Origin of the sequence: Streptomyces sp. NPDC003038 (assembly GCF_040611115.1) — a bacterium.
In the GTDB taxonomy this organism is placed as follows: domain Bacteria; phylum Actinomycetota; class Actinomycetes; order Streptomycetales; family Streptomycetaceae; genus Streptomyces.
Genome location: NZ_JBEXNN010000003.1, coordinates 285,985 through 342,396 on the forward strand (window position 1 = coordinate 285,985; position 56,412 = coordinate 342,396).

The following is a 56,412-nucleotide window of genomic DNA, read 5'->3' on the forward strand; positions in this document are numbered from 1 at the left end:
CCCCTTCGCCAAGGGCATCCGCGACCCGATCGTCGGCGAACTCCTCGACGGCAGGAAGCCCCTCACGGACGTCGCCGTCACCCAGGGCACCGCCAACCGCCGGGTCTACTTCGAGAAGGCCGACCTGCCCGACGGCTTCTTCGCCGTCGGTGACTCGGTCGCCACCTTCAACCCGCTGTACGGACAGGGCATGAGCGTCGCCGCCCGGGGGCTGCTGGCCGTACGCTCCCTGCTCCGCGCCAAGGGGCTCGCCCAGCCCGGCTTCGGCCGCGAGGCGCAGCGCGCGCTCGCCCCGCAGGTGGGCACCGCCTGGGAGCTCGCCACCTCGCAGGACATCCTCTATCCCGGCGCCACCGGCATGAAGCCGCGGGCGGGGGCCGGGCTGCTCAACGCCTACGTCAGCCGGCTGATGACGGGGGCCACCACCCGGGAGGCGCTCACCGCCGCCTTCCTCCAGGTCATCACCATGAGCAGCGCTCCCACGTACTGGCTGCGGCCGTCGGTGATCTGGCACGTCCTGCGCGCGTCGGACCGGGCTGCCCTGAAGGCACCGCCGCTCACCGCCGCCGAGCGGATGGTCGCCGGACTCGACCGGGAGGCCGGTCCCGTCGACCCCGTCGACCCGGTTGACCCCGTCGACCCCGTTGGACCCGTCCAGGCCCGATGACGGACGGTCTCGTCCTCTGCGCGCCGGGACCCCGCCCGAGCGAAACGCCCCGGGCCGAAGGGCCCGGGGCGTTCCCCTGCGTCGACCGGCACCGGCACCGGCACCGGCTCAGAGCTCCGCGAGCTCCAGCCCGGCCTGCGCGGCGGCCGCCTGGACGGTCTGCTCCAGCAGTACGGCGATGGTCATCGGGCCGACACCGCCGGGCACGGGGGTGATCAGCGAGGCGCGCGCGGCGGCCGACTCGAAGTGGACGTCGCCGACGTTGCCCTCGTTGTACCCGGCGTCCAGGACCACCGCACCGGGCTTGATGTCCTCGCCGCGAATGAACTCGGCCTTGCCGACCGCGGCGACCAGCACGTCCGCCTGGCGCACGAGCGAGGACAGGTCGCGGGTACGCGAGTGGCAGTAGGTGACGGTGGCGTTCCGCTCCAGCAGCAGCATCCCGGCCGGCTTGCCGAGGATCGCGCTGCGGCCGACGACGACGGCGTGCTTGCCGGTCAGGTCCACGTCGTAGGCGGCGAGCAGGCGCATGATGCCGCCGGGGGTGCAGGAGACGAAGCCGGGCAGTCCGAAGCCCATGGCGGCGAAGGAGTGCATGGTGACTCCGTCGACGTCCTTGCCGGGGGCGATGGCCTCGAAGGCGGCGCGCTCGTCGATGTGGTGCGGGACCGGGTGCTGCAGCAGGATGCCGCTGACGCCGGGGTCCTCGGAGAGCGCGGTGAGGGTGGCCACCAGCTCCTCGGTGGTGGTCTCGGCCGGCAGTTCCACGTGGCGGGAGGTGATTCCGGCCTTGGCGCAGCGGTTCCGCTTCATGCGGACGTAGGTGACCGAGGCGGGGTCCTCGCCCACCAGCACGGTCGCGAGACAGGGCGCGGTACCGGTGCGCTCGGTGATCTTCGCCGCGTATGCGGCGGTCTGCTCCGAGATGCGGCGGGCGAGGGCGGTACCGTCCATCAGCTGAGCGCCGGCGGCAGGGGCAGCGGCAGTGTCGGGCTGGGCAGTCGTCACGGGGTCTCCTGAACGTCGCTGCGGATCGCGGATCGCCCAGGCGCGCGGCAGTCGACGTACGCGGGTACGCCGGGCCGCTCCCCGGTGGTGATCCACCCGAACGCCAGTCACGGCCCGCTGCCCACTGTAGTCGACGTATCCGGTGGTTGACCGGTGCCCGACCTGGGACGATCGAGGTATGACGCGCACTTTCGACCATCTTGTCGCCGAGGCCGAATCCGTCTCCGTGGACGGCTGGGACTTCTCCTGGCTCGACGGCCGCGCCACCGAGCAGCGACCCAGCTGGGGCTACCAGCGGCTCCTGCGCGAGCGCCTCGCCACGGTGGGGTCCGCCCTGGACATCCAGACCGGCGGCGGCGAGGTCCTCGCGGGGGCCGGGCCCCTGCCCCCGCTGACGGCGGCCACCGAGTCCTGGCCGCCCAACATCGACCGGGCGACGCGGCTGCTGCACCCGCTCGGCGCGGTCGTGGTCGCGGACTCCGACGAACCGCCGCTGCCGTTCGGCGACGAGGCCTTCGAGCTGATCAGCAGCCGGCACCCGGTGACCATCTGGTGGGACGAGATCGCGCGGGTGCTGAGGCCGGGCGGCACCTACCTCTCCCAGCAGGTCGGTCCGGCCAGCGTTTTCGAGCTCGTCGAGTACTTCCTCGGCCCGCAGCCCGAGGAAGTACGGCGCGGCCGGCACCCTGACGACGCGGTCGCCGACGCCACGAAGGCCGGGCTGGAGATCGTCGGTCTGCGCTCCGAACGACTGCGTACGGAGTTTCACGACATCGGAGCCGTGATCTACTTTCTCCGGAAGGTGATCTGGATGGTGCCCGGCTTCACGGTCGGGCAGTACCGGGACCGGTTGCGCGAGCTGCACGAACAGATCGAACGCGAAGGTCCGTTCGTCGCACACACCGCCCGCTTCCTCATCGAAGCCCGCAAAACGGGCTGACGGAGAGGGCGGACGGATCCTCGCGGAATCCGTTGCGCGGCCACAGCGTGGCGCAGGTCACTCAATTCAACGCGTAACGAATGTACTCGGGCGTGCGATGAACCGACAGGTGTCCTCGCGCGGCACGGAATACAGACCCCCCTCGGTTCTGTTTCCTTAAGTTCGCGCGATGATGTCCCGCCGACCCCTTATCTGTTCGCAACGAGAGGCTCCTTGTGTCGCTCAGCCCGTCCCGTACGTTCCCTCCGGAGATCGCCGAATCCGAGGCCCTTGTCGCGCTCGTCGAGCGCGGCCGCGAGCAGGGTCACATCAACGGTGACGACGTGCGCCAGGCTTTCGAGGCCGGCCGCATCCCGGTGGACCAGTGGAAGCGGGTCCTGCGCAGCCTGAACCAGGTCCTGGACGAGGAGGGTGTCGCCCTCCATGTCAGCGCGGCCCCTGCCACCAAGGTCGCCGCCAAGAAGCCCCGCAAGGCCGCTGCCGCACCGGCCCGCACCGTCGCCAAGAAGGCGGTCGCCGCGCCGCGCCCCATCGGCGCGCGCAAGACCGCGGCCGTCCCCGCCCCCGCCCCCGTCGCGGCGGCGATATCGGCAGACGCCGGCGTCGCCGCGCAGGACGTGGCGGAGGACGCCGCGCCCAAGAAGCGGGCGGTCAAGAAGACCGCTGTGAAGAAGACCGCCGTGAAGAAGACGGCCGCGGCGAAGAAGACCAAGGACGCCGACGAGGAAGAGGCCCCCAAGGTCGGCGAGGACTGGGCCGCCGAGGACCTCGCGGACGACGCCGAGGAAGAGGCTCCCAAGGTCGGCGGGAGCCAGGGCTTCGTCCTGTCCGACGACGACGAGGACGACGCCCCGGCGCAGACGGTGATGGTGGCCGGTGCCACCGCCGACCCCGTCAAGGACTACCTCAAGCTGATCGGCAAGGTGCCCCTCCTCAACGCCGAGCAGGAGGTCGAGCTCGCCAAGCGCATCGAGGCGGGCCTGTTCTCGGAGTACAAGCTCGAAGAGGAGGAGGACCACAAGCCCGCCTTCAAGCGCGAGCTGGAGATCCTGGTCGAGGACGGCCGCCGCGCGAAGAACCACCTGCTGGAGGCCAACCTCCGCCTCGTGGTCTCCCTCGCCAAGCGCTACACCGGCCGCGGCATGCTCTTCCTGGACCTGATCCAGGAGGGCAACGTCGGCCTGATCCGCGCCGTGGAGAAGTTCGACTACACCAAGGGCTTCAAGTTCTCCACGTACGCGACCTGGTGGATCCGGCAGGCGATCACCCGCGCCATGGCCGACCAGTCGCGCACCATCCGCATCCCCGTCCACATGGTCGAGATCATCAACAAGCTCGCCCGGGTGCAGCGCCAGATGCTCCAGGACCTCGGCCGGGAGCCCACTCCGGAGGAGCTGGGCAAGGAGCTCGACATGACCCCGGAGAAGGTCATCGAGGTCCAGAAGTACGGCCGCGAGCCGATCTCCCTGCACACCCCGCTGGGTGAGGAGGGCGACAGTGAGTTCGGTGACCTCATCGAGGACTCCGAGGCGGTCGTGCCCGCGGACGCGGTCTCCTTCACCTTCCTGCAGGAGCAGCTCCAGTCGATCCTGGGCACGCTCTCCGAGCGTGAGGCGGGCGTGGTCTCCATGCGTTACGGCCTCAACGACGGCCAGCCGAAGACCCTCGACGAGATCGGCCGCGTCTACGGGGTCACCCGTGAGCGCATCCGCCAGATCGAGTCCAAGACCATGTCGAAGCTGCGTCACCCTTCGCGTTCGCAGGTGCTGCGCGACTACCTCGACTGAGCCGGCCGGGCCGGCCGGGCCCTCAGGCCAGTCGGAAGACCGGCCCCCGGGGTGTGAACGGCAGGGAGGCGCCCTGCGGAACCAGATAGGCGTGCTCGCGCCGGATCCGCAGGGTGTCGCACCACCCGTCCGTGATCACCAGCACCGGGGCCCCGGGCGGGAAGTCCTCCGCCCGCTGCAGCAGGTCGATGCCCGGCTGCAGCACGGTCCCGCCCCGCCCGCGCACCCGGACCCGGCCCGCGATCTCGGTGGGCGGAAGATAGCCCGCGTCGTGAGGCGCCGCGTCGCAGAACACGACGCGTGCCGCCGGTACGTCGCGGGCCCCCGCGTACGAGGCGATCGCGCCCAGCGCCTTGCCGAGCAGGGCGGCGTTCATCGACCCCGAAGTGTCGAGCACCACCCCGAAGGTGCAGCGGGCGCTCTCCTCGGGCGGGAAGTAGCGGCCCGCGCGCGGGATGTGCGGGGTGGAGGCCTGGCGGCGTGCCGGGCGCGCGTAGGACCGTACGGCCACCGGCCGCGGCACGTACTCGTCGAACCAGCGGGCCAGCCGGGCGTCCCAGGGCACCGGCGGGTGGGCCAGTGCCCGGATCTCCTGGATGAGCCCGGCGGGCAGCAGGCCGCGCTCGCCGTACGTGTGCAGGTCAAAGCCCTGGACCAGGCCGCGACGGTAGAAGTCGTCCAGGTCCGTGTACGGGCAGCTGCCCGCGTGCGGCAGTGCCTCGCCCAGGATGTCTCCTGTCCCTTTGCCGCGCAGGGTGGCGAGCCGGCGCATGCGGCGCAGGTCGGTGGTGACGCGGTCGTAGACCTCCTCGACGGAGAGGCCCTTCAGGGCCGGGTCGTGGAGCAGCCCCTCGGGCATCTCGCCGACGCCCATCTCCAGCAGCCAGCCGTTGACCACGTAGTCGGCGGCCACATTGTGCAGGTACGGATCGCGGGCACCGCGGCGCTCGCCGTGGCGCAGGGCGGCGTGCAGCATCTCGTGGGCGAGGATGAACCGCCATTCCCCGTCGTTGAAGGTGCGCAGCGGGTTGATGTAGATCTCACCGGCGCTCGCGCTGACGGCGGCGATGGCGATGCCCTGAGCGCGGGCCAGCTCGGCGTCGGCGACGATGCGCAGGCCGCTCGCGAGGCCGCCGAGCAGGGGGTACGAGGAGATGAACCAGTTCAGCGCGCGGTCCCACGGGTGCTGGCGCAGGCGCTCTCCCGTGACCCGGTCGCGGCGGCCGCCGGCCACGTCCATGGCGGCGGAGACGCTGCGGGTCAGCGCGTGCGCGAAGGCGGTCTCCCAGTCGGGGGCGGTGGTGTTCCAGCGCCTCCAGGTGACGAGGACCTGGTCGGGGTGGTCGCCGGCCGTCCCGCAGCGTTCGTATGCCGCGGGGATGCCGTCGCGCCGCCAGCGGGCGGCCAGCAGCTCCTCGTCGCCGCCGGGGTACTCGGCGGGGAGGTGGTCCGGGGCCCGCCCGGCCGGGAAGGTCAGCAGGAAGCGGTTGACCACGGCGCAGCGGGCGGCGAGGTCGAAGCGGTCGGGCTGCGGGCGGTCCTCCTCCTTGGTGGCCGGGACGTGGCCGAAGCCGAGGTGGAGCAGGGCGTGGGCGATCGACCAGGCCCACTCCTCGGGCTCGGCGCGCTTGGTGGGGTGGACGTGGACGGTGCCGTTGGAGTTCACGGCGACCAGTCCCCCGGCGGGGGTCGCCGGGCACCTGGCCTGGCGGCAGATGTCGGCCTCGACCGCGGCGAAGGCGGGGTTCCGCTTGACCAGGGCGAGCCCCTCGGCGAAGGCCTGGGCGGCCGGGTCGGGGCGGGTGTCCTTGCCGCGGGAGCGCCCCGCGCTCACCGGCGGGCCTCGACCAGGCGCGGCATGTCGCGGGCGGCCTCGATCAGGAACCAGCCGGGCAGGACCGGCAGGCCGTCGGCGTCGTCGGAGATGACGGTCTGGGCGACCTCGACGGAGATCTCGGCGAGCTGGACGAGCAGGGACTTGGCGCGGTAGGCGGTCTCGCGCAGGCTCGGGGAGGCATGGGCCTTGTCGGTGGGCAGTTCCTTGATCAGGCGCCCCCGGAAGGCCTCGGCGAGGTAGTAGAGCAGGTCCCGGTCCTCCGGTCGGCGCGGCCAGCTCGCGTCGCCCTTCATGATCGCCTCGATGCCGAAGGTGTGGCGGACGATCTTGGCGTAGCCGCAGAAGGAGACGGCGTGCGCGGGCGTGAGGGTGCCGTGCGCGACCACCTTCAGGGTCTGCTCGTCCAGCCCGGCCCCGAAGGAGTGCAGGGCGTCGGAGAGCATGTGCCAGGAGCGGGGGGTGGAGAACGGCTCCTCCGTCTTGGGCGGCTGCGACCAGAGGTGGTCGGGGCGGTCGGTGAGGTAGTCGGTGATCCAGGGGTGGATGCCGTTCTCACCGGCCCACACCAGCCAGTCCTGTGCGGACGCCTGGAGATGCACATGGGTCAGGCGGTTGACGAGCGCCGAGGAGATGGGACGGGCCAGCGCGTTGTCGGTGGCGCGGTTGCCCGCGCCGATGACGATGGAGCCGGCGGGGAGCTCGTAGGAGCCGATCCGGCGGTCGAGGATCAGCGAGTAGAAGGCCTTCTGGACGTCCGGAGTGGCGGCGTTGAGCTCGTCGAGGAAGAGGCAGTACGGCTCGTCGCGCGCGATGGCCTCGGGCGGGCAGAAGACGGACCGGCCGTCCCGGATCTGCGGTACGCCGATCAGGTCCTCGGGAGCCAGCTGCGTCCCGAGCAGGCTGACGCACTCCAGGCCCAGCGAGTCGGCGAACTTCCGCACGAGCGAGGACTTGCCGATGCCGGGAGCCCCCCAGAGGAACACGGGCCGCACGGTGGCGAGGCCGAGGAGCAGTTCGGGGATCTGGGCGGGGGTGACGGTGGCGGCGGCCTGCACGAGCGGAGGATGTCCTTAGGTCGGGATGCGTGGTGCGCCCAGTCTGGACACACCGCGCATCCCGGGGCACCCGGTTTTCCGGGCCGCCGCGCTCAGGCTTCGAGCAGTTGCTTGAGCTTCTCCTCGTTCTGCGGCATCTCCTTGCGTGCGGACGGCTTCACCACGAACGGCACGAGCACCTTGCCGATGCCGTGGCTCTCGAAGTCCAGGGCCAGGGTCAGCCTCGACCGGGTGCCGCCTTCGAGCGGTTCGATGGTTCCCCGGACGTCGCCCCGGACCGGTCCGTCGATCCCGTGCATGTGCCAGCTTCTGGGCGGGTCCAGTTCGGTGACCTCCATGGTCATGGGGAACTGCCGCTTGCCGATCCGGCGGGTCACGGCGATCCTCGATCCCACGGCGAGGGGTCCGTCGTCCAACGGGACGGCCGCTACGGCGCTTTCCTGCCACTGCGGCAGGTGCAGGGGGTCCGTCACGTACGCGTAGACCTCTGCGGGACTGCGGGAAATGTCGATGCTTTCCTTGATCGCAGACATTTCGCCCCTTTACTGCCCCCTAGCGGTGTTACACACATATCGTCCCACGGGTCAGGCGGCGGCGTGCTTCCTCCGTGCCGACATGACCGCGTACACGAGCACGCCCGCGAAGAGGAACAGCACGCCCTGGTAGACGGCGGCGTACCCCGAGCCGGCCACCAGCCACATCGAGAAGGCGAAGGCCAGGGAGGCGAGGGCGGCGTCGCGGGCCAGGCGGCCACGGTGGACGCGCTCGGCCCGGCCCGAGAGCAGGAAGTACATCTGCGCGGCGGCGGAGAGCAGGTAGGGGACGGTCGCCGTGAAGGTGGTGACCAGGACCAGGATCTCGAAGACGCCCTCCGGGCCGGCCGTGTAGTTGTAGACGGTCAGCGCCGAGGCCAGGACGACGGTGACGACCACGCCGGCCACGGGGACGCCGCGCTTCTTCGTCTCGAACACCTTCGGGAAGAGCCCGTCCTTGGCGGCGGCGTATGGCGTCTGCGCGCTGAGCAGGGTCCAGCCGTTGAGGGCGCCGACCATCGAGATCACGGCGGCGCAGGCGACGACCGTGCCGCCCCAGGTGCCGCCGAACATGGCGTTGACGGCGTCCGTGAAGGGGGCCTGGGAGGAGACGAGCCGGTCGTGGGCGACCAGGCCGAAGACGGCGACGGTGCCGAGCAGGTAGACGGTGGCCGCGCCGAGCGTGCCCAGGATCGTGGCCCGGCCGACGTTGCGGGCCGGGTGGCGGACCTCGCCGGCGCTGACGGCCGCGGACTCGACGCCCAGGTAGCTGAAGAGGAGGATCGCGGCGGAGGCGGAGACGGCGCCGACCGCGCTCTGGCCGGTGGCCTGGAAGGGGCCGAGGTTGTCCGGGTCGAAGAAGAAGAGCCCGCCCACCGCCACCAGGAGCAGCGGGGCGAACTTCAGTACCGTGGCGACCAGTTGGACGGCGCCGACGTACCGGGTGCCGGCCAGGTTGGCGAGCGCCGGGAGCCACTGCACGGTGAGGGCGCCCAGGCACATGGACCACTTGTGCTCGCCGACGGCGGGGAAGAGCACGGAGAGGTAGCCGACCGCCGCCACCGCGAGGGCCGCGTTCGAGACCCAGGTGGTGATCCAGTAGCTCCAGGCCGCGAGGAAGCCGGCGAAGTCGCCGAAGGCCGCGCGGGCGTAGACGTAGGGGCCGCCGGTCCGCGGGTGCCGTTCGGCGAGGCGCCCGAAGACGAGGGCGAGGGCGATCGCACCGAGGGTGAGCACGGCGAAGGCGACCAGGCTGATGGTGCCGAAGGGTGCCACCGAGGCGGGGAGGAGGAAGATTCCGCCGCCGATGATGTTGCCCATGACCAGGCAGGTGGCGATCGGGAGGCCGAAGCGGCGTGCGTGCGGACCGCCCGGCTCGGCGACCGCTGGAGTTCCGGGGGCCGCGCCCACCTCGGGCTGTGGGGCTGTGGCCGGGATTGCGGTGCTGGTCATCGGTGGTGCGCCTCTGGATGTCTCACATGGTGGGCAGGTCGACATATGGTCGGCCACCACCAAGGACGCACCTAATCAGCGAATTTCATCCCGTACGGAGCCCCCTACGGAAGGAAAGATTCCGTCTTCGGCCTCCTCCAACGGAGAATTCGCCGCCGCCCTCGGAGGCCCCGGATCCGGGCGGGGTCCCGAGCCGGAGGCCGGACCCGGGCCGGGATGCGGGGCACGGGAGCGCAGAGCCGGCCGCAGGCCCACCGGCACCTGGGGTCCGTCCACCTCCCGCAGCCACCCCCGCAGCACGCGGTGCACCGCCTCCGCGCCCACCAGCTCGGCGGCCCCGGGGTCCGACAGCTCCGTCGGCCACATCAGGAACGCGACCCCCTGCTCTCCGCCAAGGCCGCCGTGCGAGCCGATCTGCTCCTCGAAGGCGTGCACCGCCCCCGTCTCGGGGTCGTACGCCGAGTTCACCATGATGTCGGCCACGTGCGGGAAGGAGTCCGTGCGGCGGACGGCCTCGGCCGCGCCCGGGCCGAAGGCGGCGAGCAGCTCCTCCGCCTCGCCCGGGACGTCCAGGCGCGCCGCCGCCCCGTCCGGGCCCAGTACCACCCCGTCCACCAGCACGAAGCCGACCCCCGGGTGGTTCGCCAGCGTCGGCAGCAAGGCAGGGTGCGCGCGCTCGATCCGCTCCCGCGAAGCCCGGCCGCGGACGTCCGGGAAGGAGATCAGCCCGAGGTTGCCCGAAGCCAGTACCACCGGGTCGGAGCCGCGCCGCGGGTGTGCCTCCTCGCCCTCCTCCACCGGTCGGTGCAGGGCCGCGAGGACGGCCGCCCGGGCCTCGGCACCGCTCGGCGTGCCCCGGGCCCGCCGCGAGACCGGCAGTCCGCAGCCCGCGCGGACCAGGTCCTTCAGGGTGAGCCCGTACCGGCTCAGGAAGGTCTCCCCCGGGCTCTGGCCGTGGTCCGAGAGCAGCACGATCCGGTACTCCCGCGGCGCGTGCTCGGCGACCCGGGCGATCAGGGCGAGGCTCCGGTCGAGGCGGGCCAGTACCTGGTCGGTGTCCCGGCCGTGCGGGCCCGAGTGGTGCGCGACCTCGTCGTAGGCGACCAGGTCGGCATAGACCGCGGCGCGGCCCGCCAGCATGTCGCCGATCACGGCCGCCACGACCACGTCGCGTTCGACCACGGTCGCGAAGGCCCGGATCAGCGGGTACAGCCCGCCGCGCGCCACCCGGGGCCGCTCCCCGCGCGTCCGCGCCCGCAGCGACTGGCCGATCTCCCGGCCCACCTCGGCGACGAACGACACGGCGGTACGGACGGCGTTGGCCGGATCGGAGAAGTACGCGAAGTACCCGGCGCGGGATCGGTTCGCCCGGCCCCGGCGGGCCGAAACCGAGAGCACCAGCGCCAGTTGGCCGGCGCCGCCGCTGAACAGGTTGCCCCGGCTGGCGCCGTCCAGGCTGAGCAGCCCGCCGTCCCCGGTGCGCTCGACGGCGCGCCGCTGGAGTTCGGCGGCGCTGGTGGGCCGGTTGCAGACCACCACCTCGCCGGAGTCCTTCTCGTACCAGCGGAAGGCGGGGACGTCGAAGTTGGTGCCGTGCAGGATCCCGAGCTGGCTGGCGCCGGTCTGGCTGGACCAGTCCGTACGCCAGGACGCGATGCGGTGGCCGGCGTCCAGCCAGTCGGCCACGGTCGGCATGAGGCCGCTTCCCGCCGCATGCCTCAGCACCTCGTACCCGACCCCGTCGAGCTGGAGGAAGACCAGCCCGGGCGCGGCCCCGCCGGCGCGGGGCGCGCCCGCAGGGCGCCCGCGGCGTCGGCGCCGGTCGGCGAGCCGGTAGAGCCGCCGCCGGTACGCCTCGTCGTCGCGCACGGCGAGCGCGGTGGAGGTCGCCGACGCCACGGCGGACATGACGGCTGCCACCACCACGGCGGTCTCGGGGGCCGCCTCACCCCGGCCGGCGGGGATCAGGCTGAGCGCTATCAGCAGCAGCGAGCCGTTGAGGAAGAAGACGAGCAGCCCGAGCACCAGGGCGGGCACCAGCAGCAGTGCCCGTACCAGCACCGGCCAGACCAGCGCGCTCAGCAGTCCGAAGGCTCCGGCACCCCAGGCGGCGGTCAGCCCGATCTGCGTGAGGCTGTCGCCACCGCCGTCGCCACCGCCGTGACCGCCGTTGCCACTGCCGTCGCCGGCCTGGAGCCGGAAGTCCGGCAGGACGCCGGCCAGGGCGAGCATCGTGAGCGTGGACACCGCCCATACGAGGACCACCCGTACCAGGGCGCTGCCCGCGGTCCGCCACCGTCCTCCCAACACGCCGCACCGCCTCATGTCCCGGCCCGCGACCGCCCGCGTGCCCCCGTCCCGCTTCCCAGGCTCGCACAGCGGCCGCACCCCCGGCCGGGCGACACGGGTGGCGCACGGGCGCACGGGACGCGCCGGTGTCAGGTGCCGTCGTAGCCGGCCGTCGGCATCGAGAGCCTGCGGTGCACCTCGGCCTTCATCGCGGAGGTGTACCGCGGCTCGTCGAGTCCGGCCGTCTCCAGCCGTACGCCGCGCCGCTCGCACTCCGCGGTGAACTCCTCGACGGAGCACAGTGCACGGGCCAGCACCCGGTCGTTGGCGGCGACGAACAGGTCGACCTGCCCGGCCTCGATGTCCGACCAGAGGCCGCGGTGGTCGGCGCGCAGCCCGTAGAAGAGCAGTTGCCTCGTCACCACGTAGCCCCGGTCGGCCGCCCAGCGCGCGCACATGGTCTGCTGGCTCCGGGTGTCCACGGCGAAGGGGTCGGCGTCCAGGTCTTCGAGCGGGGCCAGGCTGGCGATCGCGGCCACGCGCAGCTCATCCATGCCGCCCGACCCTACTCCGATCCGCCGCCGGGGAGGAGAGGGCTGCCTGATCCGGCCTGACCGGCAAGGCACCCCCTAAGCTCGTGAAAGAGGCGTGCCGTGCGAGGGAGGGAGGCCGGGTGCCGGTGGACATCACCTGGTGGGGCCATGCCACGTGCACGATCGAGGACTCCGGGGTGCGGCTGCTGACGGACCCGCTGTTCGCGCGGCGGCTCGCGCATCTGCGGCGGCGGCGCGGGGCGGTGCCCCCGCCCGAGGCGGCGGTGGCGGACGTGGTCCTGGTGTCCCATCTGCACGCCGACCACCTGCATCTGCCGTCGCTGGCCCGGCTCGGGCCCGGTACCCGGCTGCTGGTGCCGCGCGGAGCGCTCCGGGCGGTGCCCGGGCTGGCCAGAGTGGCCGGGACGCGAGGGCTGCCGGTGACGGAGGTCGCGCCGGGTGACGAGGTGGCCGTACGGGCCGGCGTACGGGTACGGGCGGTCAGCGCGCGGCACGACGGGCGCCGGCTTCCCCTCGGGCCGCACCTCGCGCCGGCGCTCGGATACGTCGTCCAGGGCGCCGCCCGGACCTACTTCGCCGGGGACACCGGGCTGTTCGACGCGATGGCCGAGGAGGTCGGACCGGTGGACGTGGCGGTGTTGCCGGTGGGCGGCTGGGGGCCTTGTCTCGGCCCGGGGCATCTGGACGCGGGGCGGGCGGCGCGCGCGCTGGCCGAGCTGGCACCCGCGGCGGCGGTCCCGGTGCACTACGGGACCTACTGGCCGATCGGGATGGACGCGGTGCGGCCGCACGAATTCCACGCGCCGGGCGATGAGTTCGTGCGCTGCGCGCGACGGCTCGCTCCGAAGGTGACGGTACGGGTGCCGGGGCACGGCGAGCGGGTGCGGCTGCCGTGACGTGGCGCGACGTCGCGGCGGCGGCCGGTCAGGTGCCGCCGGAGACCGCCCAGCAGGTGGTGGGCTACCCGGCGTTGTTCGTGCTGGTGGCGCTGGGCGCGCTGGTGCCGGTGATCCCGACGGGGGCGCTGGTGAGTTCGGCGGCGGTGGTGGCGTTCCACCACCAGTCGCTTCCCTTCGGGGTGTTGCTGGTGTTCGGGGTGTCCGCGCTGGCGGCGTTCACCGGGGACATCGCGCTGTACTGGCTCGGCCGGCGCGGGGTGCGTTCGCGCAACGGCTCCCGCTGGCTGGAGCGGCTGCGCGGCCGGGCGACTCCGGAACGGCTGGAGCAGGCGCGGACCAGGCTGGACCAGCACGGGGTGGTGGTGCTGGTGGTCTCCCGGCTGATCCCGGCGGGGCGGATCCCGGTGATGCTGGCCTGCCTGCTGGCGCAGCTCCCCTTGCGCCGCTTCGCCCGCGGCGCCGTCCCGGCCTGCCTCGCCTGGGCGGCGGCGTACGGCCTGATCGGCATCCTGGGCGGCTCGCTCTTCCGGGAGCCCTGGAAGGGCGTGGCCCTCGCGGTCGGCCTGACGCTCCTGATCAGCGGCGCCCCGGCGGTGTGGCGCCGCGTGCGCCCGGCGGCACGAAGGGACTGGCGAAGGGACTAGACCTCAAGTGCGGTTCGGATTCTAGGCTCTTGCCCGTCGGAGATCGTGAGCAGCGAACGGAGCGGAACCGCCATGGAGTACTCGCACAGCGACGCCGAATTGATCCACCAGCCCATCGGCTACTGGAGCTGGGCCGCCTACGACTCGGTCGTCAACCGCACGCGCGGCGAGCTCGCCCGGATGGGCACCACGCAGCCGCAGTGGTGGGTCCTCGCCCAGGTCGCCCTGGCGGTGGAGGCCAAGACCCGCGGCGAGGTGTCGGAAACCCTGCGGGGCTATCTCGCCGTGGGCGGGGAGACGCTGGACGAGGAGATCGACACGACCATCGCCCGGGGATGGATCACGCAGGACACCGGCGGGCGCCTTGAGCTGACGGCGGAGGGCAGGGAGTTCTACGAGGAGGCCGCCGCCCTGCAGAAGGAGTTGTGGGCCGAGCGCCATGCGGGCATCTCGGACGAGGAGTACCTGACCACCCTCAAGGTCCTCCAGCGGTTCATCCACAACACGGGCGGCCGGGCCTGGCACCACTAGGGAGGGTCCGCCGGGGAGGGGTCCGCTGGTGAGGGGTCGAGGACGCGCGAGGCGCCGATGGGGAGGTCCCAGAGGGCCTCGCGGGGCAGTCCGGCGCGGGACCAGGCCGCCCGTACGCGGTGGAGGGGCTCCATGACCGGTTCCGCGGACAGGACGAAGGTGGCCCAGTGCATGGGGGCCATCCGGTGCGCGCCGAGGTCGAGGCAGGCCTGGACGGCCTCTTCCGGGTCCGCGTGGACGTCGCTGAGCCACCAGCGCGGGGCGTAGGCCCCGATCGGCAGGAGGGCGAGGTCGATGCCCGGGTGGCGGCGGCCGATCTCGCCGAACCAGTGGCCGTAGCCGGTGTCGCCCGCGAAGTAGATCTTCTTCGGGTCCGGGCTCCCGGTGTCGGTGAGGACCCAGCCGCCCCACAGGGTGCGGCAGGTGTCGATCAGGGACCGCTTCGACCAGTGGTGGGCGGGGACGAAATCGAAGCGTACGCCGCCCAGTTCGGCGGACTCCCACCAGTCGAGCTCGGTGACCCGGGTGAAGCCGCGGCGGCGGCACCAGCGGGCGAGGCCGGCCGGGACGAAGAGCGCCGTCTGCCGGGGCAGCCGCCGGAGCGTGGGTGCGTCGAGGTGGTCGTAGTGGTTGTGGCTGATGACCACCGCGTCCACCGGCGGCAGATCCTGCCAGCGCACCCCGACGGGCGTCATACGGGCCGGGGTGCCGAGGATCCGCCGGGACCAGACGGGGTCGGTCAGTACGGTGAGTCCGCCGATCCGGAGCACCCAGCTGGCGTGCCCGGCCCAGGTGGCGCAGACGGTACCGGGAGCGGCGGCGGGCAGCGGGGCCGGCTCGAACGGCAGGTCGGGGATACCGCGCAGCCCCTCGGACCCGGGCCGGAAGGCACCCTCGCGGGCGAGCCGGGCGAAGGCGCGGACGCCGGGCAGCGGGGTGGTCAGCCGGTCCGCGAAGGACCGGGGCCAGCGGCGGACTTCACCCAGCGGGCGGGGGGCGGCCGGGGACGGGGGTGGTGCCGTCGGGACCGGGTGTCCCTGGGCGGCTGGGGGCCGTACGGGCGCCGGGGAGGCGGGGGCGCTAGCGGGCGCGGCGGAGGCGGGGGACGCGGCGGCGGGGGCGGAGGCCCGGACGGGGGTGGCGGCGGGGGCGGGGGCGTCCGTCTGATCCCTCATGGAGGAGTCTCCGTTCACCTGCGTCGATTCAGGGAGTCGGGGGCCGGGGGCCAGGGGCGGTGAGGAGAGGCGGTGAGGAGAGGCGGTTCAGCGGTTCAGGCCAGCTCGGCGAGTACCGATCCGAGGAGGTCCAGGGCGCTCCGTACGTGCGGGAGCCGGAGGGGGTCGCGGGCGGTGAGGGCGGCCAGCCCTTCCTCCGGGGTGGCCCCGAGCAGCGGCCACGTCGACAGCCTCACCCGCAGTGCGCCCAGTTCGTCCGCGAACCGCTGTCCGCCGGGCGTGGGCGCGCCCAGCCGCCCGCCCAGCCAGTCCTCCAGCTCCATGGCGTCACCGACCCCGTGCCGGGCGAGCCCGGCACGCAGCGGGCCGAGGTCGGCGTACAGGTGCCGGCCGGCCTGCGGGGGGCGGGCCAGCGCCCCGGCGGAGAGCAGTTCCCGGTGTGCGGCGGCGGCCACCGCACCGTGCAGTGCGGCGGCCGCCCGAGCGCGGCCGGCGACGGCTTCGGGTTCGTCGAGGGCGTGTGCGGCGGCCCCGGCGACGGGACCGGCGACCAGGGCGCCGGTGGCGGTGAGGACGTCGAGGGTGCGGGCGCGCAGCCAGGTTCCGCGCGGGGTGCCGGGGAAGCGGACCACGGCGGCGGGCCAGCCCGCGGGCAGCAGGGCCCCGGACAGGTCGACGAGGACGGCGGCCTGGTCGGGGAGCATCTCGGCGGGGCTCAGGACGAGCGTGTCGTGCGGCCGGTGCACGGTGTCGCGCCAGGTCTCGTCGCTGACGACGAACAGCCCGCAGGCTTCAGCGGCTTCGCAGGCCTCGCGCAGGAGCTCGGGCGGTGGCACGGTCGCGGTGGGGTCGTCGGCGACCGACAGCAGCAGCACGCGCGGGTCACCGCCCTCGGCGCGCACCCGCCGTACGGTCTCCAGCAGGGCGTACGGGTCGGGTACGCCACCGCACTCGGCCGGGGTCGGCACGTGATAGGCCCGCCGTCCCAGCAGCCGGACCTGCGGGGTCCACCATGCGGGACAAGGCCGCGGCAGCATGACGTCGCCCCCGTACGCGCCGAGCAGGGCGAGCAGCAGCGCGGGGGCTCCCGGCCCGGCGGCCACGTCCTCGGGGCCGGTGGCGAGCCCGCGCCGGGCCCAGTGCCGGCACGCGGCCTCCCGTACGGGCTCGCCGCCGCCTACGGGCTCCGGGGCGGCCCGCCCTGCGGCCGCGGCGAGGACGGAGAGGAGTTCGGGCAGCACGGGCAGGCCGGGCTGGGGCGCCGGTGGGCCGTACCGGACCGGGCCGTGGTCCTCCGCCGCCGTGCGCTGCGTCCCCGCCACCGGTTCCTGCCTTCCGCGCTCGTTCCGTTCGGTTCAGTTCTGCTCCGCCAACCCTGCCCTTTATACGATTATTTATGCGGGTACGCCTGTTGTCGGACCGCGGTGGGAGGCGTACACCGGTCAGCCCCGCCGGCCCAGCAGCGCGAGCAGCCGGGTCTGCGCGTTCGCCCCGGCCGGCACGTCCAGCGGCTCGGCGTACTGTCCGCTGGCCGCGAGTTCACCGGCGTACGGCATGACCTCCTTGAGGGAGAACTCGACGAGGCCGTCGGGCAGCCGGTCGTCGGCACCGATACCCCGGGACAGGTCCCAGGTGTGCACGACGCAGTCGGCCGTCAGCTCCGAGCAGTACGCCGACCCGAGCGCGGGCCCGTACGAGAGCCGGACGGTCCGGTCCAGCGCGCCGGGCGCGGCGAAGGCCGCCCGCGCGGCGGCCGCGGCCCGGTCCCACGCGGCGACCGGGTCCGCACCGAGCACATCGCCCGAGAACGCGTCGCCGATCTCCTGGACCGTGCGGCCGTCGGTGACGAGCGGCGGGATCCAGAGGTGTTCGGCGGTGACGTGGTTGACCACGTCCCGCACGCTCCACTCGGTGCACGGGGTCGGCGCGTCCCATTGGGTGTCCGCGACGGCGCGCACCCGCTCACCGAAGAGCCGCAGCGCCTCGGCGTGCCGTTCGAGCAGCGTGTCCGGCATCGCTCTCACCGTCCTCTGCGTGGGAGGTCCCCTCGGATCCCCCTGGGGCCAACTCTCCTCGCACCTGGTCTGCCCTGCCACCGTCCGGCCCAATCCCCTTTGAACCCAAGGGTGGTGTCCACATGTCAAAACGTCAGTCTCATATGGCGGTCTGACCCCCTACGGTGTTCACACGGCTTCGACGAGGAGGATCACCCCCATGAACGCGAAAGAGACGGCCGTCTACACCCACGGGCACCACGAGTCGGTCCTGCGCTCGCACCGCTGGCGCACCGCCGCGAACTCGGCCGCGTACCTGATCGGCGAGCTCCGGCCGGGGATGTCCGTCCTGGACGTGGGGTGCGGCCCGGGCACGATCACCGCCGACCTGGCGGAACTGGTCGCGCCGGGCGGCCGGGTCACCGCCGTCGACGCCTCCGCGGACATCGTGGCCCAGGCCCGCGCGTACACGGCGGAGCGCGGTCTGAGCCAGGTGGAATACGCGGTGGCGGACGTCCACGCGCTGGACTTCCCGGACGGCTCCTTCGACGTGGTCCACGCCCACCAGGTGCTCCAGCACGTCGGCGACCCGGTACGGGCGCTGCGCGAGATGCGGCGGGTGTGCCGGCCGGGCGGGATCGTGGCCGCACGGGACGCGGACTACGCGGCGATGGCCTGGTATCCGGCCGCGCCGGGCCTGGAGGAGTGGCTGAGACTGTACCGCCGGGTGGCCCGCGCCAACGGCGGCGAACCCGATGCGGGCCGCCGGCTGCGGGCCTGGGCGCGCGAGGCGGGCTTCACCCGCGTGGCGTGTTCGGCGACGGCCTGGTGCTACGCCACCGCGGAGGAGACCGCCTGGTGGTCGGCCCTGTGGGCGGACCGTACGACGGCGTCCGCCTACGCCTCCATCGCCACCGGGGGCGGCCACGCGACCCCTTCGGAACTGGCCGCCCTCGCCGAGGCCTGGCGCGCCTGGGGCGCGCACCCGGACGCCTGGTTCTCGGTCCCGCACGGCGAGATCCTCTGCCGGGTGTGACCCTTGCCGGGTGTGGCCTCGGCCGGGGAACCCGGCGCGACGGCCGCCGCCGGGGCGGCGCCGCACCGCCCCGCTAGACCGACGGCCGCATGCGGAAGTCGTACCGCGGCGGCAGCGGCTGACCGGTGAGGGCGGCCCACCCCTCGTTCAGGGTCTCCTCGCCCTCCCGGAGGTCCGGGATCTCGAAGCCGTCCTCGAAGACCCGCCGCGCCGCGGCCACATGCCCCTCCGCCGCCAGCAGCTTCGCGGCGAGCAGCCGGAAGCGGCCGTGCTCGCGCAGCGCGGGCCGCAACCGGTCCCAGACGGCCCGCGCCTGCGGCAGCCGCCCCGCGGCCAGCAGCGCCGTCAGCGCCTCCCGGCCCAGCGCCGACTCCGCTGCCGTCCACGCCGCCCCGCCCCCGCTCTCCCCGGCCAGGTCCTCGAACGCCTCCGCGTACCCGTCGGCCGCCCGCGCCGGATCGCCCGCCAGGGCGTCCGCCACCGCGAGGCACCGCAGCAGCGGCCACCGCGAAGGGGCGAGCGCCAGCCCGCGCTCCCAGCTCCGTACCGCCTGGGCCACGTCTCCGGCGTGCCACTGGGCCACGCCGAGGTGGTACTCGGTCAGCGGATCCGCCGGGGCCGTCTCCAGCATGTCCCGCCAGTGCCTGGCGACCAGGCTGGGCCCGGGTGGCGCCACGCGCTGCGGGGCGGGGAAGACGCCCGTGCGCCACAGCTCCAGCCACGGGGCCTGCTCCTCGCCGAGTGCGGACTCCTCGAAGGGGGTGCCCGGCAGCTCGAAGCCCCCGCGCAGCACCTCCAGCGCGCCCCACCCCGAGCCCTGGGCCAGCCGCTCCCCCGGTTCGGCGTCGGCGCACCCGCGCCACGCCTCGTAGGCCTCGTCCACCCGCTCGCGGGGCAGTACGGTTTCCAGCGCGCCCTGCGCCGCGCCGCGGGCCTGCGCCCAGTCGGCCCCGTGTACGGCCGAGGGGTCCGCGGACAGCGGCCCGTACGCCTCCAGCCAGCTGAACTCGGCGCCGCCCTCCAGCCGTACGTGCTCCAGCTGGGTGCGGGCCAGTCCGGCCTGGATCTCGGCGTAGCCGCCCGTACCGGGCTCGGTCAGCCACTCCTGCCAGCGCCGGCCGCCCCCGCCCGCACCCCAGACGAAGAGCTTGCGCCCGCGCAGCAAGCCGGTGGAGGTCTGTACGAGCCCCTGCCCCGCGGCGTCCAGCGAGGCGATCCAGGGCCGGGCCCCGTCCTGGACCTCGTAGAAGAAGTCGGCCGGGTACTCGCTGCGCAGCGGGTACGTCCGGTCGGCGCCCTCCCACCGCGGTACGGGGATGCGCCGCAGCGCGTGCTCGTACCCGAAGTGCCAGGCCTCGTCGGCGGGGGCGAGCACCCGCGTGCCCGCGTCCTCGGGGACGGCGATGTTGGACCACCAGTACACGGGCGCGGGGCGCTCGTGCGGATTGCGCACCCGGACCCCGACGTACAGGAACTCCGAGTCCGGCGGCAGCCACAGGTCCACCTGGAACGGCAGGTCGCGCAGCCGCTCCCACTCCCACAGCCGCACCATCACACCGCCGTCGGGGGCCGGGACGAGGGCGGCGTGCAACGGGGCGCAGGACAGGGTGGTGTGGCCGGTGGCACCGATGTTCCACTCGATGCCGCCGGAGAACCAGGCGCCGTTGAGCGCGAAGTTGGCGGGCTGGAACACCGGGTTGCGGTAGAGCAGTTCACGGCCGGTCGGCAGGTGCGTGATCGAGTGGACGCGCCCGCCCAGGCCGGGCAGGACGGTGACGCGCAGGTGGGCGTTCTCGATGACGATCGAATCGAACTCCCGCTCGGAGCGCTCCCTTCGGTAGCCGTCGCGGATCCGGACGGGCAGCAACGAGCGCAGCGGCTCGTATCCGATCTGCCGGGCCATGTCGCGCGGCAGCCCCTCGCGCGTCCGCTCGTCCAGCGCGTGCACGTCGCGGGGCGCGCGCAGGGCGGGCAGGGGGTTCTCGGGGCCGGTCGGGGCCGCGGGGAGGGTCAGGACGGCGCGTCGGACGGTGGTGGCCATGAGGGAAATGGAACACGCCGCGGCCGCCTCTGCACAGGGGTTCCGCGGATCACCACCGGTCAGGATGAGGTGAAGGCCCCCACCACGAGGTCCGCGAGCAGTGCGCCCGCACGCGCGTCCGGGTCCAGGTCCGGGTCGTAGACGGTGACGTTGAGACCGACGCAGCGCGGGGAGCGCACCAACACCGTGAGCAGCGCGGCCAGTTCATCGGGGGCCAGGCCGCCGGGGTCGGGGCTGTCCACGGCCGGCATGACGCTCGGGTCCAGCACGTCCGCGTCCAGGTGGACCCAGAAGCCGGAGGTGGCCGGCGGGTACATGCCCTCCAGGGCCGCGCGCGCCACCGGTCCGGCGCCGCGCGCGCGGATCTCGCCGACGGTGGCCGTGAAGATCCCGGCCGCGCGCAGTTCCGTGAGGTCCCCGTCCGCGTCCCGCAGCCCGAAGAGCCGTACGTCCTCGTCCCGGAGGTAGGGCTCCAGGCCTTCCAGGTCGGTGAGGACGGCCTGGCCGCGCCCGGTCGCCAGGGCCAGTTCCTCACCGGCGGCGGCGCCGACGGGCCCGTTCACCGCCTCGTTCCCGGCGTGGCGGAAGTCGGCGGAGCCGTCGATCGCGACGAGTCCGTACCGCCCGAGCCGACGCATGGCGAGGGCGGCGCCGAGCTGGATCGAGCAGTCACCGCCGAGCACGACGGGGAACTCCCCGGCCCGCAGGTGCCGTTCGATGCGGTTGGCGAGCGCGACGGTGTACGCGGCGAGGGCGTCGGCGTGGAACACCCCGTCGCCCTCCTTCCAGTCACCGCGGTCGTAGCGCGGCGGGATCACCACCCCGCCCTCGCGTGCGCCGAGCCGGCTCAGCAGCCCCTGTTCGCGCAGGGCCCCGGCCAGTTTGTAGACGCCGGGTACGGTGCCGGGCGCGGGCGGACGCAGGCCGAGGTTGGACGGGGCGTCGAGGAGCACGAGGGATCGCATGGCTTCATCCTGGGCGATGCGCGCCCCGGGGGCCCGGCATTTCGGCGGTCACGGCCCAGCGTTCGTGGTCGCGCCAGGCCCCGTCGACGTAGAGGAAGTCCGGCGAGAGCCCCTCCAGCCGGAATCCCGCGCCGCGCACGAGCGCGATGGAGGCGGTGTTGCCGGGCTGGATGTTGGCCTCCAGCCGGTGCAGCCCCAAGCCGCCCTCCGGGGCCGGGGCGAAGGCGTGCGCGAGGACCAGGCCGAGTGCCTCGCGCATCATCCCGCGTCCGGCGGCGTGCGCGAAGGCGCCGTAGCCGAGGGCTCCGCACTGGAAGGCTCCGCGCACGATGTTGTTGATGTTGACGAAGCCGGCGATGGCCCCGGTCTCCCGCTCGCAGACGAGGAACCCGGCCCGGCCGCCGCCCTCGGTCAGCGGCTTCGCGTAGGACTCGTACTCCTCGACGGTGCGGGGCGGGAACAGCCAGGGGCGGTGCAGACCGCGGCTTTCGCGCGCGCGTGCGGTGAATTCGGCTCCGTCGGCGATCCGGAAGGGCCGCAGGCCCACCCGCGCCCCTTCCCGGACGTACGTGGAAAAGGTCATCCGCCCAGGCTAGGGGTGTGGCAGGATCCCCGGTGTGATCATCTTCGACGACACCCGGGAACTCCTGCTCGCGGCGGCGCGCAACAACGCCGAGTGGTGCGACGCGGTCTGCCGCGGTCACGGACCGGCGGGCGCGTTCACGCGTGACGCGTGGACCAGCTCCCGCCGGACCCCGCCGCTGTACCCCGACGCGGTGACGCTCACGGGTGACGCCTCGGCGGCCGCGCTGCTGGCGGGGATCGATACCGGCTCCGCCGGCGGTTGCTCGGTCAAGGACAGCTTCGCCGTGCTCGATCTGGCCGCGGCGGGCTTCGAGGTGCTGTTCGAGGCCCGGTGGATCCACCGCCCGGCCGGAGCCGTCGGCGGGGGCGGCGGCTCGCGCCTGGACTGGTCCGAGGTCGCCACCGCCGGGGAGCTGGAGGCGTGGGAGGCCGCCTGGGACGGCGAGGAGAGCACCGGCCTGTTCCGCCCGGCCCTGCTGGGCGAGGACACCGCCTTCCTCGCGGGCCGCGCCGACGGCCGGATCGTCGCCGGGGCCGTCGCCCACCGCACCGGCGACGTCGTCGGCCTCTCCAACCTGTTCGCCCGTGATGACGCCGGTATCGACACGGCGTGGGCCGGCGCCCTGGCCGGGATCGCCGCCCGCTGGCCGGAGCTGCCCGTCGTGGGCTACGAGTCCGGCGACGACCTGGACGCCGCCGTCCGCGCCGGCTTCACCCCGATCGGCCCGCTCCGCGTCTGGCTGCGCACCGCCTGACCCGTCAGGCCCGCAGCTCCAGCCGGGGAACATCGGTCCGCTCGATCCCGAACACCTGGGTGTACAGCGACAGTTCCGCCTCCAGCGCCCGGATCATGGTGTCGGCGCGCCGGAAGCCGTGGCCCTCGCCCGCGAAGGTCACGTACGCGTGCGGCACCGGCCGTCCCCGCATGGCGGTCAGGAAACGTTCGGCCTGGGCCGGCGGGCAGACCGGGTCGTCCAGCCCCTGGAGCAGGATGAAGGGTGCGGCGATCCGGTCGGCGCGGGCCACCGGGGAGCGCTCACGGGCGCGCACCGCGAGGGTCTGCGGCGGCCCGGCCAGGCCGTCGACGTAGCGGGACTCCAGGTCGTGGGTCTCCTCGGCGAAGCCGACCAGGTCCAGCACCGGGTAGATGATCGCGGCGCAGGCGTACAGATCGGTGGCGGCCAGCGAGGCCGCCGCCGTCCAGCCGCCCGCGCTGGCGCCGCGGATGGCGAGCCGGGCCGGGTCGGCGGTGCCCTCGGCGGCGAGTGCCCGGGCCACCGCCGCGCAGTCCTCGACGTCGACCACGCCCCACTGCTCGCGCAGCCGCTCCCGGTAGGCGCGGCCGTAGCCGGAGGAGCCGCCGTAGTTCACCTCGGCCACGCCGATGCCGCGCGAGGTGAAGTAGGCGATGTGCAGGTCCAGTACGGGCGGCACGTGATCGGTGGGGCCGCCGTGCGCCCACACCACGTACGGGGGCAGTTCGTCGGCGGGAGCCCGGCAGGCCGGGTGGTGCGGCGGGTAGACGTGCGCGTGGATCTCCCGGTCGTCCGGGCCGAGGAAGGTCCGGGTCTGCGGCTCCGGGTAGGAGGCCGGGTCCACCCGGTCGACGGCCCGCGCGCCGACCGCGCGGGCGTGTCCGGTGGCGGTGTCCAGCTCGACGACCTCGTACGCGCTGCGCGGGCTGGCGGCGACTCCGTAGACCCGCGTGCCGCTCACGGCGAGCGTCGGCTGCCAGGCCGTCCAGGGCCCGGCGGCGTCCACCAGGTCGCCGCTCTCCGGGTCCAGGATGCCGAGCACCGAAGTGCCCTGGCCGTGCAGGACCGCGACCGGCCCGTCGGGGAGCGGGGCTAGCCAGCGCAGACCCGGCTTCCACAGCGGGCCGCCGAACTCCTCTTCGCGCGGGCACAGGTTGACCGCCTCACCGGTCTCCGGATCCACGCGGTACGGGTTCCACCACCCGCCGCGGTCGCTCACCGCGAGGAGGTCCCCGCCGGCCGTCCACTCCACCTCGGCGACGGCCTCCTCGGGGCCTCCGAGAACGGTACGGGCCTGCGCGAGGCCGCCCCCGGGCGTGACCTCGGCCAGTTTCAGCTCGGTTCCGTCCCAGGGCATGCGCGGGTGGTCCCACACCAGCCAGGCCGCGCGCCGCCCGTCCGGGGAGAGCCGGGGCCCGGTGCTGAACCGGTGCCGGTCGTCCGTCAGTTCCCGTACCGCGGCACGGTCACCGGCCGCCGACCCGTCCAGCGGTACGGCGGCCAGCATCCGGCGTACGTCGGTGGGGGCCGGGCCGGTGAACTCCTCCAGCACGCACCAGACTTCGCCGCCGCGCAGGACGGGGTCGGCCCAGCGCAGGCCGCCGCCGACCGCGGAGACGGGGGTGAGGGGGCGCGGCGGGGCATCGCCGGGGGCGTCGGGCTCGTAGGCGTACAGCCGTTGGTCGGCGAAGTGGACGAAGACCAGGAGGGGTCCGCCGGCGGCCCGCTCGACTCCGTCCCAGGGCCGGCCGCCGTACTCGGTGAACCGGCTGCGCACGTTCCACGGTGCGGGCAGCGCCGCGGTGGCCGGTCCGCCGTCCGCGGTCCGTCGTACGAGGGTCCGGCGGCCCTCCTCCTGCGGCCGGGGCTCGGTCCACCACACCTCGGAGCCGACCGCGGCGATGTACTCGGGCCGTCCGTCGAGCGAGGCGGCGAGCGCCGCGTCGATGGGTGAGGGCCAGCTTCCGTAGGGCAGGGTCGGTGCCACCATCACAGGGTCCCTTCACACTTCACAGAGTCCGCAACGCGTGGTCGAGGACACGGACCCCGAAGTGCAGGGCCTCGACGGGAACCCGCTCGTCCACGCCGTGGAAGAGGGACCAGTAGTCGAAACCGGGCGGGAGCTTCAGGGGGGAGAAGCCGTAGCCCGTGATGCCGAGGCGGGAGAACTGCTTGGCGTCGGTGCCGCCCGCCATGCAGAAGGGCACCACGTGTCCGTCGGGGTCGAACCGCTCGACGGACTCGCGCAGGATCCCGTACGTCCGCCCGTCCACGGGGGCTTCGAGCGCCACCTCGCGGTGGTGGAACTCCCACCGCACGTCCGGGCCCGTGAGCGCGTCCAGGGTGGCGATGAACTCGGCCTCGCCGCCCGGCAGCATGCGGCCGTCCACGAACGCGGTGGCCTGGCCGGGGATCACGTTGAGCTTGTAACCGGCGCTGAGCATGGTCGGGTTGGCGCTGTTGCGCACGGTCGCCTCGACGAGGGCGGAGGCCGGGTCGAGCCGGGCGAGGACCGCGTCGAGGTCGAAGTCGGGACGGCGCGGATCCACCGACAGGCCGTTCAGCGCGGCGAGTTCGGTGATGCAGGCGGTGACGGTGGCGGTGAGCCGGACCGGCCACTGGTACTCGCCGATCCGCGCCACGGCGGCGGCGAGCCGGCTGACCGCGTTGGCCTTGTTCGGCTTGGAGCCGTGCCCGGCGGTGCCGTGCGCGGTCAACTTCAGCCAGGCGGTGCCGCGTTCACCGGCCGCGATCGGGTAGAGGGCCTGACCCGGGCGGGTGTGTACCGTGAAGGCACCGGATTCGCTGATGCCCTCCGTGCAGCCCTCGAAGAGGTGCGGGTGGCGGTCGGCGAGGAAGCCGGAGCCGTCGACCGCGCTGTCCTCCTCGTCCGCGGTGTAGGCGATCACGATGTCGCGGCGCGGTCGGACACCCGCCCGCGCCCAGGCCCGTACGACGGCCAGCACCATCGCGTCCATGTTCTTCATGTCGACGGCCCCGCGGCCCCAGACCACGCCGTCCCGGATCTCGCCGGAGAAGGGGTGCACGCTCCAGTCGGCGGCCTCGGCCGGGACGACGTCGAGATGTCCGTGGACGAGCAGGGCGTCGGCGCCGGGGTCGGTGCCCTCGATCCGGGCCACCACGTTGGTGCGGCCGGGAGTGCGCTCCAGCAGGACCGGCTCCAGGCCGATGGCGGCGAGCCGCTCGGCGACGTACTCGGCGGCGGGGCGCTCACGGCAGTCGCCGCCGCCCCGGTTCGTGGTGTCGATCCGGATCAGGCCGGAGGTGAACTCGACGGCCTCTTCGAGCGCTACCTCGTCCACGGCGTCGGCCGGGACGGTGGCCGGGACGGTGGCGGTGGCCACGGCGCCGGCGCTGACTGCGGACATGTCAACCATTCTGCTAGCCATACTGCTCCTCCACGGCCGCCGACACGACCGTCGTGACCGCCTTGAACGTCCGGATCCCCTCGTACATCGTCCCGCTGGCGTACGCGACCCTGCGCTCCCCGCACCGCTCGACCCCCGGGATCACCGTGGCGGCCATCGCCAGGTGCTCGGCGTCGAATTCCAGCTCCACGGCGAAGGGGCCGCCGCTCACCGGTTCTCGGCGGACCGCCAGGGCCGTGGCCTCCTTGGCCGCCGCCCTGATGTCGGCGGCCGTACGGGTCGGCGTGCGGCACACGGCGGCGTAGCGCGAGACGTGGTCCTTGACGGCGACGGTCACCGCCTCCGGGGCGTAGCCGACGGCATCGGCGCAGGTCAGGTCATCTCCGGTGACCAGGACGACCGGGACCCCGTACTCGGCGACGACATGGGCGTTGAGCAGGCCCTCGCTGGCGCGCACCCCGTTGAGCCAGACGCCGGTGATGGAGTTCGCGAGGTAGGTGTGGGCGAGGACGCCTTCGGAGCCGGCTCCCGTGTGATAGCCGACGAAGGCGATGCCGTCGACGTCGCCGTACTGGACGCCCTCGACCATGGAGAGAGACTTGTGGCGGCCGGTGAGCATCTCCGCGCGGGCGTCGAGCCGCTCCAGCAGCAGGTTGCGCATGGTGGCGTGGGCCTCGTTGATGAGGACCTGCTCGGCACCGCCGTCGTAGAAGCCGAGGACGGCGGCGTTCACGTCGGAGGTGAACAGCGCCCGGCAGCGTTCCCACTGCGGGGCCCCGGGCGTCACGTCTTCGGGCCACGTGACGCCGGTGGCGCCTTCCATGTCGGCGGAGATGAGGATCTTCATCGGGCCCCCGGGCGGTCGGTTGCACACGGTCGGTTGGACACGGTCGGTCGCGGCCGGTCGCGCAGGCGTGCGGACGGCACACGCCGAGCCCCACCCTAACCGCCGCCCCCGCCGACGGCCCGGGGCCACGCCCTGCTTCCGGCGGCGCCCGCCACGCCGGGAAATCCACCCGAACCGGTGAGTCGGCTCGGGGGTCCCACTGGCCCGGCAACGAGCTTGCTCAGCCCTCGACTTCGGCGGCCAGATTGGCGAGCACGGTGTCGTAGATCCGGCCGAGGCCCTTGGGCGCGAAGGCGCGCTCGAAGAAGCCGCCGATACCGCCGGCGCCGTTCCACACGGTGGTGACGACGGCCTTGGACTTGCCCTCGCCGGCCGGGGTGACGATCCAGGTGGTGACCATGGAGGAGTTGCGGTCCTTCTCGACCAGCTGCCCGTCCGTGGGCTCGGTGACCTCCAGCAGGCAGTCGCGGACCCGCTTGCTGGTGGCCTGGAGCTTCCAGTGGACGAGGGTCCCCTCGCCGTCGCCGCCCTCGCGCACCTCGTACTCGCTGAAGTGCTCGGGCAGCAGCCGCCCCCGGGTCCCGGTGTAGTCCGCCAGCGCGTCGAACACGGTCTCCGCGTCGGCCGCGATGATCCGCTCCGTGGTGGCCTCGACCTGCGCCATAGCTGTTCCTCCAGCAGTTGTGATCGCTCGTCGCGGCAAGACAACCACCTCCGGGGCGACCGCCCAAATCCAGGCCCGCGGGGCGGCCCGGGCGGCCCGGAAGCAGGACCGCACGATCATGGGAACATTTGTTCTATTCTCGGGAGAGGGCTACCGAGGGAGGCGCTCATGCGCTGGGACAATCTGGCCGACGGGGACACCGGACAAGGGACGGCCGGGGCCGCCGGGCCCGTCGCGCTCTTCGGGGCCGACGCCGTCGTCACGCGGACCTTCGACACCCCCGAGTTCCGCGGTATCACCTTCCACGAGGTGCGGGCCCGCTCGATCGTCAACCGGGTACCGGGGGCCTCGCGCATGCCGTTCGAATGGACCGTCAACCCCTACCGCGGCTGCAGCCACGCCTGTGTCTACTGCTTCGCCCGCAAGACCCACAGCTACCTCGACCTCGACACCGGCATCGGCTTCGACTCGCAGATCGTCGTCAAGACCAACGCCCCCGACCTGCTGCGCCGCGAACTCGGCTCGCGGCGCTGGACCGGTGCGCACATCGCCATGGGCACCAACGTCGACTGCTATCAGCGCGCCGAGGGCCGCTACCGGCTGATGCCGGGGATCATCGAAACCCTGCGCGACCACGCCAACCCCTTCTCGATCCTCACCAAGGGCACGCTGATCCTGCGCGACCTCCCGCTCCTCCAGGAGGCCGCCGAGGTCACCGACGTCGGCATATCCGTATCCGTCGGCTTCACCGACACCGGCCTGTGGCGGACGGTCGAGCCCGGCACGCCCTCCCCCGCCGGCCGGCTGAACGCCGTACGGACCCTCACCGACGCCGGCATCGAGTGCGGCGTGCTGATGGCCCCGGTGATCCCCTTCCTCGGGGACGCGCCGGAGCAGCTGCGGGCCACCGTCCGCGCCATCGCCGAGTCCGGCGCCACCTCGGTGACACCGCTGGTACTCCATCTGCGGCCCGGGGCGCGGGAGTGGTTCATGTCCTGGCTGGGCGAGCACCACCCGCCCCTCGTGGAGCGGTACGAGCGGATGTACGGGGGCGGCTCGTACGCGCCCACCTGGTACCAGCGGCAGATCACCCGCCAAGTCCACGAACTGGCGGCCGAATTCGGCATCGGACCGAGCCGGCGCGGGGCGTCCCGCAGGATCGTCACTCCCGAACGGCCCGGGGACATGCCGGCCGGGCCCGCGCCCGCCGGGCCGACCCAGCTCACCCTCCTCTGACCTCCGGACGCCTCCCGGCCGGGTCATCACATCGGGCCAATAGGCGGTCCAATCCCGTCTTCCAGGCGTGGTTTCCGGGACGATTCCGCCCAGAACCCTCGGCTGGGAGGCCCCATGCTGCACCCGTTGAAGAAGCGCCGCCCGTTGCACAAGCGCGCGGCTGTCCTGCTGGCGATCTCCACCGTCGCCGCCGCCCTCGCGAGCCCGGTCACGGCGGCCCCGGCAGCCGGCCCGGCGGCCCCTTCGGCGTCGGCGGCGCCGAAGGCGGCCGCCCTCCACTGGACCGGCTGCGCGACCACCCGGTTCCCGACCCTGCAGTGCGCCTCCCTCAAGGTCCCCCTCGACCACGACCACCCCGCGGGCCGCCAGATCACCCTCGCCCTGACCCGGGTCCCGCACACCGCCGCCACCTCCCAGGGACCCCTGCTGGTCAATCCGGGCGGCCCGGGCGGCAGCGGCCGCAACCTGGCCGGCCACATCGCCTCCGCCCTCCCCAAGGACGTGGCCGCCCAGTACGACGTGATCGGCTTCGACCCCCGGGGCGTCGGCAAGAGCGAGCCGGCCCTCGACTGCGCGGCCGGCCACTTCGCCACCGTCCGCCCGGACTCCGTACCGCGCGACAAGGCGACCGAGCGCGCCAACCTGGACCGGGTGCGGTCCTACGCCGAGACCTGCCGGGCCAAGCACGCGGACGTGCTCCCGCACATCGGCACCGTCGCGGCCGCCCGCGACATCGAGGTGCTGCGCGGCGCCCTCGGCGCGGAGCGGATCAGCTACTTCGGCTACTCCTACGGGACCTACCTGGGCGCGGTGTACGCCAAACTCCACCCGGGCCGGGTCAACCGGCTCGTCCTGGACTCCGTGGTCGACCCGAGCGGGGTCTGGTACGAGGACAACCTCGCCCAGGACCGGGCCTTCGACTCCCGCCACAAGGCCTTCCTGGCCTGGGTCGCGAAGTACGACGCCACCTACCGGCTCGGCACCGACCCGGCGGTGGTCGAGACACGCTGGTACGCGATGCGGGACGCCTTGCGCGCGACTCCCGCGGGCGGCAAGGTGGGCCCCTCCGAGCTGGAGGACACGTACATGCCGGGCGCCTACTACAACGGCTACTGGCCCCAGCTCGCCGCCGCATTCTCCGCGTACGCGGTGGGCAGGGACGCGAAGCCGCTGGTGGCGGCGTACGAGCGGTTCGGCGCGGTGGCGCCCGCCGCGGGCAACAGCTACAGCGTGTACACGGCGGTGCAGTGCCGCGACTCGGCCTGGCCGAAGGACTGGAACCAGTGGCGCGCCGACATGTGGCGCACGCACGCCAAGGCGCCCTTCATGACCTGGAACAACGCCTGGTACAACGCCCCGTGCGCGTTCTGGCCGACGGAGCCGCTCAAGGCCCCGGACGTGACCAACACCGCCCTGCCGCCCGCCCTGCTCCTCCAGGCGACGGACGACGCGGCCACCCCGTTCGAGGGCGCGCTCAGCATGCGGGAGAAGCTGGCGGGCGCCGCCCTGGTGATCGAGGAGGGCGGCGGCAACCACGGCATTTCGCTGAGCGGCAACAAGTGCCTGGACGAGAAGGTGGCGGCGTACCTGAAGACGGGCAAGGCCGCGGACGCCACCTGCTCCGCCCAGCCGGTTCCGAAGCCGGCCACGGCGACCCGCGCGGCTACGCCCTCGGCGGCCGGGGCGGCGCTGCACGGACTGCTCGGCTTCCGGGGCTGATCCCTGGCGGCACGGGGGCCGCTTCCCGGCCCCCGGCCGCCCGCCTCCCCGCGCGGGCGGTCAGGTCCCGTTCTGCTCGCTCATGGAGCTGATCTTGTCAGTCCAGTGCGCGCAGGGCCTCCGTCGCCGCCACCGCCAGGCGGGGGTGGGACTGGGCCCGGGTCAGGAGGTCGCGGGCGCGGGGGTCGGCGAGGGCGCCCAGGCCTTCGACGCAGGCCAGGGCGATCCGCCAGTACGGGTCGTGCGGGGAGAGCAGCCGGGACAGCGTGGTCATCAGGGCCGGGGCCGACTCCGGCGCGCGCAGGGCGGTGAGCAGCCGCACCGGCTGGAGGGCGTAGGCCGTGCGCAGTCCGTTGGTGGCGAGGGCCGCCGCCGCACGGGCGGTGCGCGGGTCGCCCAGTACGGCCAGCGCCTCGGCGGCGGCCGCGCAGCGTGGCGGGTCGCGGTGGTTGAGCAGCAGCACCAGGGGCTCGAAGGCCCGGCGGTCTCCGCGCAGGCCCAGCCGGTACGCCGCCAGCTCGCGCGCCCACAGCGGCCGCCCGGCGGACGTCAGGGACGCCGCCAGGGCGTCCGGGTCCGCCGCGAGCAGCGCCTCGTACTGCGCGTACGCGGGCGATCCGGTGGCTTCCGCCCGCAGGCGCTCCAGCACGTCGTTCACCCGCTCACCCTAGGGCGGCATCGGCGCGGGCGCCGCGGGTTCGCGGGGATACGTACCCGATCGCGGCGGCCGGGTGCAAGCCGCATGGCGGCGTATGTCACATCTCCGTGCTCTGGCCAAGTAGTTACCGAGGAGTTACTGTCCCTTCAACACGTACGAGGGCGGCCTGGTGACGCAGCCGCCTCGTGCCGGTCGGTTCGGTACCTCAGGTATCGCAGCACCTTTCGCAGTACCACGGCGTGGCCCCGGGACAGGGCCCGCCGCTTTCGCCCCCCGGGCTTCCCCGCACGGCATCCGCACGCCGTGCCCCCAGTCGTCACCCTCTTCCACTGGAGTCCCTCGATGGACCGTCCGTCCAGTCAGTCCACCCTCCAGACCATCGCCGTCGTCGGTCTCGGCACGATGGGCACCGGCATCGCCGAGGTCCTCGCCCAGGCCGGCCACGAGGTCATCGGCATCGACATCAGCGACGTCGCCACCCGCCGGGCCACGGCCGCCCTGGCCGCGGCCACCGCCCGCTCCGTCACCAAGGAGCGCCTCACCGACGAGGAGCGGACGGACGTCCTCGCCCGCTTCCGCACCTTCACCGACCTGGGCGCCGCCGCCGGGGCCGATCTCGTCATCGAGGTCGTGCCCGAGTCGTACGAGCTCAAGCAGCGGGTGTTCCGGGAACTCGACGCGATCGTGCGGCCCGACACGATCCTGGCGACGGGCACCAACGCCCTGTCGGTGACCCGGCTCGCCGCGGAGTCCCAGCGCCCCGAGCGCGTGCTGGGCCTGCACTTCTTCAATCCGGCGCCGGCGATGAAGCTGGTCGAGGTCGTCTCCTGCGTGCTCACCGCGCCGACCGCCGTCGCGGCGGTCACCCAGCTGGCCCGCGCGCTCGGCAAGGAGCCCGTCTCGGTCGGCGACCGCCCCGGCTTCGTCGCGGACGGCCTGCTCTTCGGTTACCTCAACCAGGCCGCCGCCATGTACGAGGCGAAGTACGCCTCCCGCGAGGACATCGACGCGGCGATGCGGCTGGGCTGCGGCCTGCCCATGGGCCCGCTCGCGCTGCTCGACCTGATCGGCGTGGACACCGCCCGCACCGTTCTGGAAGCCATGTACGTCTCCTCCGGGGACCGGCTGCACGCCCCGGCGCCGATCCTGGGCCACCTTGCCGAAGCGGGCCTGACCGGGCAGAAGTCCGGGCGGGGCTTCTACACGTACGAGGCGCCCGGCAGCTCCGTGATCGTCCGGGACGCGCAGACGCCGCCGGAGGGCGGCCGCTCCGGCGGGGGCCGACCGGTCACCTCGGTCGGCGTGGCCGGTTCCGGCACCATGGCGAGCGGGATCGCGCAGGTCTTCGCGCAGTCCGGTTTCACCGTGGTCCTCGCCGGCCGCAGCCAGGAGAAGGCCGACGCGGCGAAGGCCGCGATCGGCAAGTCCCTGGGCCGGGCGGTGGCCAAGGGCCGGCTGACCCAGGAGGCGGCCGCGCAGACCCTGGGCCGGATCACCCCGGCCGGTTCGCTGGAGGCCTTCGCCGACGTGGACCTGGCCGTGGAGGCGGTCGCCGAGGACCTGGCGGTCAAGCAGGAGCTGTTCGCGGCCCTGGACAAGGTCTGCAAGCAGGGCGCGGTGCTGGCCACCACGACCTCCTCGCTGCCGGTGATCGCGATCGCCCGCGTCACCTCGCGCCCGCAGGACGTGATCGGCATGCACTTCTTCAACCCGGCGCCGGCGATGAAGCTGGTCGAAGTCGTCCGTACGGTCCTGACGGCCGACGACGTGCACGCCACGGTCCGCGACATCTGCGGATCGGTGCGCAAGCACCCCGTGGACTGCGGGGACCGGGCGGGTTTCATCGTGAACGCGCTGCTGTTCCCGTACCTCAACAACGCCGTCAAGATGGTCGAGCAGCACTACGCGAGCCTCGACGACATCGACGCGGCGATGAAGCTGGGCGGCGGCTACCCGATGGGGCCGTTCGAACTCCTCGACGTGGTCGGCCTGGACGTCTCGCTGGCCATCGAGAAGGTCCTCCACAAGGAGTTCCGCGACCCGGGCCTGGCCCCGTCCCGGCTGCTGGAGCACCTGGTGGCGGCGGGATGCCTGGGAAGGAAGACCGGCCGCGGATTCCGTGAGTACGCCCGCCGGTAGGGGGTGTCCGCCCGATCAGCGCCGGATCAGCACGCGCCGGACGGGCCGGGCCCGGCCATGATCGGCCGGACACCCCCTGACCCGGCCGGCCACGAGCCGGATGCGTGGGGAGGGCTGCTCGGGTCCGCCGGACCCTCACGGCGGACGAACCCTCCCGAGCCCAGTGCGGGCTCTCCCCCGCATCCACCCCCGTCCCACCCCCCGCAGGCGCGCTCCCCTGCGCGAATGAAGTACTTTCGCTCTATGTCCCAGCCCGCCAAGACCTCGCCCCGCGCCACCACGGCCTCCGACGCACCGGAGAGCGCGGCCGGCACCCGGGCGGCCGCGCAGCGGCTCAAGATGCGCCGCGAGCTCGCCGCGGCGGCGATGGAGCTGTTCGCGACCAAGGGGTACGAGGCGACGACGGTCGACGAGATCGCCGCGACAGCCGGGGTGGCGCGGCGGACCTTCTTCCGGCATTTCCGGTCCAAGGAAGAGGCGATCTTCCCGGATCACGACGACACCCTGACCCGCGCCGAGGCGGTTCTCGACGTGGCCCCGGCGCACGAGCACCCGCTCGACACGGTGTGCCGCGGGATCAAGGAAGTCATGAAGATGTACGCGGCCTCGCCGGCGGTGTCGGTGGAGCGCTACCGGCTGACCCGCGAGGTGCCGGCGCTGCGCGAGCGGGAGATCGCCTCGGTGGCCCGGTACGAGCGGCTGTTCACCCGCTATCTGCTGGCCCACTTCGACGAGCACGAGCCGCACGACGGCAATGACGACCCGCTGCTGGCCGAGGTGGCCGCCTCGGCGGTGGTGACCGCCCACAACCACGTCCTGCGGCGCTGGCTGCGGGCGGGCGGCCAGGGGGACGTGGAGGCGCAGCTGGACCACGCCTTCTCGATCGTGCGGAACACCTTCGGCTCGGGGATCGGCGCGGGGCGCACGCTGAACACGGCGTCGCCGGCCGCGTCGGCCGCGGTCCGGACGCAGGGCGAGGTCCTGGTGGCGGTGGCTCGTACGGACGCCCCTCTGGACGAGGTCATGCGGACCATCGAAGAGGCACTGAAGAAGAAGTAAGCGACCCGCGTCACAGCGGCCGCTCCCGTTCCGGGGGCGGCCGCTTCCGTTTGTCCCACTTGCCCCTACTCGCCGGTAACCCTGATCGATCATCGCTCATCTGCGCAGGTCAATGGGCAAATGAGAGAAAGTTTTGGCACGCGGTGCCTTGCTGAGTGACACGGGGTGCCATACGTTGAAGTCGTCCGGATGTCCCCGCGGCCCACGCCCACACGGCACGGAACGCGCCCCGGACGCCTGCGTCACCAGGCACCGCACACCCGGCTCCGCTTGCCGAAGCCTCTGCCACGAGCAGAGGCGGAGCGCAGCGAAGCCACAGCGTCGCGCAGCACCACCGCAGCAGCCGGACCGACGGCACCCGCAGCACCAGTCACAGCACCCCACACGCACCCACGCATACAACGCGTATCCCCCAGCGCACCCTCATTCAGCGCTCAGCCGGAGGCTCTACCGTGAAGGACATCCTGGACGCGATCCAGTCGCAGGCCGCTACGGCCGCCGACTTCGCGGCCCTGCCGCTCCCCGACTCGTACCGCGCGGTCACCGTGCACAAGGACGAGGTGGAGATGTTCGCGGGGCTCACCACCCGTGAGAAGGACCCGCGCAAATCCCTGCACCTGGACCAGGTCCCGGTGCCGGAACTCGGCCCGGGCGAGGCCCTGGTGGCCGTCATGGCCTCCTCGGTCAACTACAACTCCGTCTGGACCTCGATCTTCGAGCCGGTGTCCACCTTCGGCTTCCTGGAGCGGTACGGACGCCTGTCGGAGCTCACCAAGCGCCACGACCTCCCGTACCACGTCATCGGCTCCGACCTCGCGGGCGTCGTCCTGCGCACCGGTCCCGGCGTGAACGCCTGGAAGCCCGGCGACGAGGTCGTAGCGCACTGCCTCTCGGTGGAGCTGGAGTCCTCCGACGGCCACAACGACACGATGCTCGACCCGGAGCAGCGCATCTGGGGCTTCGAGACCAACTTCGGCGGGCTGGCGGAGATCGCCCTCGTCAAGTCCAACCAGCTCATGCCCAAGCCGGACCACCTCAGCTGGGAGGAGGCCGCCTCCCCCGGCCTGGTCAACTCCACCGCCTACCGCCAGCTGGTCTCCCGCAACGGCGCCGGCATGAAGCAGGGCGACAACGTCCTGATCTGGGGCGCGAGCGGCGGGCTCGGCTCGTACGCCACCCAGTTCGCCCTCGCCGGCGGCGCCAACCCGATCTGTGTGGTCTCCAGCCCCGAGAAGGCGGCCATCTGCCGGGCCATGGGCGCGGAGGCGGTCATCGACCGCAACGCCGAGGGCTACAAGTTCTGGAAGGACGAGCACACCCAGGACCCGAAGGAGTGGAAGCGCCTCGGCAAGCGCATCCGCGAGCTGACCGGCGGCGAGGACGTGGACATCGTCTTCGAGCACCCCGGCCGCGAGACCTTCGGCGCGAGCGTCTACGTCACCCGCAAGGGCGGCACGATCGTCACCTGCGCCTCGACCTCGGGCTACAACCACGAGTACGACAACCGCTACCTGTGGATGTCCCTCAAGCGGATCATCGGCTCCCACTTCGCGAACTACCGCGAGGCCTGGGAGGCCAACCGCCTCATCGCCAAGGGCAAGATCCACCCGACGCTGTCGAAGGTCTACTCCCTGGAGGAGACCGGCCAGGCCGCCTACGACGTCCACCGCAACCTCCACCAGGGCAAGGTCGGCGTCCTCGCGCTGGCTCCGGAGGAGGGCCTCGGCGTGCGCGACCACGAGCTGCGGGCCACGCACCTCGACGCGATCAACCGCTTCCGTAACGTCTGAGACGCCCAAAGGCCAAAGGGACAGCCTGAGATGACAGAGCGCCAGAAGGACCGTCCGTGGCTCATGCGGACGTACGCCGGCCACTCCACGGCCGAGGCGTCCAACGAGCTGTACCGCCGCAACCTCGCCAAGGGCCAGACCGGCCTGTCGGTCGCGTTCGACCTGCCGACGCAGACCGGCTACGACCCCGACCACATCCTCGCCCGCGGCGAGGTGGGCCGGGTCGGGGTCCCGGTCTCCCATCTGGGCGACATGCGACGGCTGTTCCAGGACATACCCCTGGAGCAGATGAACACCTCGATGACGATCAACGCCACCGCGATGTGGCTGCTGGCGCTCTACCAGGTGGCCGCCGAGGAGCAGGGCGCGGACATCTCCCAGCTCCAGGGCACCACCCAGAACGACATCGTCAAGGAGTACCTCTCGCGCGGGACGCACGTCTTCCCGCCGGGGCCGTCCCTGCGGCTGACGACGGACATGATCGCGTACACGGTCAACCACATCCCGAAGTGGAACCCGATCAACATCTGCAGCTACCACCTGCAGGAGGCCGGAGCCACCCCGGTCCAGGAGATCTCGTACGCCATGTCCACCGCGATCGCGGTGCTGGACTCGGTGCGTGACTCGGGCCAGGTCCCGCCGGAGCGCTTCGGCGAGGTGGTGGCCCGGATCTCCTTCTTCGTGAACGCGGGCGTCCGCTTCATCGAGGAGATGTGCAAGATGCGCGCCTTCGGTCGCATCTGGGACCAGGTCACGCGCGAGCGTTACGGCATCGAGGACGCCAAGCAGCGGCGCTTCCGGTACGGGGTCCAGGTCAACTCGCTCGGCCTGACCGAGGCGCAGCCGGAGAACAACGTCCAGCGCATCGTGCTGGAGATGCTGGCCGTCACCCTCTCCAAGGACGCCCGCGCCCGCGCCGTGCAGCTGCCCGCCTGGAACGAGGCGCTGGGCCTGCCCCGGCCCTGGGACCAGCAGTGGTCGCTGCGCATCCAGCAGGTCCTCGCCCTGGAGAGCGACCTGCTGGAGTACGAGGACATCTTCGCCGGGTCGCACGTGATCGAGGCCAAGGTGGAGTCCCTGGTGGCCGAGTCCCTGGCCGAGATCGACCGGATCCAGGAGATGGGCGGCGCGATGGCCGCAGTCGAGTCCGGGTACCTCAAGTCCCAGCTGGTCTCCTCGCACGCCGAGCGGCGCGCCCGGATCGAGGCCGGCGAGGACAAGATCGTCGGGGTGAACTGCTTCCAGCAGACCGAGGAGAACCCGCTCACCGCGGACCTGGACGGCGCCATCATGACGGTGGACGGGGCGGTGGAGGCGCAGATCGTCGAGCGCATCACCCGCTGGCGGGCCGAGCGGCAGGAGTCCTCGGACCGGCAGGGCGGCGGCGACCCGTTCGTCTACCCCACCGTGATGCAGGCCCTGGACCGGCTGAAGCAGGCCGCGGCGGGGACCGAGAACCTGATGGAGGCCACCCTGGAGTGCGCCCGGGCGGGCGTCACCACCGGCGAGTGGTCCAGCGCCCTGCGCGAGGTGTTCGGCGAGTTCCGGGCACCGACCGGGGTCTCCTCGGCTCCCGTGGCGGTGACGGCCGAGCCCGGCACGCCGATGGCGGAGGTCCGCGAGAAGGTCGCCCGTACGGCCGACGAGCTGGGCGCGGGCCGGCTGCGGCTGCTGGTCGGCAAGCCGGGTCTGGACGGGCACTCCAACGGGGCGGAGCAGATCGCCGTCCGGGCCCGCGACGCCGGCTTCGAGGTGGTCTACCAGGGCATCCGGCTGACGCCCGAGGAGATTTCCTCGGCGGCGCTGGCCGAGGACGTGCACTGCGTGGGACTGTCCATCCTGTCCGGATCGCACTGCGCACTCGTCCCGGACGTGCTGACGCGCCTGCGGGCGGCGGGGGCGGGTGACATCCCCGTCATCGTCGGGGGCATCATTCCGAACGCCGACGCCGTGACGCTGAAGGCGGCCGGTGTGGCCGCCGTCTTCACGCCCAAGGACTTCGGCATCACGGAGATCATCGGCCGTATCGTCGACGAGATCCGCAGAGCCAACAAGCTTCATCCCCTTGACAGCACCGACATCGTTGCAAGCACGGAGGTCCCCGCATGACCACGCCCCACCCGGTGAACCGCCTTCGCCCGCGTCGCTCCTGCCTCGCGGTACCGGGGTCGAACCCGCGCTTCCTGGAGAAGGCCCAGGGACTGCCGGCCGACCAGGTCTTCCTGGACCTCGAAGACGCCTGTGCCCCGCTCGCCAAGGAAGGCGCCCGCCACACCATCGTGGACGCGCTGAACAACGGCGACTGGACCGGCAAGACCCGCGTCGTGCGGGTCAACGACTGGACCACGCACTGGACCTACCGCGATGTCATCACGGTCGTCGAGGGCGCCGGCCAGAACCTCGACTGCATCATGCTGCCGAAGGTCCAGGACGCCCAGCAGATCGTGGCTCTGGACCTCCTGCTGACCCAGATCGAGAAGACGATGGGCTTCGAGGTCGGCAAGATCGGCATCGAGGCGCAGATCGAGAACGCCAAGGGCCTGGTGAACGTCGACGAGATCGCCGCCGCCTCGCCCCGGCTGGAGACCATCATCTTCGGCCCGGCCGACTTCATGGCGTCGATCAACATGAAGACGCTGGTCGTGGGCATGCAGCCGCCCGGCTACGGCGCGGACGCCTACCACTACATCCTGATGCGGATCCTGATGGCCGCTCGTACGCACAACCTCCAGGCCATCGACGGTCCCTTCCTCCAGATCCGCGACGTGGACGCGTACCGCGAGGTGGCCGGCCGGGCGGCGGCGCTGGGCTTCGACGGCAAGTGGGTACTGCACCCGGGTCAGGTCGACGCCGCCAACGAGGTGTTCTCGCCCTCGCAGGAGGACTACGACCACGCCGAGCTGATCCTCGACGCGTACGACTGGTGTACCTCCGAGGCCGGCGGCAAGAAGGGTTCGGCGATGCTCGGCGACGAGATGATCGACGAGGCCAGCCGCAAGATGGCCCTGGTCGTCGCGGGCAAGGGCCGCGCGGCGGGCATGCAGCGCACCAGCAAGTTCGAGACCCCCGTCAACTAGAAGGGCCGTAGGACCATGCAGTTCGGACGCACCTACGAAGAGTTCGAGGTCGGGGCGGTCTACAAGCACTGGCCCGGAAAGACGGTCACGGAGTACGACGACCATCTCTTCTGCCTGCTGACCATGAATCACCACCCGCTCCACATGGACAGCAATTACGCCGAGAACACGACAGATTTCGGCAAGAACGTGGTCGTAGGCAACTACATCTACTCCCTGCTGCTGGGCATGTCCGTACCGGACGTCTCCGGGAAGGCGATCGCCAACCTGGAGGTCGAGTCCCTGCGGCACGTGGCGCCGACCTTCCACGGCGACACGATCTACGGCGAGACCACGGTCCTCGACAAGACCCCGTCGAAGTCGAAGAACGACCGCGGCATCGTCCATGTCGAGACCAAGGGCTACAAGCAGGACGGCACCCTCGTCTGCGTCTTCCGGCGCAAGGTGATGGTCCCCACCGAGACGTACATCAAGGAGCGCGGCGGCGAGCAGCCCGGCCGGCCCACGCTGAAGGAACAGGGGAAGTAGCCATGGCCCGACTCGCCCAGACCGCCGGGCTCACGGACGTCCAGCGGGAGATCCTCAAGACCGTCCGCGAGTTCGTCGACAAGGAGATCATCCCGGTCGCCACCGAGCTGGAGCACCGCGACGAGTACCCGCAGGCGATCGTCGACGGGCTCAAGGAGCTCGGCCTGTTCGGTCTGATGATCCCGGAGGAGTACGGCGGCCTGGGTGAGTCGCTGCTCACCTACGCCCTGTGCGTCGAGGAGATAGCGCGGGGCTGGATGTCCGTCTCGGGCATCATCAACACCCACTTCATCGTGGCGTACATGCTCAAGCAGCACGGCACGCAGGAGCAGAAGGACCACTTCCTGCCGCGCATGGCGCTGGGCGAGGTGCGCGGCGCGTTCTCGATGTCGGAGCCGGCTCTCGGCTCGGACGTTTCGGCCATCACGTCCAAGGCGGTGAAGGACGGGGACGAGTACGTCCTGAACGGCCAGAAGATGTGGCTGACGAACGGTGGCACGTCCACCCTCGTGGCCGTCCTCGTACGAAGTGACGAAGGACACCCGGAGGGCACCGCGCCCCACAAGTCGATGACGACCTTCCTCGTCGAGAAGGAGCCGGGCTTCGGTGAGGTCCGTCCGGGCCTGACCATCCCCGGCAAGATCGACAAGATGGGCTACAAGGGCGTCGACACGACCGAGCTCATCATGGACGGACTACGCATTCCGGCCAATCGGGTGCTCGGCGGCGAGACCGGGCGAGGGTTTTACCAAATGATGGACGGGGTCGAGGTCGGCCGCGTCAACGTGGCCGCCCGTGGCTGCGGCGTCGCTCAGCGTGCCTTCGAGCTGGGTGTCTCGTATGCCCAGCAACGTCACACTTTCGGCAAGGCGATCGCCGAGCACCAGGCGATCCAGTTCAAGCTGGCCGAAATGGCTACCAAGGTCGAAGCCGCCCATGCGATGATGGTGAACGCGGCACGCAAAAAGGACTCTGGTGAACGAAACGACCTCGAAGCAGGGATGGCGAAGTACCTCGCCTCCGAGTACTGCAAGGAGGTCGTGGAGGACGCCTTCCGTATCCATGGCGGCTACGGGTTCTCGAAGGAGTACGAGATCGAGCGCCTCTACCGGGAGGCGCCGATGCTGCTGATCGGTGAAGGTACTGCCGAGATCCAGAAAATGATCATCGGGCGACGCCTGCTCGAGGAGTACCGGCTCCAGGGCTGAAAGTACCTTTTGCGGCGAATCGTCCATGGGTTCGCCGCAGAAGAGTCACCAGCAGTCACTGGCTGACGGCCATCGACTCGGCTTCTGGCTTGCCCAGTTGTTGCGCGCAACCGATAGCATTCCAGTAAAGCCGCCGTCCCGTCCCCCTGCTTGCGGCGCGGCAATCACCCGCTACGAAGGTCATCCATGCCCCACAGCCAAACCTCTGCACCTCGCGTCGGCCTCCTCGGTGGACGTCTCGCGCGCGGAGCATCGCCGTGGCTTCTGCCGACCGTCGCCACCGCGGCACTCAGCCTCGCCCGGGCCCGCAAGTCCGGACGCTGGGCCGCGGCGGCCGTGCCCGCCACCGCACTCGCGGCGGGCATGCTGTGGTTCTTCCGCGACCCCGAGCGCGAGATCGCTCAGGGCCGTGTCATCTCGCCCGCCGACGGTGTGGTGCAGAGCATCATGCCGTGGAAGGACGGACGGACCCGGGTCGCGATCTTCATGAGCCCGCTGAACGTCCACGTCAACCGCGCGCCCCTCGCGGGCACGGTGACGTCCGTGGAGCACATCCCCGGCGGATTCGTCCCGGCGTTCAACAAGGAGAGCGAGAACAACGAGCGCGTCGTCTGGCACTTCGACACCGAGCTCGGTGACATCGAGATGGTGCAGATCGCCGGTGCCGTCGCCCGCCGCATCGTCCCGTACCTGCCGGCCGGCACCAAGGTGGAGCAGGGCGAACGCATCGGTCTGATCCGCTTCGGCTCACGCGTCGACATCTACCTCCCCGAGGGCGTCGAGGTCGCGGTCGAGGTCGGTCAGACCACCACCGCGGGGGTGACCCGAATTGACCGTGACTGACCCTGAGACTCCTGCCGCCGGCTGGGTGCCCGAGTCCGCCGAGGCGGAGTCCGCCGAAGACGACATGCCGCTCTCGCTGCGGCTGTCGATAGCGGACACCCTCACCCTCGGCAACGCGACCTGCGGATTCATGGCGGTGTACTTCACCACCACCGGAATCCTCATCCCGCACCTCACCGGCAGTGGCGAGTCGGGCATGGCCCGCAACAGCGCCGCGACGGCAGTGATACTGATGCTGCTCGCCGCGGTCTTCGACCTCTTCGACGGCATCGTGGCCCGCAAGCTGCGCAGCTCACCGATGGGCGCCGAGCTGGACAACCTGTCCGACCTGATCAGCTTCGGCCTGGCTCCCGCGTACTTCGTGCTCGTCTACGGCATGGTCGCCGACGACGCGGTGCAGAAGATGTCGGCGCTGGCCGCGATCGTGGTGCTGCTGGCCGTGGTGCTCAGACTCGCGAGATTCAGCTGCGTGACCATGAAGGACGGCATGTTCCAGGGCATGCCGAGCCCCTTCGGCGCGCTGACGGTCGTCTCGATCGTGCTGCTGGAGCTGCCGTTCGTCCCGACGCTCCTCGCGATCATCGGGGTGGCCTGGCTGATGGTGAGCCGGGTCGAGTACCCCAAGCCGCGGGGTGTCCTCGCGGTGGCGATGCTCAGCTGGATCGTCGGTGCGATGGGTCTGCTGGCGGCGTGGGCCTTCGACGCGCCGGGCGGTCAGCTGCTGCTCCAGACGGGCTGCGCACTGCAGATCGCGCTGGCGGCGACCATTCCGCTGTTCGCGACGACCCGCAGGGCGAACACCTTCCGGCACAACCGCCGCGAAGCGCGCGCCACGCAGTCGTAGCGCGCGGCGCCTGTACGTGAGAGGGCCCCCGGATGCCATTGGGCATCCGGGGGCCCTCTCGTCGTTCGGCGGCCGTGCGGCCGGCTTCCCGGGGCTCAGCCGGTGGGAGTGAAGTTCTTCGCCGCCTCGGCGACCGAGGCCTCCTTGACGACCTTCAGGCCGCCCGGGGTCTGCTCGTCCGGCTTCATGATCACGCTCTGCCGGGTGGAGGGAGCCTTCGGATCCGAGAAGTCGTGTGCGATCCCGAAGCCGCTGTCGTAGGCCTTCAGACCCAGCAGTGCCTTGCCGACGCCGGCGCGGGTGAGGTCCTTGTCGGCGCAGGCCTTCTTCAGCGCCTCCCCGTAGACCGAGGCGGCGGTGAACCCGGCCACCACGCCGTTGTCCAGCCCGGCCCCCGGGTACTCCGCCTTGTAGGCCGCGGCGAGGGCCGCCGGACCGGGCTCGGTGGAGCCGATCGGCAGGGCCGACGCGGCGACGTAGTAGTCCTTCTGCAGCGCCGCGCCCGCCGGGGTGGCGAGCAGCTGGGGCGCGAAGGCCGAGTTGTTGCCGACCACGGGGACGTTCCAGCCGCCGGCCGCGGCGACCCCGACCAGCGAGGCCGCCTGCCTGGGTCCGGCGCTGATCACCACCGCCTTGGCCCCGGCCTGCTTGAGGGCCGCGACCTGCGCGGACATGTCGTTGTCGGTGGGCTTGATCTTCTGTTCGACGATGGTGAGCCCGGCCTGCCCGGCCGCGTGCTTGGCACCGGCGAGCGCGTTCTCGCCGTAGTCCCCTTCGAAGTACACGTGTCCGATCTTGTCGCCGGACGCGATGCGCTTCTGGTCGAGGAGGTAGCCGATCGCATTGACCGTCTCGATGTCGTACGTCGCCCCCACGGTGCGGATCGACGGGCTGCCCAGGAGCGAGGCGGACCAGGCCTGGGGGATGACCAGGCCCTTGTCCTGGCCGTCGATGCGGTCCTTGACCGCCGCGACGAACGGGGAGCCGATGAACTGGGCGAAGCCCAGCACCTTGGGCTCCAGCTCGGTGTAGGCGGCCAGCGCCTTCTGCGGGTCGTAGCCGTGGTCGCGGACCGTCAGCTCGAGCTGCCGGCCGCAGATGCCGCCGGCCGCGTTGGTCTGCTTGATCCACAGCTGCTGGGCCTGGGTGACGCTCTTGCCGAGCGAGGCGTAGACACCGGTCATGTCGGTGAGGGCGCCGAGCTGGATGGCGGTGGCGGTGACCCCTTCGCCGGTCTTGACACCGCCCTCGGCCTGCTCGTCCCCGGCGGCTCCGCCCGCCTTGCCGCTGCAGCCGGCGGCGCCGGTGAGGAGGAGCGCGGCCCCCAGGGCCGCCGCGGTCAGTCGTGCTCGCGTGCGCTGGTCGGTGCCGGGTCTCTTCACGCTGGCTCCTTCGGGGGACGTGCGGACGGGGAGGGTGCGATCCGGGCGAGACCGCCCGGGAGGAACAGGACGACCGCGACGACGGCCGCGCCGTAGAGGTAGCGGGACGCCTCCCCCGGGGAGACGCCGCCGGTGCCGGGGGCGGAGAGGAGCGGCAGGGCGTCGCTATAGCGGGTGAGCAGCTGGGGCAGCAGGGAGACGAAGGCGGCGCCGATGACGGCGCCGGCGACCGTGCCGAGGCCGCCGATCACGATCATGGCGAGGTATTCGAGGGACAGGATCATGCCGAAGTAGTCGGGCACGGTGCGCTGGAAGACGAGGGCGAGCAGGACCCCGGCCAGGCCCGCGTACATGGAGGACAGGACGAAGACGGCGGCGCGGTAGCGGGCCACGGGGACGCCCATGACTCCGGCGGCGATGTTGTGGTCCCGGATGGCGTTCAGGGCGCGGCCGGGACGCCCGCGCAGGATGCCGCGGGCGAAGAGGGCGCAGGCCAGGAGCGCGGCGAGGGCGACGTACCAGAGCTTCTCGGCGGACTGGAACGGGACGGCGGCGATCACGGTCTCGGTGTCGTCGAAGGTCATTCCGAGGAGGGAGAGCGGTTCGACGGCGCGGCCGTTGAAGCCGCCGGTGAGGGAGGTGGCGTTGAACAGGACGTGCTGGCCGATGAAGATCAGCGCGAGGGTGGCGATGCCGAGGTAGGCACCGCGCAGGCGGCCGGCGATGGGGCTGAAGAGCCCTCCGGCCGCTCCCGAGAGGGCGACGGCGAGGAGGGCGGCGAGCCAGCTGGGCAGGCCGAGTCCGACGAGCTCGTGGCTGCCGGAGCGCCCGCCGTCCCCGGCGAGCGCGCAGTACCCGTACGCGCCGACGGCGAGGAAGAAGGCGTGTCCCATGGACAGTTGGCCGGTGGCTCCGGTGAGCAGGTTGAGCCCGATGGCGCCGATCCCGGCGGCGATGGCGAAGAGCCCCGCCTGGAGCCAGAACCGGTCGAGGTAGAACGGCAGCGCGAGCAGGATCACGCCCCCGGCCGCCCAGAGGGCGTGGCGCAGCCGGAACCGGCCGGAGCGGTCGGAGCGGTCGGAGCGGCCGGAGCGGCCGGAGCGGCCCGCGGGGGAAGCGTCAGACACGGGCGAGCTCCTTCGTGCCGAAGAGTCCCGCCGGCCGCAGCAGCAGGACCACGACCATGACCAGGTACGGGGCGAGGTCGCCGATGCCGCGGCCGAGGAAGGTGAGCTGGCTCTGGTAACCGGTGGCCATGGCCTCGGTGACGCCCACGATCAGGCCGCCCGCCAGGGCTCCGGTGGTGGAGTCGAGGCCGCCGAGGATCGCGGCGGGGAAGGCCTTGAGGGCGGCGAGCGAGGTGGCCCGTTCCAGGCCCGGGGTGGGGAAGACGGTCAGGAAGAGCGCTGCCACCGCGGCCAGGGCTCCGGCGACCGCCCAGGCGGCCAGGGAGACCCGCCCGAGCCGTACGCCCATCAGCGCGGCGGTCTCCGGCTTCTCGGCGGCGGCCCGCATGGCCACGCCCCACGAGGTGTACCGGAAGGTGAGGAGGAACGCCGTGATCATCAGGGACGCGGCGACGAGGGCCGCGATGCGGGTCTGCGGCACGGTGACCGGCCCGAGGTGGACCACGGCCGCGCCCCACGGGTCGCCGAGCGCCAGTACGTCCGTACCGATGCGCCGGGTGAGGTCGGTGGTCAGCAGGATGTCCACGCCGATGGTGACGATGGCGAGCACGCTGTGGTCCTGGCCCCGGTAACGCCGCATCACCAGGAACTCGACCCCGGCCCCGACCACGGCGGCCGATGCGATGCCCACGGCCAGGGCGGGCCAGAAGCCGATGTCGTCGTGCAGGACGGCGGTGACGTACCCGCCGGCCAGCAGCAGCGAGGCGTGGGCGAAGTTGACGACCTCCGTGGCCTTGAAGATGACCACGAAGCCGAGGGCGATCAGCGCGTACACCGAGCCCATGGAGAGCCCGCCGAGCAGGAGTTCGAGGAAGGTGGTCACGCGTCCGGGTCCTCCTCGCCGAGATAGGCGCGTACGACCGCCGGGTCGTTCTGCACCTGGGCGGGGGTTCCGCCGCCGATCCGTTTTCCGAAGTCGAGTACGGTCACCGCGTCCGCGAGCCGCATCACCACCCCCATGTCGTGTTCGACCAGGACGATCGAGATGCCGAGGCCGTCCCGGACGCCCGCGACGACGGCGGCGGTGCGCCGCCGTTCGTCCGCGGTCATTCCGGCGACGGGTTCGTCGAGCAGGAGCAGCCGGGGCTCCATGCACAGGGCCCGGGCCAGCTCGACGAGTTTCTGTTTGCCGTACGGGAGCGAGCCCGCGGGAGCGGCGAGGTCGGCCTCCAGGCCGACGAAGGCCGCGATCTCGCGGACCCGTTCGCGGTGCCGGCGGTCCTCGCGGACGGCGGACGGCAGCCGCAGCCCGGTGGCGAGGAATCCGGACCGCATCAGCCGGTGGCGGCCGAGCAGCAGGCTGTCGGCGACCGTGGCGTGCGGGGGCAGTGCCAGGTTCTGGAAGGTGCGGGCGATACCGAGGGCGGCGACGGCGTGCGGGGCGAGGCCGGTGAGCTCGGTGGCGCCGAAGCGGACGCTGCCGGATGCCGCCCGGTAGACCCCGGAGAGCACGTTGAAGCAGGTGGACTTGCCGGCTCCGTTGGGGCCGATGACGGCATGCACGCTGCCCGGCTCGACGGTGAAGGAGACGGCGTCGAGGGCGGTGAGGCCGGCGAAGCGGACGGTGACGTCGGTGACGGCGAGGGGCGGGGGGCCGCCGGCCGGGTGCGGCGCCGTGGGGGCGCTCACGCCGACCACCTGCGCAGGGTGCGGGTCGGCTGGGAGGCGGTGGGGGCGGCCTCGTCCGTGATGCCGAGGTAGCGGCGGCGTACCTCGTCGGAGGCCGCCAGCTCGGCGGCCGGGCCCGACAGCGTGACCTCGCCGACCTCCAGGACGTACGCGTACGAGGCCAGCCGGAGCGCGAGGGCCGCGTTCTGCTCCACCAGCAGCACCGATGTGCCCGAGGCGTTGATCTCGGTGATCGTCTCGGCGATGGTCGCGGCCATCTTCGGGGCCAGGCCCAGCGAGGGCTCGTCCAGGAGCAGCAGCCGGGGCCGGGCCATCAGCGCCCGGCCCAGCGCCAGCATCTGCTGCTCGCCGCCCGACAGCAGGCCCGCGCGCTGGCGGGCCCGGCGGGCCAGCACGGGGAACAGTTCGTGGACGCGGGCGAGCGAGCGGACGATGTCGGCGCGGGAACCGGCCCGGGCGCCGAGCGCGCCGGCCCGGAGGTTGTCCGCGACGCTCATCCGGGCGAACACCTGTCGGCCCTCCGGCACCTGCACCACCCCGGCGGCGACCGCCCGGGCCGGGGCCGTCCCGTCGAGGGGCACGCCGTCGAAGCTGACGCTGCCCTCGGTGGCGGAGCCCCGGTGGAAGGCCAGCGTCCGGGACACCGCGCGCAGCAGGGTCGTCTTTCCGGCACCGTTCCCGCCGAGTACGACGACCACGGCGCCGGCCGGCACGTCGAGCGACACGGCGCGCAGGGCCCGTACCGGCCCGTAGCCGACGGACAGTGCGCGCACCTGAAGCGAGGCCACTTCCCCTCCCCCTGCTTGGCGTTGTGCTGGCGCACAGACCAGCACCACGGCGAGGCGGGCGTCCACGGCCGGAACCGGAATCGCTGCCGATGACCAGCCGGGGGTGGGGTGCGGTTGTGCAACGGCACAGACCTGCGGACGCGAACCCTTACGCCGGCGGGCCGCGGGTGACATCCTCTGCGGCCATGGGCGGACGCAGGGCGCGCACGGAAGCGGAGTGGTCGGTGCTGGTGACGGCGGCCGAGGTGCTGCTGGAGCGCGTCCCGGCGCTGACGGAGCAGCTGATCGGCGATCTGGCGAAGCATTCGGCGCTGTTCGACCTGGCGGTGCCGCGGGACGAGCACTGGCAGCAGATCAGCGAGGCGATGCGGTACGGCATCGAGGCGTTCGCCGCACGCCGGTCGGATCCGCGCAAGGATCTGGAGTACGCGCAGGAGCTGGGGCGGCGCCGGGCCGAACAGGGGCTGCCCCTGGACCTGCTGCTGTACGCGTACCGCCGCGCGGGGCGCCTCACCTGGGACGCGCTGCTGGACATCGTCACGGAGGAGGAGCCGGACGCCCTGCCGGTGCTGGCGCGGACGGCGGGCACGATGTGGGCCGGGATCGAGCAGCAGGCGGCCGCGACCGCCGAGGCGTACCGGGCGGGCGAGCTGGAGATGCGGCGGCGCAGCGACGAACGGGTGCAGGCGCTGCTGGACGCGCTGCTGGAGGGGGACGCGGCGCCGGGACTGGCGGCGCGGGCCGCTGCGGGCCTGGACCTGCCGGAGCAGGGGCGGTACGCGGTGGTCGTGCTCCCGGTGGACCGGCGGGACTCGGTGCACCGCGTGGCGTCGGTCGGCGGGATGCGGCTGTTCTGGCGGATGCGGGCGGAGCAGGAGCTGGCGGTGGTCGCCCTCGGGTCGTCCTCGCTGGACGAGCTGGTGGCGGAGCTGGCCGACCGCTGCCCCGGCCCCGGCGGGATCAGCCCGGTGGTGGACGGCCTCGCGGAGCTGGGCCGGGCCAGGCGTCTGGCGGAGACGGCCCTGGGCACGTGCACCGCCGACGACCGGGCGCTGGTCCGCCTCTCGGACCGGCTGCCGACCGCCCTGGTCGTACGTCAGCCCGAGCTCGCGGGGGAACTGGTGCAGGCGGTCCTGGGTCCCCTCCTGGACCTGGACCCGGCGGACCGGGCGATGCTGCTGGAGACCCTGGACGCCTGGCTCGCCGCGGAGGGCTCGGCGGGGCGGGCGGCGACCCGGCTGTACTGTCACCGCAACACGGTCTTCAACCGCCTGCGCCGCCTGGAGCACCTCACCTCCCGCTCCTTGTCACGGCCGCACGACCTGATCGCCCTGACACTGGCACGCGACGCGTTCCGCCTGGGCGGCGGGTCGGCGGGCGCCTGAGCCCTGTCCGGGGAGGGGAGGCGGGGGGGGGCCGCGGGGGCGAAGGTGGCGGGAGGGGGAGGGCCGCGCCGGGCCCACCTGGGCTCCGCCCCGGGCCCCGGACCCCGCGCCTCGAACGCCGGTGAGGCTGGACGCCTCGCCCGGCGTTAGCCTTGGTGTCGGAAAACCGCCAGCCGTGGTCCCTTCCGCACGGGATCCTGGAGCCATGCACACCGACACCGAGCGCTGCGTCAGAGCCGTGCGGTCGAAGGACGCCCGCTTCGACGGCTGGTTCTTCACCGCCGTCCTGACCACCCGGATCTACTGCCGGCCCAGCTGTCCCGCGGTGCCGCCGAAGACCGAGAACATGTCCTTCCTGCCCAGCGCCGCCGCCTGCCAGCAGGCCGGGTTCCGGGCCTGCAAACGGTGCCGGCCCGACACCAGTCCCGGCTCCCCCGAGTGGAACGCCCGCGCCGACGCCGTGGCGCGCGCCATGCGGCTCATCCAGGACGGGGTCGTCGACCGCGAGGGCGTGCCCGGACTCGCCTCCCGCCTCGGCTACTCGACCCGCCAGGTGGAACGCCAGCTCAACGCCGAGCTCGGCGCCGGGCCCCTCGCCCTCGCCCGGGCCCAGCGCGCCCAGACCGCGCGGATCCTCATCGAGACCTCCGAACTCCCCATGGCCGACGTGGCGTTCGCCGCCGGGTTCTCCTCCATCCGGACCTTCAACGACACCGTCCGCGAGGTCTTCGCCCTCTCCCCCAGCGGCCTCCGCGTCCGTGCCCTGAAGTCCAGCCGCCGCGAGGACGCCCAGCCCCGGATCCCGGGAACGATCAGCCTGCGGCTGCCGTTCCGGGCTCCGCTCAACCCGGACAACCTCTTCGGCCACCTCGCCGCGACGGCCGTCCCCGGTGTCGAGGAGTGGCGGGGCGGCGCCTACCGCCGCACCCTGCGCCTCCCCTACGGCACCGGCGTCGTCGCCCTGACCCCGCGGCCCGACCACATCGGCTGCCAGCTGGCGCTCACCGACCTGCGCGACCTCACCATCGCCATCAGCCGCTGCCGCTGGATGCTCGACCTGGACGCCGATCCCGAGGCCGTCGACGCGCAGCTGCGCTCCGACCCGCTGCTGGCCCCGCTCGTGGACAGGGCTCCGGGGCGCCGGGTTCCCCGTACGGTCGACGCGGCGGAGTTCGCCGTACGGGCGGTCCTCGGGCAGCAGGTGTCCACGGCGGCGGCGCGTACGCACGCCGCCCGGCTGGTCACCGCCCACGGCGAGCCGGTCGCGGACCCCGATCCGGCGGGCGGACTGACCCACCTGTTCCCCTCGCCGCAGGCGCTCGCCGAGCTGGACCCGGAGTCGCTCGCCCTCCCGCGCAGCCGGCGCGCCACGCTCACCACCCTGGTCTCGGCGCTGGCCGACGGTTCGCTGCCGCTCGGCATCGACAGCGACTGGGAGGCGGCGCGGGTTCAGCTCTCGGCGCTGCCCGGCTTCGGCCCGTGGACCACCGAGGTCATCGCGATGCGGGCGCTCGGCGACCCGGACGCCTTCCTGCCCTCCGACCTCGGGGTCCGGCGGGCGGCGCGGTCGCTCGGACTGCCGTCGACGCCTTCGGCGCTGACGGCCCGGGCGGCGGGCTGGCGGCCCTGGCGTGCGTACGCCGTCCAGTACTTGTGGGCCACCGACGACCACCCCATCAACCACCTGCCCGTCTGAAAGGCGCCTACGACATGCGAGACACCATGAACGGCCTCGGCAAGCGGCACACCGTCGTCGACAGCCCCTACGGCGCGCTCACCCTCGTCGCCACGGACGGCGTCCTCAGCGGCCTCTACATGACCGGTCAGCGCCACCGTCCCGCCGAGGAATCCTTCGGGGAGCGGGCCGCCGCGACCGAGGAGCCCTTCCCCGAAGTGGTACGGCAGCTGACCGCGTACTTCGCCGGGGAGCTCAGGGCGTTCGACGTCCCGGTCCGGCTGGAGGGCACCGACTTCCAGCGCAGGGTCTGGGAACAGCTCGTACGGATCCCGTACGGCGAGACGTGGTCGTACGGGGAGCTCGCGGCCCGGCTGGGCAAGCCGAGCGCCCCGCGCGCGGTGGGCCTGGCCAACGGGAAGAACCCGGTCGGCATCATCGTGCCCTGCCACCGGGTGATCGGAGCCTCGGGGGGCATGACGGGCTACGGCGGCGGGATCGAGCGCAAGGTGCGGCTGCTGGCCTTCGAGTCCGGCGGGCGGCTCTGAGGACTACACGACGAGCAGGGGAACCAGCAGCGCGAAGGCGGCGCCGGCTTCCACGGCGTAGCTGTAGAGGGACGGGTGCTGGACGGGGGCGGCGAGCAGGACCACGCTCTGCCGGGCAGCGGCCGCCTCCACCCAGTCGGGGTCCGCGCCGAGGTTGCCCTGGTACCAGCCTTCGCAGGAGCCGGGCCCGGTGACGGCGAGGAGGTCGTCCTCCCGGCGGTAGAAGGCCTGCCAGCCGGCGGCGGGTACGGACCAGCCGTCGAAATCGGTGAACTGGGCCCATCCGCCCTCGCGTATCGCGGTGTCGAACAGCCAGACGGGCGTTCCCTCGGGGGTGACCTCACCGCCGGCCTGCTGGTCGGTGGTGAAGTGGACCATGGGCAGGGCGTCGGGCCCGTCGGCGGTGCTGGGCCAGGCGTACATGGTGATCATCTGCTGAATTCTGTCCTGCTCGGCGTAGGCGCGGCGTTACGGGGGACAGCGCACGGTCGGGGTCGGACGGCGCGGCGACGGCGCGGCGACGGCGGCGCCGCTACCCGGCCGCCGGGCGCCGGCCGTTCTCCAGTTCCGCGGCGCCCTCGCCCGACCGCAGGACCCGGTAGGCCTCCTCGGTGCGCAGGCCGAGCGATCCGGGCAGGTAGGTGGTGAGTTCGGCGGGGTCGACCAGCCGCCAGGAGAGGAGTTCCTCCTCCTGGAGCTTGATGGAGGCGAGCTGCTCCGCGTCGAGGACACCGCCGTCGTAGACGTACGCGACCAGGGGCGGGCGGCCGGCGCCCAGCGTCCAGTCGACGGCGAGCAGGCGGCCGAGCGGGAGGTCGAGGCCGATCTCCTCGGCGCTCTCGCGGCGGGCGGCCGTACGCGGCGACTCGCCCTGGTCCGACTCGATGGTGCCGCCCGGCAGCGCCCACCCCTCGCGGTAGTTGGGCTCGACGAGCAGGACCCTGCCGTCGGCGTCCCGGTAGAGGGCGGCCGCTCCGGCCAGCACCCGGGGGAGGCTCGCGATGTAGGTGGCGTAGTCATCGATGGTGGTCACGCCGCAACCCTACCCAGCGGCCCCCGCAACCGGAGATCACGCCTCGGGTGTGCCGGGTCCGCCGCCCTCGCGGTCGCGGCCCCGGGACTCGGCCAGGCGCCGCAGCCGCGGGTGGCGGGCCGGGCCCCGCTCGGTGACGGCGTCGCCGACCATGGCCTTGACCGCGTCCCTCATCCCGTGCAGGGCGTGGTGGCGTGCGGGACCGGCTCCGGGATCCTCGCGGAGCTCCTTCACCAGGGCCCAGCACAGCGCCAGCATGACGATGACGAAGGGCAGCGCGACCAGGATGGTGGCCGTCTGGAGGGACTGCAGGCCGCCCACGACGAGCAGCACGGCGGCGACGCACGCCATCAGCACGCCCCAGGTGACGACGAGCCAGGTGGGCGGATGCAGCGAACCGCGGCTGGTGAGGGAGCCCATCACCAGGGAGGCCGAGTCGGCGCTGGTGACGAAGTAGGTCATGACCAGCACCATGGCCAGGTACGAGGTGACGGTGCCCAGCGGCAGCGCGTCCAGCATGGCGAAGAGCGAGGCCTCCGTCCCGTCCTTGATCTTGGCGGCGAAGTCGACGGCGCCGGTGGAGCCGAGGCGGATGGCGGTGCCGCCCATCACGCAGAACCAGATGACGGTGGCGCCGCTGGGCACGAGCAGCACGCCGATGAGGAATTCGCGGATGGTGCGGCCGCGCGAGATGCGGGCGATGAAGGTGCCGACGAAGGGAGCCCACGAGAGCCACCACGCCCAGTAGAAGATCGTCCACGCACCGAGCCACTTGGCGTCGGTGAAGGCGCCGGTGCGGCTGGCCATGGGCAGCAGTTGGTGCAGGTAGCCGCCGACGCTGGAGGGGATCACGTCGAGCATGTAGACGGTGGGGCCGAGCAGGAAGACGAAGAGCATCAGGGTGGCGGCGAGCACGATGTTGATGGTGCTCAGCCACTTCACGCCCTTGTGCAGGCCGGAGAAGGCCGAGAGCACGAAGGCCGCCGACAGCACGGCGATGATGATCAGTTCTACGGTGATGGAGTCCTCGACCCCGGCGGTGAGGTTCAGGCCCTTGGCCACCTGGAGCGCGCCGAGCCCGAGGCTGGTCGCGGTGCCGAAGACGGTGGCGAAGACGGCGAGCAGGTCGATCGCCTTGCCGGCCCATCCGTTGGCCCGCTCCTGGCCCATCAGCGGGACGAAGGCGGAGCTGAGCTGGTTGCCGCGGCCCTTGCGGAAGGTCGCGTAGGCGAGGGCGAGACCGGCGATGCCGTAGATCGCCCAGGGGGTGAGGGTCCAGTGGAAGAAGGAGTACTCCATGGCCGCGAGCGCGGCGTCACCGCTGCCCGGGGCGGCTCCGGAGGCCGGAGGCGGGCTCAGGAAGTGGGTGAGCGGCTCCCCCACCCCGTAGAACATCAGGCCGATGCCCATGCCGGCGCTGAACATCATCGCGATCCACGCGAGATTGGTGAACTCCGGCTCCGAGCCGTCGGCGCCGAGCCGGATGCGGCCGAAGCGGCTGATCGCGAGCACGACGCACAGGACGAGGAAGACGTCGGCGGCGATCACGAACAGCCAGGCGAAGTTGTCCAGCACCCACGCCAGTGCGCTGCTCGACACGGCGTCGAAGGAGCTCTTGGCGAGCGCGGCCCAGGCGACGACGGCCAGCACGGCGATCACACCGATGGCGACGACGGTGCGGTCGGGAGTGCCCTCCGCAGGGCCGTCCGAGCCGCCGACTGGGGAATCCGGACGTGGCTGTTCCAGTGAATCCGCGCTCATGTGGCCACACTATGCAGCCGTATATCCGTATTTAGGGTGAGGGCGCGCCGGGTGTGGCCCGGGCCACCCATGGGCATAGGAGGATCCTCCGGATAGGCTCATGGCGGCGCGACTGCACTGTTCGATAGCAAGGGATTAGCAAGGTGACGGACGGAGCAGTAACTGAGACCGCGCGCGTGCTCATCGCCGCGGACAAATTCAAGGGCTCGCTCACGGCCGTTCAGGTCGCGGAGCGGGTGACGGCGGGCCTCCGCAAGGCCGTACCGGGCGTGGAGATCGAGACCCTCCCCGTCGCGGACGGTGGCGACGGCACGGTCGCGGCCGCGGTCGCGGCCGGTTTCGAACGCCGGGAGGTACGGGTCACCGGACCGCTCGGCGACCAGGTCACGGCCGCCTTCGCGCTGCGCGAGGGCACCGCGGTCGTGGAGATGGCGGAGGCCTCCGGGCTCCAGCTGCTGCCGGAGGGTGTCTTCGCCCCGCTGACGGCCACCACGTACGGCTCGGGCGAGCTGCTGAAGGCCGCGCTGGACGCGGGCGCCCGCTCGATCGTCTTCGGTGTCGGCGGCAGCGCCACCACCGACGGCGGGGCCGGCATGCTGGCCGCGCTGGGCGCGGTGTTCCTGGACGCGAACGGCGAACCGGTCGGTCCGGGCGGCGGCGCGCTGGCCGGGCTGGCCTCGGCCGACCTGTCCGGCATCGACCCGCGCTTCGCGGAGGTGGACTTCGTCCTCGCGAGCGATGTGGACAACCCGCTGACGGGCCCGAAGGGCGCACCGGCCGTCTACGGCCCGCAGAAGGGTGCTTCGCCCGAGGACGTGGCGACGCTCGACGCGGCGCTGGCCCACTTCGCGGTGGTGCTGGAGAAGTCGATCGGCGCGAAGGCCGCCGAGTGCGCGGTGCTTCCGGGTGCGGGTGGCGCGGGCGGCATCGGCTACGGGGCGCTCCTGCTCGGTGCGACGTTCCGTCCCGGCATCGAGCTGATGCTCGAGGTACTGGGCTTCGCTCCGGCGCTGGAGCGGGCCACGCTGGTCATCACCGGTGAGGGGTCGCTGGACGAGCAGACCCTGCACGGCAAGGCCCCGGCGGGGGTCGCGGCCGCGGCGCGCGCGGCGGGCAAGCCGGTCGTGGCGGTCTGCGGCCGGCTGCTGCTGACGCAGGAGGCGCTGCAGGAGGCGGGTATCCGCCGGGCGTACCCCCTCTCGGACCTGGAGCCCGACCCGGCCAAGTCCATCCCGAACGCGGGTCCCCTGCTGGAGCGGGTCGCGGCCGACATCGCGGCCGACCTTCTCTGACCGGTTCCGGTTACCGAGGCCCGGACCCCGTGCGGGGTACCGGGCCTCTGCCCTTCCCGGAGTCCGGGCCGCGGCCCGCGCGGCGACGGGGTGACCCCCGGAAACACGTCGCTTTCCCCTCGGCGCCAGCCCCCGGACGGACCGCGCCGCGGCGGCCGACGCCGCAGCCGACCCCAAATCCCCTCGACAGTGTTAGAAATGGCTCATGACCGGACGATTTGGTCGGCAGCCGACCGGATGGGGCCCGCGCCTGCGCGCGCGCCTGTCCCTCGGGGCTCGCAGCGTCGCCGGTCAGGTCTTCGCCCTCCAGGCGGTGATCGTGCTGCTGCTGATCAGCGCGGCCACCCTGGCCCTCGTACTCCAAGCCCGGTACGACAGCCACCGCGACGCGCGCCACCGCACGCTCGCGGCGGCCGAGGCCTTCGCCCATGCCCCCGGCCTCCCGGAGGCGCTCGCCTCCGCCGACCCGACCGCCCGGCTCCAGCCCCTGGCCGAGGGCGCCCGCCGCGCCTCGGGCATCGACTTCATCGCCGTGATGACCACCGACGGGGTCCGCTGGACCGACCCGCGGCCGGAGCTGATCGGCGAGCGCGCCACCGGCGACTTCTCACGGGCGGTGGCGGGTGAGTCCTTCACCGAGACCTTCGTGGGCGAGCCGAGTGACGCCGTTCGGGCCATCGTCCCCGTACGGGACTCCAGCGGCGCCGTCGTCGGCCTGGTCGGCACCGGCATCGAGGTGGAGAACGTCGCCGACGTGGTCGAGGGACAGCTCCCGCTCCTGCTCGGCGCGGCCGCGGGCGCCCTGCTGCTCGGCACCGGCAGCGCGGCGCTGGTGAGCCGCCGGCTGCGGCGTCAGACCCGCGGCCTCGGTCCCGCCGAGATGACCCGGATGAACGAGCACCACGAGGCCGTCCTGCACGCCGTGCGCGAGGGCGTCCTCATCATCGGCCCCGACCACCGGCTCCTCCTCGCCAACGACGAGGC

The 56,412-nt window shown here is 72.7% G+C and carries 50 protein-coding genes and 1 riboswitch (2 of these 51 cut by a window edge); of the genes, 24 read left to right on the forward strand and 26 right to left on the reverse strand.

Translation table 11 applies throughout. The features are described from left to right. On the forward strand, positions 1-667 hold the final stretch of the coding sequence (locus tag ABZX75_RS06240; RefSeq protein ID WP_355408382.1) for an FAD-dependent monooxygenase. Its footprint begins 800 nt before the window's first position; the window shows 667 of its 1,467 coding nt (coding positions 801-1,467); the start codon falls outside the window, past its left edge; it ends in the stop codon at positions 665-667. Between the two features lie 108 nt (positions 668-775). On the opposite strand, the gene ABZX75_RS06245 is transcribed toward ABZX75_RS06240, so the two are convergent. After that, positions 776-1,621 (reverse strand): bifunctional 5,10-methylenetetrahydrofolate dehydrogenase/5,10-methenyltetrahydrofolate cyclohydrolase, encoded by an 846-nt coding sequence (locus ABZX75_RS06245; protein WP_355408511.1) that lies wholly within the window; start codon positions 1,619-1,621, stop codon positions 776-778. Between the two features lie 81 nt (positions 1,622-1,702). Further along, a riboswitch (ZMP/ZTP riboswitch) is annotated at positions 1,703-1,796 on the reverse strand. A 57-nt stretch (positions 1,797-1,853) separates the two neighbouring features. Between ABZX75_RS06245 and ABZX75_RS06250 the strand changes: the two genes are divergently transcribed. Further along, the gene (locus tag ABZX75_RS06250; protein WP_355408384.1) at positions 1,854-2,615 is read left to right on the forward strand and encodes a methyltransferase domain-containing protein; all 762 of its coding nucleotides are present in this window, start codon (positions 1,854-1,856) and stop codon (positions 2,613-2,615) included. Between the two features lie 215 nt (positions 2,616-2,830). Then, positions 2,831-4,402 (forward strand): RNA polymerase sigma factor, encoded by a 1,572-nt coding sequence (locus ABZX75_RS06255; protein ID WP_355408386.1) that lies wholly within the window; start codon positions 2,831-2,833, stop codon positions 4,400-4,402. A gap of 22 nt (positions 4,403-4,424) precedes the next feature. Here the strand turns inward: ABZX75_RS06255 and ABZX75_RS06260 are convergent, their stop codons facing one another. The 6 genes from ABZX75_RS06260 to ABZX75_RS06285 all read right to left on the reverse strand — a co-directional run bounded on the left by ABZX75_RS06260 (position 4,425) and on the right by ABZX75_RS06285 (position 12,122). Further along, the gene (locus ABZX75_RS06260; RefSeq protein ID WP_355408388.1) at positions 4,425-6,236 is read right to left on the reverse strand and encodes a hypothetical protein; all 1,812 of its coding nucleotides are present in this window, start codon (positions 6,234-6,236) and stop codon (positions 4,425-4,427) included. Continuing rightward, positions 6,233-7,294 carry a MoxR family ATPase gene (locus tag ABZX75_RS06265; protein WP_355408390.1) on the reverse strand — a complete coding sequence of 354 codons (1,062 nt, stop codon included), beginning with the start codon at positions 7,292-7,294 and terminating at the stop codon, positions 6,233-6,235. Before ABZX75_RS06265 ends, ABZX75_RS06260 begins: the two co-directional genes overlap by 4 nt. Before the next feature lie 92 nt (positions 7,295-7,386). After that, positions 7,387-7,827 carry an SRPBCC family protein gene (locus tag ABZX75_RS06270; RefSeq protein WP_355408392.1) on the reverse strand — a complete coding sequence of 147 codons (441 nt, stop codon included), beginning with the start codon at positions 7,825-7,827 and terminating at the stop codon, positions 7,387-7,389. Positions 7,828-7,878: 51 nt separating this feature from the next. Further along, a complete protein-coding gene (locus ABZX75_RS06275) occupies positions 7,879-9,279 on the reverse strand; it encodes an amino acid permease (protein ID WP_355408394.1) in 1,401 nt (466 codons plus the stop codon). A 75-nt stretch (positions 9,280-9,354) separates the two neighbouring features. After that, entirely contained in the window at positions 9,355-11,604 is a 2,250-nt protein-coding gene (locus ABZX75_RS06280; protein WP_355408396.1) for a phage holin family protein, read from the reverse strand. 113 nt (positions 11,605-11,717) lie between these two features. Continuing rightward, complete coding sequence (locus tag ABZX75_RS06285) at positions 11,718-12,122, reverse strand: hypothetical protein (protein WP_355408398.1); 405 nt, start codon at positions 12,120-12,122, stop codon at positions 11,718-11,720. Positions 12,123-12,241: 119 nt separating this feature from the next. Here ABZX75_RS06285 and ABZX75_RS06290 point away from each other — a divergent pair, with 119 nt between their 5' ends. The 3 genes from ABZX75_RS06290 to ABZX75_RS06300 all read left to right on the forward strand — a co-directional run bounded on the left by ABZX75_RS06290 (position 12,242) and on the right by ABZX75_RS06300 (position 14,196). Continuing rightward, the gene (locus ABZX75_RS06290; protein WP_355408400.1) at positions 12,242-13,018 is read left to right on the forward strand and encodes an MBL fold metallo-hydrolase; all 777 of its coding nucleotides are present in this window, start codon (positions 12,242-12,244) and stop codon (positions 13,016-13,018) included. Then, positions 13,015-13,665 carry a DedA family protein gene (locus ABZX75_RS06295; RefSeq protein ID WP_355408402.1) on the forward strand — a complete coding sequence of 217 codons (651 nt, stop codon included), beginning with the start codon at positions 13,015-13,017 and terminating at the stop codon, positions 13,663-13,665. Before ABZX75_RS06290 ends, ABZX75_RS06295 begins: the two co-directional genes overlap by 4 nt. A gap of 72 nt (positions 13,666-13,737) precedes the next feature. After that, positions 13,738-14,196 (forward strand): MarR family winged helix-turn-helix transcriptional regulator, encoded by a 459-nt coding sequence (locus ABZX75_RS06300; RefSeq protein ID WP_355408513.1) that lies wholly within the window; start codon positions 13,738-13,740, stop codon positions 14,194-14,196. Here the strand turns inward: ABZX75_RS06300 and ABZX75_RS06305 are convergent. The 3 genes from ABZX75_RS06305 to ABZX75_RS06315 all read right to left on the reverse strand — a co-directional run bounded on the left by ABZX75_RS06305 (position 14,193) and on the right by ABZX75_RS06315 (position 17,386). Next, entirely contained in the window at positions 14,193-15,371 is a 1,179-nt protein-coding gene (locus tag ABZX75_RS06305) for an MBL fold metallo-hydrolase (protein WP_355408404.1), read from the reverse strand. The two genes, ABZX75_RS06300 and ABZX75_RS06305, sit on opposite strands and share 4 nt — an antisense overlap. Positions 15,372-15,466: 95 nt before the next feature. After that, positions 15,467-16,693 (reverse strand): aminotransferase class I/II-fold pyridoxal phosphate-dependent enzyme, encoded by a 1,227-nt coding sequence (locus ABZX75_RS06310; RefSeq protein WP_355408406.1) that lies wholly within the window; start codon positions 16,691-16,693, stop codon positions 15,467-15,469. Between the two features lie 120 nt (positions 16,694-16,813). Next, a complete protein-coding gene (locus ABZX75_RS06315; RefSeq protein WP_355408408.1) occupies positions 16,814-17,386 on the reverse strand; it encodes a TIGR03086 family metal-binding protein in 573 nt (190 codons plus the stop codon). 199 nt (positions 17,387-17,585) lie between these two features. Between ABZX75_RS06315 and ABZX75_RS06320 the strand changes: the two genes are divergently transcribed. Then, positions 17,586-18,401, forward strand: coding sequence for a methyltransferase domain-containing protein (locus ABZX75_RS06320; protein WP_355408410.1), 816 nt, complete (start codon positions 17,586-17,588; stop codon positions 18,399-18,401). Between the two features lie 73 nt (positions 18,402-18,474). On the opposite strand, the gene ABZX75_RS06325 is transcribed toward ABZX75_RS06320, so the two are convergent. From ABZX75_RS06325 to ABZX75_RS06335, 3 genes are read right to left on the reverse strand one after another with little or no spacing between them, the layout of a single operon-like run. Further along, on the reverse strand, positions 18,475-20,442 hold the full coding sequence (locus tag ABZX75_RS06325; RefSeq protein ID WP_355408412.1) for a DUF5107 domain-containing protein: 1,968 nt from the start codon (positions 20,440-20,442) through the stop codon (positions 18,475-18,477). Between the two features lie 59 nt (positions 20,443-20,501). Next, on the reverse strand, positions 20,502-21,407 hold the full coding sequence (locus ABZX75_RS06330) for an arginase family protein (protein WP_355408413.1): 906 nt from the start codon (positions 21,405-21,407) through the stop codon (positions 20,502-20,504). Between the two features lie 4 nt (positions 21,408-21,411). Beyond that, complete coding sequence (locus tag ABZX75_RS06335; protein WP_355408415.1) at positions 21,412-21,990, reverse strand: GNAT family protein; 579 nt, start codon at positions 21,988-21,990, stop codon at positions 21,412-21,414. 34 nt (positions 21,991-22,024) lie between these two features. Between ABZX75_RS06335 and ABZX75_RS06340 the strand changes: the two genes are divergently transcribed. After that, positions 22,025-22,747, forward strand: coding sequence for a hypothetical protein (locus ABZX75_RS06340; RefSeq protein WP_355408417.1), 723 nt, complete (start codon positions 22,025-22,027; stop codon positions 22,745-22,747). A gap of 4 nt (positions 22,748-22,751) precedes the next feature. Here ABZX75_RS06340 and ABZX75_RS06345 read toward each other — a convergent pair whose 3' ends face one another. The 4 genes from ABZX75_RS06345 to ABZX75_RS06360 form a co-directional block, all read right to left on the reverse strand. Further along, positions 22,752-24,737 (reverse strand): prolyl oligopeptidase family serine peptidase, encoded by a 1,986-nt coding sequence (locus ABZX75_RS06345; RefSeq protein WP_355408418.1) that lies wholly within the window; start codon positions 24,735-24,737, stop codon positions 22,752-22,754. A 19-nt stretch (positions 24,738-24,756) separates the two neighbouring features. Then, positions 24,757-26,136, reverse strand: coding sequence for a M20/M25/M40 family metallo-hydrolase (locus ABZX75_RS06350; RefSeq protein ID WP_355408420.1), 1,380 nt, complete (start codon positions 26,134-26,136; stop codon positions 24,757-24,759). Between the two features lie 13 nt (positions 26,137-26,149). Continuing rightward, a complete protein-coding gene (locus tag ABZX75_RS06355) occupies positions 26,150-26,983 on the reverse strand; it encodes a M55 family metallopeptidase (protein ID WP_355408422.1) in 834 nt (277 codons plus the stop codon). A 220-nt stretch (positions 26,984-27,203) separates the two neighbouring features. Next, complete coding sequence (locus ABZX75_RS06360; protein ID WP_355408424.1) at positions 27,204-27,647, reverse strand: SRPBCC family protein; 444 nt, start codon at positions 27,645-27,647, stop codon at positions 27,204-27,206. A gap of 168 nt (positions 27,648-27,815) precedes the next feature. On the opposite strand from ABZX75_RS06360, the gene ABZX75_RS06365 reads away from it, so the two are divergent. Further along, on the forward strand, positions 27,816-28,883 hold the full coding sequence (locus ABZX75_RS06365; RefSeq protein WP_355408426.1) for an Rv2578c family radical SAM protein: 1,068 nt from the start codon (positions 27,816-27,818) through the stop codon (positions 28,881-28,883). Between the two features lie 114 nt (positions 28,884-28,997). Further along, positions 28,998-30,602 (forward strand): alpha/beta hydrolase, encoded by a 1,605-nt coding sequence (locus ABZX75_RS06370; protein WP_355408428.1) that lies wholly within the window; start codon positions 28,998-29,000, stop codon positions 30,600-30,602. A gap of 97 nt (positions 30,603-30,699) precedes the next feature. On the opposite strand, the gene ABZX75_RS06375 is transcribed toward ABZX75_RS06370, so the two are convergent. Then, positions 30,700-31,260: an adenylosuccinate lyase gene (locus ABZX75_RS06375; protein WP_355408429.1), complete on the reverse strand. Its 561-nt coding sequence runs from the start codon at positions 31,258-31,260 to the stop codon at positions 30,700-30,702. 342 nt (positions 31,261-31,602) lie between these two features. Between ABZX75_RS06375 and ABZX75_RS06380 the strand changes: the two genes are divergently transcribed. The 9 genes from ABZX75_RS06380 (at position 31,603) to pssA (ending at position 42,748) form a co-directional block, all read left to right on the forward strand. Continuing rightward, positions 31,603-33,399, forward strand: coding sequence for a 3-hydroxyacyl-CoA dehydrogenase NAD-binding domain-containing protein (locus ABZX75_RS06380; protein ID WP_355408431.1), 1,797 nt, complete (start codon positions 31,603-31,605; stop codon positions 33,397-33,399). A gap of 243 nt (positions 33,400-33,642) precedes the next feature. Further along, on the forward strand, positions 33,643-34,458 hold the full coding sequence (locus tag ABZX75_RS06385) for a TetR family transcriptional regulator (protein WP_355408433.1): 816 nt from the start codon (positions 33,643-33,645) through the stop codon (positions 34,456-34,458). A 452-nt stretch (positions 34,459-34,910) separates the two neighbouring features. Next, positions 34,911-36,248, forward strand: coding sequence for a crotonyl-CoA carboxylase/reductase (gene ccrA, locus ABZX75_RS06390; RefSeq protein WP_355408435.1), 1,338 nt, complete (start codon positions 34,911-34,913; stop codon positions 36,246-36,248). Between the two features lie 30 nt (positions 36,249-36,278). Continuing rightward, a complete protein-coding gene (locus tag ABZX75_RS06395) occupies positions 36,279-38,357 on the forward strand; it encodes a protein meaA (RefSeq protein ID WP_355408437.1) in 2,079 nt (692 codons plus the stop codon). Continuing rightward, the gene (locus ABZX75_RS06400) at positions 38,354-39,325 is read left to right on the forward strand and encodes a CoA ester lyase (protein ID WP_355408439.1); all 972 of its coding nucleotides are present in this window, start codon (positions 38,354-38,356) and stop codon (positions 39,323-39,325) included. Before ABZX75_RS06395 ends, ABZX75_RS06400 begins: the two co-directional genes overlap by 4 nt. Before the next feature lie 15 nt (positions 39,326-39,340). After that, a complete protein-coding gene (locus ABZX75_RS06405; RefSeq protein ID WP_355408441.1) occupies positions 39,341-39,853 on the forward strand; it encodes a MaoC family dehydratase in 513 nt (170 codons plus the stop codon). Positions 39,854-39,855: 2 nt separating this feature from the next. After that, a complete protein-coding gene (locus ABZX75_RS06410) occupies positions 39,856-41,061 on the forward strand; it encodes an acyl-CoA dehydrogenase family protein (RefSeq protein ID WP_355408443.1) in 1,206 nt (401 codons plus the stop codon). Positions 41,062-41,247: 186 nt separating this feature from the next. Further along, positions 41,248-41,904 (forward strand): phosphatidylserine decarboxylase, encoded by a 657-nt coding sequence (locus tag ABZX75_RS06415; protein ID WP_355408445.1) that lies wholly within the window; start codon positions 41,248-41,250, stop codon positions 41,902-41,904. Then, positions 41,897-42,748: a CDP-diacylglycerol--serine O-phosphatidyltransferase gene (gene pssA / locus ABZX75_RS06420; RefSeq protein WP_355408447.1), complete on the forward strand. Its 852-nt coding sequence runs from the start codon at positions 41,897-41,899 to the stop codon at positions 42,746-42,748. Before ABZX75_RS06415 ends, pssA begins: the two co-directional genes overlap by 8 nt. A gap of 95 nt (positions 42,749-42,843) precedes the next feature. On the opposite strand, the gene ABZX75_RS06425 is transcribed toward pssA, so the two are convergent. The 5 genes from ABZX75_RS06425 to ABZX75_RS06445 all read right to left on the reverse strand — a co-directional run bounded on the left by ABZX75_RS06425 (position 42,844) and on the right by ABZX75_RS06445 (position 47,734). Then, positions 42,844-44,091 (reverse strand): ABC transporter substrate-binding protein, encoded by a 1,248-nt coding sequence (locus ABZX75_RS06425; RefSeq protein ID WP_355408515.1) that lies wholly within the window; start codon positions 44,089-44,091, stop codon positions 42,844-42,846. Between the two features lie 35 nt (positions 44,092-44,126). Beyond that, a complete protein-coding gene (locus tag ABZX75_RS06430; RefSeq protein ID WP_355408516.1) occupies positions 44,127-45,179 on the reverse strand; it encodes a branched-chain amino acid ABC transporter permease in 1,053 nt (350 codons plus the stop codon). 70 nt (positions 45,180-45,249) lie between these two features. After that, positions 45,250-46,140, reverse strand: a complete 891-nt coding sequence (locus ABZX75_RS06435; RefSeq protein WP_355408449.1) for a branched-chain amino acid ABC transporter permease — start codon at positions 46,138-46,140, stop codon at positions 45,250-45,252. Beyond that, entirely contained in the window at positions 46,137-46,946 is an 810-nt protein-coding gene (locus ABZX75_RS06440; protein ID WP_355408451.1) for an ABC transporter ATP-binding protein, read from the reverse strand. The genes ABZX75_RS06435 and ABZX75_RS06440 overlap by 4 nt, the downstream gene beginning before the upstream one ends. After that, the gene (locus ABZX75_RS06445) at positions 46,943-47,734 is read right to left on the reverse strand and encodes an ABC transporter ATP-binding protein (RefSeq protein ID WP_355408453.1); all 792 of its coding nucleotides are present in this window, start codon (positions 47,732-47,734) and stop codon (positions 46,943-46,945) included. Before ABZX75_RS06445 ends, ABZX75_RS06440 begins: the two co-directional genes overlap by 4 nt. A gap of 185 nt (positions 47,735-47,919) precedes the next feature. Between ABZX75_RS06445 and ABZX75_RS06450 the strand changes: the two genes are divergently transcribed. From ABZX75_RS06450 to ABZX75_RS06460, 3 genes are all read left to right on the forward strand, one after another. Beyond that, positions 47,920-49,119, forward strand: coding sequence for a helix-turn-helix domain-containing protein (locus ABZX75_RS06450; RefSeq protein WP_355408455.1), 1,200 nt, complete (start codon positions 47,920-47,922; stop codon positions 49,117-49,119). A 205-nt stretch (positions 49,120-49,324) separates the two neighbouring features. Beyond that, on the forward strand, positions 49,325-50,815 hold the full coding sequence (locus tag ABZX75_RS06455) for an AlkA N-terminal domain-containing protein (RefSeq protein WP_355408457.1): 1,491 nt from the start codon (positions 49,325-49,327) through the stop codon (positions 50,813-50,815). 14 nt (positions 50,816-50,829) lie between these two features. Continuing rightward, positions 50,830-51,342 (forward strand): methylated-DNA--[protein]-cysteine S-methyltransferase, encoded by a 513-nt coding sequence (locus ABZX75_RS06460; RefSeq protein ID WP_355408459.1) that lies wholly within the window; start codon positions 50,830-50,832, stop codon positions 51,340-51,342. A gap of 3 nt (positions 51,343-51,345) precedes the next feature. Here the strand turns inward: ABZX75_RS06460 and ABZX75_RS06465 are convergent, their stop codons facing one another. From ABZX75_RS06465 to ABZX75_RS06475, 3 genes are all read right to left on the reverse strand, one after another. Further along, the gene (locus ABZX75_RS06465; RefSeq protein ID WP_355408461.1) at positions 51,346-51,774 is read right to left on the reverse strand and encodes a hypothetical protein; all 429 of its coding nucleotides are present in this window, start codon (positions 51,772-51,774) and stop codon (positions 51,346-51,348) included. 100 nt (positions 51,775-51,874) lie between these two features. Then, the gene (locus tag ABZX75_RS06470) at positions 51,875-52,375 is read right to left on the reverse strand and encodes an NUDIX hydrolase (RefSeq protein ID WP_355408463.1); all 501 of its coding nucleotides are present in this window, start codon (positions 52,373-52,375) and stop codon (positions 51,875-51,877) included. A gap of 36 nt (positions 52,376-52,411) precedes the next feature. Then, positions 52,412-54,136 carry a BCCT family transporter gene (locus ABZX75_RS06475; RefSeq protein ID WP_355408465.1) on the reverse strand — a complete coding sequence of 575 codons (1,725 nt, stop codon included), beginning with the start codon at positions 54,134-54,136 and terminating at the stop codon, positions 52,412-52,414. Between the two features lie 143 nt (positions 54,137-54,279). Between ABZX75_RS06475 and ABZX75_RS06480 the strand changes: the two genes are divergently transcribed. Continuing rightward, positions 54,280-55,428: a glycerate kinase gene (locus ABZX75_RS06480; protein ID WP_355408467.1), complete on the forward strand. Its 1,149-nt coding sequence runs from the start codon at positions 54,280-54,282 to the stop codon at positions 55,426-55,428. 205 nt (positions 55,429-55,633) lie between these two features. Next, positions 55,634-56,412, forward strand: the 5' portion of a protein-coding gene (locus tag ABZX75_RS06485; RefSeq protein WP_355408469.1) for a SpoIIE family protein phosphatase. 2,020 nt of this gene lie beyond the right edge of the window; the window shows 779 of its 2,799 coding nt (coding positions 1-779); its start codon is at positions 55,634-55,636; the stop codon falls past the right edge of the window.

What these genes read in the sequence shown, in the direction of transcription:
- ABZX75_RS06245 (WP_355408511.1), bottom strand. Translation starts at nt 1,621, where the DNA reads ATGGACGGTACCGCCCTCGCCCGCCGCATCTCGGAGCAGACCGCCGCA.
- ABZX75_RS06250 (WP_355408384.1), top strand. Translation starts at nt 1,854, where the DNA reads ATGACGCGCACTTTCGACCATCTTGTCGCCGAGGCCGAATCCGTCTCC.
- ABZX75_RS06270 (WP_355408392.1), bottom strand. Translation starts at nt 7,827, where the DNA reads ATGTCTGCGATCAAGGAAAGCATCGACATTTCCCGCAGTCCCGCAGAG.
- ABZX75_RS06275 (WP_355408394.1), bottom strand. Translation starts at nt 9,279, where the DNA reads ATGACCAGCACCGCAATCCCGGCCACAGCCCCACAGCCCGAGGTGGGC.
- ABZX75_RS06280 (WP_355408396.1), bottom strand. Translation starts at nt 11,604, where the DNA reads ATGAGGCGGTGCGGCGTGTTGGGAGGACGGTGGCGGACCGCGGGCAGC.
- ABZX75_RS06285 (WP_355408398.1), bottom strand. Translation starts at nt 12,122, where the DNA reads ATGGATGAGCTGCGCGTGGCCGCGATCGCCAGCCTGGCCCCGCTCGAA.
- ABZX75_RS06300 (WP_355408513.1), top strand. Translation starts at nt 13,738, where the DNA reads ATGGAGTACTCGCACAGCGACGCCGAATTGATCCACCAGCCCATCGGC.
- ABZX75_RS06305 (WP_355408404.1), bottom strand. Translation starts at nt 15,371, where the DNA reads ATGAGGGATCAGACGGACGCCCCCGCCCCCGCCGCCACCCCCGTCCGG.
- ABZX75_RS06315 (WP_355408408.1), bottom strand. Translation starts at nt 17,386, where the DNA reads ATGCCGGACACGCTGCTCGAACGGCACGCCGAGGCGCTGCGGCTCTTC.
- ABZX75_RS06320 (WP_355408410.1), top strand. Translation starts at nt 17,586, where the DNA reads ATGAACGCGAAAGAGACGGCCGTCTACACCCACGGGCACCACGAGTCG.
- ABZX75_RS06325 (WP_355408412.1), bottom strand. Translation starts at nt 20,442, where the DNA reads ATGGCCACCACCGTCCGACGCGCCGTCCTGACCCTCCCCGCGGCCCCG.
- ABZX75_RS06330 (WP_355408413.1), bottom strand. Translation starts at nt 21,407, where the DNA reads ATGCGATCCCTCGTGCTCCTCGACGCCCCGTCCAACCTCGGCCTGCGT.
- ABZX75_RS06335 (WP_355408415.1), bottom strand. Translation starts at nt 21,990, where the DNA reads ATGACCTTTTCCACGTACGTCCGGGAAGGGGCGCGGGTGGGCCTGCGG.
- ABZX75_RS06345 (WP_355408418.1), bottom strand. Translation starts at nt 24,737, where the DNA reads ATGGTGGCACCGACCCTGCCCTACGGAAGCTGGCCCTCACCCATCGAC.
- ABZX75_RS06350 (WP_355408420.1), bottom strand. Translation starts at nt 26,136, where the DNA reads ATGTCCGCAGTCAGCGCCGGCGCCGTGGCCACCGCCACCGTCCCGGCC.
- ABZX75_RS06355 (WP_355408422.1), bottom strand. Translation starts at nt 26,983, where the DNA reads ATGAAGATCCTCATCTCCGCCGACATGGAAGGCGCCACCGGCGTCACG.
- ABZX75_RS06360 (WP_355408424.1), bottom strand. Translation starts at nt 27,647, where the DNA reads ATGGCGCAGGTCGAGGCCACCACGGAGCGGATCATCGCGGCCGACGCG.
- ABZX75_RS06365 (WP_355408426.1), top strand. Translation starts at nt 27,816, where the DNA reads ATGCGCTGGGACAATCTGGCCGACGGGGACACCGGACAAGGGACGGCC.
- ABZX75_RS06370 (WP_355408428.1), top strand. Translation starts at nt 28,998, where the DNA reads ATGCTGCACCCGTTGAAGAAGCGCCGCCCGTTGCACAAGCGCGCGGCT.
- ABZX75_RS06380 (WP_355408431.1), top strand. Translation starts at nt 31,603, where the DNA reads ATGGACCGTCCGTCCAGTCAGTCCACCCTCCAGACCATCGCCGTCGTC.
- ABZX75_RS06385 (WP_355408433.1), top strand. Translation starts at nt 33,643, where the DNA reads ATGTCCCAGCCCGCCAAGACCTCGCCCCGCGCCACCACGGCCTCCGAC.
- ABZX75_RS06395 (WP_355408437.1), top strand. Translation starts at nt 36,279, where the DNA reads ATGACAGAGCGCCAGAAGGACCGTCCGTGGCTCATGCGGACGTACGCC.
- ABZX75_RS06400 (WP_355408439.1), top strand. Translation starts at nt 38,354, where the DNA reads ATGACCACGCCCCACCCGGTGAACCGCCTTCGCCCGCGTCGCTCCTGC.
- ABZX75_RS06405 (WP_355408441.1), top strand. Translation starts at nt 39,341, where the DNA reads ATGCAGTTCGGACGCACCTACGAAGAGTTCGAGGTCGGGGCGGTCTAC.
- ABZX75_RS06410 (WP_355408443.1), top strand. Translation starts at nt 39,856, where the DNA reads ATGGCCCGACTCGCCCAGACCGCCGGGCTCACGGACGTCCAGCGGGAG.
- ABZX75_RS06415 (WP_355408445.1), top strand. Translation starts at nt 41,248, where the DNA reads ATGCCCCACAGCCAAACCTCTGCACCTCGCGTCGGCCTCCTCGGTGGA.
- ABZX75_RS06450 (WP_355408455.1), top strand. Translation starts at nt 47,920, where the DNA reads ATGGGCGGACGCAGGGCGCGCACGGAAGCGGAGTGGTCGGTGCTGGTG.
- ABZX75_RS06455 (WP_355408457.1), top strand. Translation starts at nt 49,325, where the DNA reads ATGCACACCGACACCGAGCGCTGCGTCAGAGCCGTGCGGTCGAAGGAC.
- ABZX75_RS06460 (WP_355408459.1), top strand. Translation starts at nt 50,830, where the DNA reads ATGCGAGACACCATGAACGGCCTCGGCAAGCGGCACACCGTCGTCGAC.
- ABZX75_RS06465 (WP_355408461.1), bottom strand. Translation starts at nt 51,774, where the DNA reads ATGATCACCATGTACGCCTGGCCCAGCACCGCCGACGGGCCCGACGCC.
- ABZX75_RS06475 (WP_355408465.1), bottom strand. Translation starts at nt 54,136, where the DNA reads ATGAGCGCGGATTCACTGGAACAGCCACGTCCGGATTCCCCAGTCGGC.